The sequence below is a fragment of the Pseudomonas sp. TH10 genome (assembly GCF_016651255.1).
Lineage (GTDB): Bacteria > Pseudomonadota > Gammaproteobacteria > Pseudomonadales > Pseudomonadaceae > Aquipseudomonas.
This window is the reverse complement of sequence record NZ_JAEKEG010000090.1, coordinates 1-56,045: the sequence shown is the minus strand read 5'-3', so window position 1 is coordinate 56,045 and position 56,045 is coordinate 1. Positions and strand designations below refer to the sequence as shown.

General features: G+C 60.2%; 48 protein-coding genes and 9 pseudogenes. 34 read left to right on the top strand and 23 right to left on the bottom strand.

All coding sequences use genetic code 11. From position 1 onward, the window contains the following. Positions 1–363, top strand: a 363-nt coding sequence (locus JFT80_RS14320; RefSeq protein ID WP_122838548.1) for a response regulator, incomplete at its 5' end; no start/stop codon positions are given. A gap of 49 nt (positions 364–412) precedes the next feature. On the opposite strand, the gene JFT80_RS14315 is transcribed toward JFT80_RS14320, so the two are convergent. The 12 genes and pseudogenes from JFT80_RS14315 to JFT80_RS14260 form a co-directional block, all read right to left on the bottom strand. Further along, entirely contained in the window at positions 413–712 is a 300-nt protein-coding gene (locus tag JFT80_RS14315) for a DUF4189 domain-containing protein (RefSeq protein ID WP_122838549.1), read from the bottom strand. Positions 713–916: 204 nt separating this feature from the next. Continuing rightward, entirely contained in the window at positions 917–1,306 is a 390-nt protein-coding gene (locus tag JFT80_RS14310) for a YkvA family protein (protein WP_201148288.1), read from the bottom strand. A gap of 10 nt (positions 1,307–1,316) precedes the next feature. Beyond that, positions 1,317–2,144: an ABC transporter substrate-binding protein gene (locus JFT80_RS14305; RefSeq protein WP_201148287.1), complete on the bottom strand. Its 828-nt coding sequence runs from the start codon at positions 2,142–2,144 to the stop codon at positions 1,317–1,319. Beyond that, entirely contained in the window at positions 2,105–2,455 is a 351-nt protein-coding gene (locus tag JFT80_RS14300) for a hypothetical protein (RefSeq protein WP_201148286.1), read from the bottom strand. The genes JFT80_RS14305 and JFT80_RS14300 overlap by 40 nt, the downstream gene beginning before the upstream one ends. Positions 2,456–2,543: 88 nt before the next feature. After that, positions 2,544–3,227 carry an ABC transporter ATP-binding protein gene (locus tag JFT80_RS14295; protein WP_307833096.1) on the bottom strand — a complete coding sequence of 228 codons (684 nt, stop codon included), beginning with the start codon at positions 3,225–3,227 and terminating at the stop codon, positions 2,544–2,546. Then, a pseudogene (locus JFT80_RS14290) lies at positions 3,224–4,260 on the bottom strand (FecCD family ABC transporter permease). Before JFT80_RS14290 ends, JFT80_RS14295 begins: the two are co-directional and overlap by 4 nt. 17 nt (positions 4,261–4,277) lie before the next feature. Further along, positions 4,278–5,807 carry a TonB-dependent siderophore receptor gene (locus tag JFT80_RS14285; RefSeq protein ID WP_242482943.1) on the bottom strand — a complete coding sequence of 510 codons (1,530 nt, stop codon included), beginning with the start codon at positions 5,805–5,807 and terminating at the stop codon, positions 4,278–4,280. Continuing rightward, positions 5,750–6,637: an STN domain-containing protein gene (locus JFT80_RS14280; RefSeq protein WP_201148285.1), complete on the bottom strand. Its 888-nt coding sequence runs from the start codon at positions 6,635–6,637 to the stop codon at positions 5,750–5,752. The genes JFT80_RS14285 and JFT80_RS14280 overlap by 58 nt, the downstream gene beginning before the upstream one ends. A gap of 103 nt (positions 6,638–6,740) precedes the next feature. Next, positions 6,741–7,700 carry a FecR family protein gene (locus tag JFT80_RS14275; RefSeq protein WP_201148284.1) on the bottom strand — a complete coding sequence of 320 codons (960 nt, stop codon included), beginning with the start codon at positions 7,698–7,700 and terminating at the stop codon, positions 6,741–6,743. After that, on the bottom strand, positions 7,693–8,226 hold the full coding sequence (locus JFT80_RS14270; protein ID WP_122838556.1) for an RNA polymerase sigma factor: 534 nt from the start codon (positions 8,224–8,226) through the stop codon (positions 7,693–7,695). Before JFT80_RS14270 ends, JFT80_RS14275 begins: the two co-directional genes overlap by 8 nt. Positions 8,227–8,406: 180 nt before the next feature. Beyond that, positions 8,407–9,348 (bottom strand): DMT family transporter, encoded by a 942-nt coding sequence (locus tag JFT80_RS14265; protein ID WP_201148283.1) that lies wholly within the window; start codon positions 9,346–9,348, stop codon positions 8,407–8,409. 199 nt (positions 9,349–9,547) lie between these two features. Then, positions 9,548–10,441, bottom strand: a pseudogene (locus tag JFT80_RS14260) (LysR family transcriptional regulator). Between the two features lie 333 nt (positions 10,442–10,774). Here JFT80_RS14260 and JFT80_RS14255 point away from each other — a divergent pair. Together JFT80_RS14255 and JFT80_RS14250 are read left to right on the top strand one after the other, a co-directional pair. Continuing rightward, a pseudogene (locus JFT80_RS14255) lies at positions 10,775–11,892 on the top strand (MFS transporter). A 105-nt stretch (positions 11,893–11,997) separates the two neighbouring features. Beyond that, positions 11,998–13,855, top strand: a pseudogene (locus JFT80_RS14250) (ABC transporter ATP-binding protein). Between the two features lie 20 nt (positions 13,856–13,875). On the opposite strand, the gene JFT80_RS14245 reads toward JFT80_RS14250, so the two are convergent. Then, complete coding sequence (locus JFT80_RS14245; RefSeq protein ID WP_201148282.1) at positions 13,876–14,709, bottom strand: helix-turn-helix domain-containing protein; 834 nt, start codon at positions 14,707–14,709, stop codon at positions 13,876–13,878. Between the two features lie 109 nt (positions 14,710–14,818). Here JFT80_RS14245 and JFT80_RS14240 point away from each other — a divergent pair, with 109 nt between their 5' ends. The 3 genes from JFT80_RS14240 to JFT80_RS14230 all read left to right on the top strand — a co-directional run bounded on the left by JFT80_RS14240 (position 14,819) and on the right by JFT80_RS14230 (position 16,109). Beyond that, complete coding sequence (locus JFT80_RS14240) at positions 14,819–15,172, top strand: DUF2834 domain-containing protein (protein WP_201148281.1); 354 nt, start codon at positions 14,819–14,821, stop codon at positions 15,170–15,172. A 99-nt stretch (positions 15,173–15,271) separates the two neighbouring features. Continuing rightward, positions 15,272–15,583 carry a cupin gene (locus tag JFT80_RS14235; protein WP_201148280.1) on the top strand — a complete coding sequence of 104 codons (312 nt, stop codon included), beginning with the start codon at positions 15,272–15,274 and terminating at the stop codon, positions 15,581–15,583. 163 nt (positions 15,584–15,746) lie between these two features. Next, the gene (locus JFT80_RS14230) at positions 15,747–16,109 is read left to right on the top strand and encodes a DUF2790 domain-containing protein (protein WP_374091356.1); all 363 of its coding nucleotides are present in this window, start codon (positions 15,747–15,749) and stop codon (positions 16,107–16,109) included. Here JFT80_RS14230 and JFT80_RS14225 read toward each other — a convergent pair. The 5 genes and pseudogenes from JFT80_RS14225 to JFT80_RS14205 form a co-directional block, all read right to left on the bottom strand. Continuing rightward, positions 16,079–17,085 (bottom strand): annotated as a pseudogene (locus tag JFT80_RS14225) (LysR family transcriptional regulator). The gene JFT80_RS14230 and the pseudogene JFT80_RS14225 sit on opposite strands and share 31 nt — an antisense overlap. Positions 17,086–17,158: 73 nt before the next feature. Continuing rightward, positions 17,159–18,109 carry an aldo/keto reductase gene (locus JFT80_RS14220; RefSeq protein WP_201148279.1) on the bottom strand — a complete coding sequence of 317 codons (951 nt, stop codon included), beginning with the start codon at positions 18,107–18,109 and terminating at the stop codon, positions 17,159–17,161. A gap of 15 nt (positions 18,110–18,124) precedes the next feature. After that, positions 18,125–19,612: an efflux transporter outer membrane subunit gene (locus JFT80_RS14215; RefSeq protein WP_201148278.1), complete on the bottom strand. Its 1,488-nt coding sequence runs from the start codon at positions 19,610–19,612 to the stop codon at positions 18,125–18,127. A 19-nt stretch (positions 19,613–19,631) separates the two neighbouring features. Then, complete coding sequence (locus JFT80_RS14210; protein ID WP_201148277.1) at positions 19,632–21,107, bottom strand: DHA2 family efflux MFS transporter permease subunit; 1,476 nt, start codon at positions 21,105–21,107, stop codon at positions 19,632–19,634. Then, on the bottom strand, positions 21,107–22,243 hold the full coding sequence (locus JFT80_RS14205; RefSeq protein ID WP_201148276.1) for an HlyD family secretion protein: 1,137 nt from the start codon (positions 22,241–22,243) through the stop codon (positions 21,107–21,109). The genes JFT80_RS14210 and JFT80_RS14205 overlap by 1 nt, the downstream gene beginning before the upstream one ends. A 258-nt stretch (positions 22,244–22,501) precedes the next feature. Between JFT80_RS14205 and JFT80_RS14200 the strand changes: the two genes are divergently transcribed. The 8 genes and pseudogenes from JFT80_RS14200 to JFT80_RS24325 all read left to right on the top strand — a co-directional run bounded on the left by JFT80_RS14200 (position 22,502) and on the right by JFT80_RS24325 (position 29,218). Continuing rightward, positions 22,502–23,125: a TetR/AcrR family transcriptional regulator gene (locus JFT80_RS14200; protein WP_201148275.1), complete on the top strand. Its 624-nt coding sequence runs from the start codon at positions 22,502–22,504 to the stop codon at positions 23,123–23,125. Positions 23,126–23,135: 10 nt separating this feature from the next. Beyond that, positions 23,136–23,644, top strand: a pseudogene (gene mug, locus JFT80_RS14195) (G/U mismatch-specific DNA glycosylase). A 120-nt stretch (positions 23,645–23,764) separates the two neighbouring features. Then, positions 23,765–25,045 (top strand): serine hydrolase, encoded by a 1,281-nt coding sequence (locus JFT80_RS14190; protein WP_242482937.1) that lies wholly within the window; start codon positions 23,765–23,767, stop codon positions 25,043–25,045. Between the two features lie 273 nt (positions 25,046–25,318). Continuing rightward, positions 25,319–25,786 (top strand): annotated as a pseudogene (locus JFT80_RS24345) (aspartate/glutamate racemase family protein); the annotation flags it as partial. A gap of 83 nt (positions 25,787–25,869) precedes the next feature. Beyond that, positions 25,870–26,094: a hypothetical protein gene (locus JFT80_RS24340; RefSeq protein ID WP_242482944.1), complete on the top strand. Its 225-nt coding sequence runs from the start codon at positions 25,870–25,872 to the stop codon at positions 26,092–26,094. After that, on the top strand, positions 26,091–26,603 hold the full coding sequence (locus JFT80_RS24335) for an FAD-dependent oxidoreductase (RefSeq protein WP_242482936.1): 513 nt from the start codon (positions 26,091–26,093) through the stop codon (positions 26,601–26,603). The genes JFT80_RS24340 and JFT80_RS24335 overlap by 4 nt, the downstream gene beginning before the upstream one ends. Then, positions 26,548–27,561, top strand: coding sequence for an FAD-binding protein (locus JFT80_RS24330; protein ID WP_307833095.1), 1,014 nt, complete (start codon positions 26,548–26,550; stop codon positions 27,559–27,561). The genes JFT80_RS24335 and JFT80_RS24330 overlap by 56 nt, the downstream gene beginning before the upstream one ends. Next, positions 27,473–29,218: an FAD-binding protein gene (locus tag JFT80_RS24325; protein WP_242482935.1), complete on the top strand. Its 1,746-nt coding sequence runs from the start codon at positions 27,473–27,475 to the stop codon at positions 29,216–29,218. Before JFT80_RS24330 ends, JFT80_RS24325 begins: the two co-directional genes overlap by 89 nt. A 71-nt stretch (positions 29,219–29,289) precedes the next feature. On the opposite strand, the gene JFT80_RS14165 is transcribed toward JFT80_RS24325, so the two are convergent. Next, positions 29,290–30,240, bottom strand: coding sequence for a LysR family transcriptional regulator (locus tag JFT80_RS14165; protein ID WP_201148273.1), 951 nt, complete (start codon positions 30,238–30,240; stop codon positions 29,290–29,292). 97 nt (positions 30,241–30,337) lie between these two features. On the opposite strand from JFT80_RS14165, the gene JFT80_RS14160 reads away from it, so the two are divergent. Genes JFT80_RS14160 through JFT80_RS14150 form a run of 3 tightly spaced genes read left to right on the top strand, consistent with a single transcriptional unit; the run spans position 30,338 to position 33,118 of the window. After that, positions 30,338–31,792, top strand: coding sequence for an FAD-dependent oxidoreductase (locus JFT80_RS14160; protein WP_201148272.1), 1,455 nt, complete (start codon positions 30,338–30,340; stop codon positions 31,790–31,792). After that, positions 31,789–32,520: an SDR family NAD(P)-dependent oxidoreductase gene (locus JFT80_RS14155; RefSeq protein ID WP_201148271.1), complete on the top strand. Its 732-nt coding sequence runs from the start codon at positions 31,789–31,791 to the stop codon at positions 32,518–32,520. Before JFT80_RS14160 ends, JFT80_RS14155 begins: the two co-directional genes overlap by 4 nt. A 22-nt stretch (positions 32,521–32,542) precedes the next feature. After that, positions 32,543–33,118 (top strand): cysteine hydrolase family protein, encoded by a 576-nt coding sequence (locus JFT80_RS14150; RefSeq protein WP_201148270.1) that lies wholly within the window; start codon positions 32,543–32,545, stop codon positions 33,116–33,118. A gap of 86 nt (positions 33,119–33,204) precedes the next feature. Here JFT80_RS14150 and JFT80_RS24320 read toward each other — a convergent pair whose 3' ends face one another. Then, the gene (locus JFT80_RS24320; protein ID WP_242482934.1) at positions 33,205–33,714 is read right to left on the bottom strand and encodes a helix-turn-helix domain-containing protein; all 510 of its coding nucleotides are present in this window, start codon (positions 33,712–33,714) and stop codon (positions 33,205–33,207) included. Then, positions 33,714–35,060: a sigma-54-dependent Fis family transcriptional regulator gene (locus JFT80_RS14145; protein ID WP_242482933.1), complete on the bottom strand. Its 1,347-nt coding sequence runs from the start codon at positions 35,058–35,060 to the stop codon at positions 33,714–33,716. The genes JFT80_RS24320 and JFT80_RS14145 overlap by 1 nt, the downstream gene beginning before the upstream one ends. 420 nt (positions 35,061–35,480) lie before the next feature. Here JFT80_RS14145 and JFT80_RS14140 point away from each other — a divergent pair, with 420 nt between their 5' ends. From JFT80_RS14140 to JFT80_RS14065, 16 genes and pseudogenes are all read left to right on the top strand, one after another. Further along, positions 35,481–36,371 (top strand): VOC family protein, encoded by an 891-nt coding sequence (locus JFT80_RS14140; RefSeq protein ID WP_201148269.1) that lies wholly within the window; start codon positions 35,481–35,483, stop codon positions 36,369–36,371. Positions 36,372–36,452: 81 nt separating this feature from the next. Then, positions 36,453–36,989: a flavin reductase family protein gene (locus JFT80_RS14135; protein ID WP_201148268.1), complete on the top strand. Its 537-nt coding sequence runs from the start codon at positions 36,453–36,455 to the stop codon at positions 36,987–36,989. A gap of 55 nt (positions 36,990–37,044) precedes the next feature. Continuing rightward, positions 37,045–38,265, top strand: a complete 1,221-nt coding sequence (locus JFT80_RS14130; protein WP_201148267.1) for an acyl-CoA dehydrogenase family protein — start codon at positions 37,045–37,047, stop codon at positions 38,263–38,265. Between the two features lie 104 nt (positions 38,266–38,369). Beyond that, positions 38,370–40,046 (top strand): DUF1302 domain-containing protein, encoded by a 1,677-nt coding sequence (locus JFT80_RS14125; RefSeq protein WP_201148266.1) that lies wholly within the window; start codon positions 38,370–38,372, stop codon positions 40,044–40,046. Between the two features lie 173 nt (positions 40,047–40,219). Next, the gene (locus JFT80_RS14120) at positions 40,220–41,422 is read left to right on the top strand and encodes a DUF1329 domain-containing protein (protein WP_307833094.1); all 1,203 of its coding nucleotides are present in this window, start codon (positions 40,220–40,222) and stop codon (positions 41,420–41,422) included. Between the two features lie 58 nt (positions 41,423–41,480). Next, a complete protein-coding gene (locus JFT80_RS14115; RefSeq protein WP_201148265.1) occupies positions 41,481–42,542 on the top strand; it encodes a YCF48-related protein in 1,062 nt (353 codons plus the stop codon). 30 nt (positions 42,543–42,572) lie between these two features. Then, complete coding sequence (locus JFT80_RS14110; RefSeq protein WP_201148264.1) at positions 42,573–44,993, top strand: RND family transporter; 2,421 nt, start codon at positions 42,573–42,575, stop codon at positions 44,991–44,993. Further along, complete coding sequence (locus tag JFT80_RS14105; RefSeq protein ID WP_201148263.1) at positions 44,990–45,445, top strand: heme-binding protein; 456 nt, start codon at positions 44,990–44,992, stop codon at positions 45,443–45,445. Before JFT80_RS14110 ends, JFT80_RS14105 begins: the two co-directional genes overlap by 4 nt. Before the next feature lie 26 nt (positions 45,446–45,471). Beyond that, positions 45,472–46,259, top strand: a pseudogene (gene dmpE / locus JFT80_RS14100) (2-oxopent-4-enoate hydratase). A gap of 14 nt (positions 46,260–46,273) precedes the next feature. After that, positions 46,274–47,212, top strand: a complete 939-nt coding sequence (locus JFT80_RS14095) for an acetaldehyde dehydrogenase (acetylating) (protein WP_201148262.1) — start codon at positions 46,274–46,276, stop codon at positions 47,210–47,212. 10 nt (positions 47,213–47,222) lie between these two features. Continuing rightward, the gene (dmpG, locus tag JFT80_RS14090; RefSeq protein WP_201148261.1) at positions 47,223–48,245 is read left to right on the top strand and encodes a 4-hydroxy-2-oxovalerate aldolase; all 1,023 of its coding nucleotides are present in this window, start codon (positions 47,223–47,225) and stop codon (positions 48,243–48,245) included. Positions 48,246–48,744: 499 nt separating this feature from the next. Next, positions 48,745–49,590, top strand: a complete 846-nt coding sequence (locus tag JFT80_RS14085) for an alpha/beta fold hydrolase (RefSeq protein ID WP_201148260.1) — start codon at positions 48,745–48,747, stop codon at positions 49,588–49,590. A gap of 100 nt (positions 49,591–49,690) precedes the next feature. Further along, entirely contained in the window at positions 49,691–50,764 is a 1,074-nt protein-coding gene (locus JFT80_RS14080; protein WP_201148259.1) for an SMP-30/gluconolactonase/LRE family protein, read from the top strand. A gap of 141 nt (positions 50,765–50,905) precedes the next feature. Continuing rightward, the gene (gene tcuA / locus JFT80_RS14075; RefSeq protein ID WP_201148258.1) at positions 50,906–52,375 is read left to right on the top strand and encodes an FAD-dependent tricarballylate dehydrogenase TcuA; all 1,470 of its coding nucleotides are present in this window, start codon (positions 50,906–50,908) and stop codon (positions 52,373–52,375) included. A gap of 96 nt (positions 52,376–52,471) precedes the next feature. Next, a complete protein-coding gene (locus JFT80_RS14070; protein ID WP_201148257.1) occupies positions 52,472–52,663 on the top strand; it encodes a hypothetical protein in 192 nt (63 codons plus the stop codon). A 269-nt stretch (positions 52,664–52,932) separates the two neighbouring features. After that, positions 52,933–54,018: an NAD(P)/FAD-dependent oxidoreductase gene (locus JFT80_RS14065; protein WP_374091357.1), complete on the top strand. Its 1,086-nt coding sequence runs from the start codon at positions 52,933–52,935 to the stop codon at positions 54,016–54,018. 200 nt (positions 54,019–54,218) lie between these two features. Here the strand turns inward: JFT80_RS14065 and JFT80_RS14060 are convergent, their stop codons facing one another. Both JFT80_RS14060 and JFT80_RS14055 read right to left on the bottom strand, forming a co-directional pair. Next, positions 54,219–54,545, bottom strand: a complete 327-nt coding sequence (locus JFT80_RS14060; RefSeq protein WP_201148256.1) for a hypothetical protein — start codon at positions 54,543–54,545, stop codon at positions 54,219–54,221. A gap of 110 nt (positions 54,546–54,655) precedes the next feature. Beyond that, positions 54,656–55,073 (bottom strand): annotated as a pseudogene (locus tag JFT80_RS14055) (VOC family protein). 234 nt (positions 55,074–55,307) lie between these two features. Here JFT80_RS14055 and JFT80_RS14050 point away from each other — a divergent pair. Next, positions 55,308–56,045 (top strand): alkene reductase (locus tag JFT80_RS14050; protein WP_201148255.1); only part of this gene is annotated, 738 nt, incomplete at its 3' end.

Sequence of the window (56,045 nt, the reverse complement as noted above, 5' to 3'; positions counted from 1 at the left end):
ATGACCACCATCCTGGTCGTCGACGACGAGTACTTGATCGCTGATATCCTCGGCTACGCGCTGGAGGATGAGGGGTTCATGGTGGTAAAGGCCAGCAATGGCCAAAAAGGACTTGAGGTGCTGGAGCGCGAGCGTCCTTCGCTGGTCATCACCGACTTCATGATGCCGGTGATGGACGGTCTCGAATTCGCCAAGGCGATTCGGGCACTGCCGGTGGCCAGTCAATTGCCGATCATCCTGATCAGCGGTGCCCAGGCCCACATCGGCATGCAGCGCTCGGACCTGTTCGATGCGGTGCTGGAAAAGCCGTTCAACATTGACCTGGTGATCGCCAAGGCGCGGGAGCTGCTGGCGTTGAGCTGACCGGCCTGGCAAACCTGCCATCACCGCCAGTCTGTTTGCCCCTTCTGGATCAATTGCGGCACTCCGACAACACCACCTTGCAGGTCCTGGGCGTGCCGCCTGATCGTCCGGCATAACGAATGCAGTTGTTCAGCGACTTCTGCCGGGCGATGCTCAGGGTAGCCCCCCACGCCAGGCCGCCTTCGCCGGCGGTGGGCAAGGCTTTGGCATAGCAACTGGAACCGACGTTCGAAGCCGTGTAGCGAGCTGTTGTGGTTCTGCCGGAACAACCAGCAGTCAGCGCCAGGTTAATGGCGAGCAGGGAGGGTATGACCCAGGTTGAGCAGGGATGCGCTGTTTTGGCGGTCATTCCCGTGTCCCCTGTAGCGACGTGATGGTGACCTGTTTAGCGTAGTCGGTTTATCAGGCTGTTCGCCGGGTTCCTGCCTCGGGTAGCTGACGAAGTCCGATTGCGCAGCAGTAGTCATGTCCGCCTGCGTTGAATGCCTTTAAATGCCTGGCAGCTAAAGTGAAAGGTTGATGAAGAATATTCATCAATGAGGTCAGGGTGAAACTACTCGATGAGTGACCAGGCGTATGCGGCCAATAACAGCCAGACCATCGCGATGGCCCCGGTCATAGCCCAGCGGCCTTTTAAGTCGATACGCTGCCCCGCCATGGCCTGCGCCTGGGGGCGACAGCGTTGCAGAACATCTGCGGGAATCATCCGCAACGCCAGGGCAATGCCCAAGGGCAGCAGAATCACATCATCCAGAAATCCCAATACCGGAATGAAGTCCGGTATCAGGTCGATGGGGCTCAGGGCGTAAGCCACGGTCATCAGCGCAACGGTCGTGGCACCCCAGGGCGTGTCAGGCTGACGGCAACATAGCCAGAGCAGGATCAGTTGCGTCTTGAGCATCCTGGCCCAGGATCTCAGGCGTTTCACGGTGTTGGCGATCATTGGATTTTTGTCATCCGGCTTTGCTGGGCAGGTTTTTGAAACAGACTTGTTGATGGAAGATGAAAGGCAGGTCGGGCAGCGTGGTGAAGTTGTGGATCAGGCGGCGGTATTCAGCGTCCGGGTCCAGATCGGCAAAGGCTGCCGGCCAGAACATTTTCGCCAGCCACTGCGCCCCGACGATGTTGAACACGCTGTTGTAGAACTGGTGACTGAGCCCCTGCACGCACTGATCCGGGGACTGCACGATGGCGCTGAACCCCGGGCGCGCCATCAGCTGCTGCATCTGGCGGTTGATCTGCGCGGAATCCGCCCCGTAGCCGAATGGTATTGCGCCGATGCCGTTGCGCGTGCGCTGGGTACCGGTCATCAGGTACACATCGGGTTTGCTCAAAATCAAGGTTTCAAGCGCGACGTCCCCCGATTCGCTGTGCATATAGTGCGAGCCCAGATTGAGTGCGCCGAGACGCTCGCTCAACAGGCCCCAGCCACTTTGTCCCTGGGTATGGCAACAACCGCCTCCACCTGCTTGCCCGGCCCGCGCCTCGACGAACACCCTGAGAGCGGACAGCCCTTGAGTTCGCTGTTGCAGGCGGGAAAGCTGAAGCCGGTAGTGATCGAGATAGGCCTGTGCACGCTCTTCTCGCCCCAGCACCTGGCCCAGAAGTTCGATACTGCGCGGGACATTCGTCAAGGGATCAAGCTCGCTGTCGACGTAGATCAGCGCGATGCCCAGGCGTTGCAGCACGCTCTCCAGCACGGTGTTTTCTATGGTGGCCCGGGCCCCCAGGCGGGCGATGATCAAGTCCGGGTGCGTGCGCAGCAGTGTTTCGATGTCCAACTGCCCGCTTTGCGGAAGTCCAGCGCCTGCACGTTACGCGCCTCGGGCCAGCGTTGCCTGATCACGTTCCACAGGCCGGGGTCGGAGCTGGCCAGGTTATTGTCCCATGCGACCAGACGCTTGAGCGGGTGTTCGCGTTCCAGCAGGGCCAGGGCGAGCAGGTCGTTGCTGTCTTGCAGCACTATGCGTTGCGGCGCATGGGGCAGGGTGACGCTGCGCCCGGCCAGGTCAGTGACCACCCGCGGATAGTCAGCCGCCTGAGCCCAGGCGCCCAGCAGCAACAGCAACCAGAGCACATGGCGCATCAGCATGACCCGTCCACATGAATCTGAACCCGGCCATGGCTGCAGTGCTCGACGCGTGCCTGCACCCGGTAGACCTGCTCCAGCATTGTCGGGGTCAGCGTCTGCGCGGGGTGCCCGCCGAGTGCAGCCGACCCTGTTGCAAGACCATGATGCGATCGGCCCAGCGCGCGGCCAGACCGAGGTCATGCAGCACCACCACGACGATTCGCCCCTGATCGGCCAACTGGCGAACGGTGCCCATGACATCGTTCTGATAACGCAGGTCCAGTGCACTGGTCGGCTCGTCCAATAGCAACAGACTCGGCTCGCGGATCACCGCTTGGGCGAGGCTGACCATCTGTTTTTGCCCGCCGGAAAGGCTGTCCAGCGGCTGGAGTGCCAGTGGCAGGATGCCCAGTTGCTCAAGCACCGCAAACGCCTTCGCTTGCAGGGCTTGGGCATTGCCGCGCAAGCCCAGGGCATCGGCACCTCGAAGTGCACCCAGCAGGGTTTCCAGCACGCTCAACTCGATACCGGCAGGCAGCGTCTGGGGCATGAAACCCAGCACGGCAGCGCGCTCGCGTCGATGACAATTGAGCAGGTCGAGAGTCCCCAGGCGTACCTCGCCGCTGGCCTTCAACAACCCCGCGAGACTGCGCAGCAGCGTCGACTTGCCGGCGCCATTGGGTCCCACGAGCGCGACGATCTGCCCGGGCTCGATGTCCGGCAGGTCGATTGCGTGCAATACCGCTCGTCCTTTGTAGCCTACGTTCAACCGGCTGACTTGCAAGGCACTCATGAGCGACCTCGTTTGAGTATCAGGCTCATGAACAGCGGCACGCCGACGATGGCGGTAACAATGCCGATGGGCAACACCACGCCCGGTATAAGCTGTTTGCTGACAATGGCTGACAGCGACATGATCAGTGCACCGGTCAGGGCACTGGCGGGCAGGAAAAGCGGTGGTCTTCACCGATCAGCAGGCGCGCAATGTGCGGGCCGACCAGGCCGATGAAGCCGATGGTACCGACGAATGCCACTGCGGTGGCCGCCAGCAGGCTGATTCGCAGCAGTGCGCCCAGGCGCAGACGCGGGACGTTGATGCCCAGGGTTTCGGCGCGCTCATCTCCCAGGCGCAGGGTGGTCATCTGCCATGCCGCGCGCAGGCTGAACGGGATGACCAGCAGTACCACCAGGCCGAGGGTTTGCACCGCTGGCCAGCTGGCACGGCTCAGGCTGCCCATGCTCCAGAACACCAGTTGCTGGAGCGCATCGGCGGAGGCCAGGTACTGCAGCAGTGCAACCATCGCGTTGAAGCTGAACACCAGGGCGATTCCGAACAGTACCAGTGACTGCACGCCCCCGGTCATGCTGGCCACCGCCTGCAACAGCAGCACAGAAGCGAACGCGAAGACGAAAGCATTGGCGGTGATTAACCAGCTCGGCGGCACGCCGGGAACACCAAGATCCAGCACAATGGCCAGCGCTGCCCCGAGTGAGGCCGCCGACGACACGCCCAAGGTAAAAGGGCTGGCCAACGGGTTATTGAGGATGGTCTGCATTTCCGCCCCGGCCAGTGACAACGCCACGCCCACCAACACCGCCATCAAGGCAAACGGCAGGCGCAGTTCGCGGACGATCACCTGGGTGTCGGCGCTGACCTGCACCGGGTCGAAAATCGCCAACAACACATCCGCCGCGGCGAATCGCGTACTGCCCAGGGTGATGTCGGTTAGCAAGCTGGCCAGCAGGGCCAGCGCCAGCGCGGCGCAGATCCACAGGCGTTTGCGCAGGGTCTTGCGGTAAGCCATGGCCAGGGAATGCGCGGTCATCGTGGCCCCTGAATGGCTCAAAATTTTACGCTCACAGCCGCGATGGCCGACGCGGGCGCACCGGCGTAGTTACCGTCGGTGCCCGCCACGACTTCAATGTATTTGCGGTCGGTGAGGTTGCGCCCGTTAAGCGAGATGCGCACGTTTTCGTTGATGTCGTAGAACACGGTGGCGTCGATCCGCGCATAGCCGCTCACGTCGTAACTGTTATCGATGTCGCCCTGACGCTCGCCGACCGCGATCACCCCGGCACCGAAGCCCAGGCCTCGCATTGGGCCTTCCTGCAACTGATAACTGGACCAGATCGAACCGCTCATGATCGGTACGCCATCGAGCCGATTGCCGACATCGATGGCAGTGTCCTTGGTCACCTTGGCGTCGAGTGCGCTGATGTTGCCGATGATTTCCCAGCCTTCCAGTGGCGTGCCGGTGACGTCCAGTTCGATGCCGCGGACCTTCTGCTCACCCGTCTGTAACGAGTAGTTGTCGTCGGACGGGTCGGGAGCAGCAACGTTCTCACGGGTGATTTCGAATACCGAGAGGGTGGCGCTGAGGCGATCCGGGATCACATCGACTTTGGCACCTACCTCGTATTGTGTGCCTTCTTCCGGGTCCAGCACGCTGCCATTGCGCTGGATATTGCTCTGGGGCGTGAACGAGGTGCTGTAGCTGGCGTACAGCGCCAGCCAGTCCGTGGGCTGATAGACCAGGCCCAGGCGCGGCGAAACCTTGGACGGGTCGATATTGGTCCGGGTGACCTCGTAGGACGCGTCGGTGGCGCTGTTACGCTGACGAGTGTCGTCGTAACGGGCGCCGACGATCAGCTTCCACTGTTCGCTCAGGTCGATCTGGTCTTGCAGGTACAAGCTGTACGACTCGACCTTGTAGTCAGTCTCTTCGTTGAAGGCGAAGGCGCCCGGCAGCGCACCATAGACCGGATTGAAAATATCGATGGAGGCCAGCGATGCACGATCGCTGGCAACGTTACGCTTGCCGTCGATGTATTCGAAACCGGCCAGTACGGTGTGCTTAAGGCCCCCGGTGGCGAATCGCGCGATGGCTTCAAATTGCATGTCCAGGGTCTTGATTCGCTCATCACCGTCGGTGGCGCGGCGCGACAACGTTCTGCCGTCGGCGCCAAGGGTGCGCAGGTCGACCACGTATCGATCCTTGTGCGACTGGTCCCAGCGGGTCATCTGGCGCAGGGTCAGCCAATCGTTGACGTCGTGCTCGGCGCGGAACCACACCGACGCCTTTTGGGCCTTGTCCCGCGACCAGGGCTCGTGCAGGTAACGGTCGGCATTCATGCTGATCTTGCCGTTTTGCGGAATCAGCCCACGGTCGAAGGGGCTGGTCTGGTCGATGTACTCGGCACCGGCGTCGACCCGTGTCGAGTCGGTGGGTTCCCAGCGCAACGTGGGCGCGACATAGGTGCGTTTGCTGTCGCGGAACGTATCGCGAAAGCCACGGTCGGTCTGGGTCGCCACGGTCATGCGGCCCGCGAGGGTCCCGGCTTCATCCAGCGGGCCGCTGGCGTTGGCCTCCAGACGGTAGAAATCATAGGTGCCGGCCTGCGCCTTGACCTCGGCCTCGGGGTAAAGCTGGGCTGGCGCGTCACCAGATTGATCAGGCCGCCAGGGTTGCCACGGCCGTACAGCACCGACGCAGGACCTTTGAGCACTTCGATGCGCTCGACGTTGGCCAGGTCTCGCAGCGCTTCGGGGCGCGAGACCAGCGGGTTGATCAACATGCCATCGACGGCATAGGTGGTGGCCTTGAAACCACGGATCACGAAGCTTTCAGAGGAGCCGCCGTGGGTGTTACCGCGTTGCACGCTACTGACGTTGGTCAGGGCATCACCCAGGTTGTTGATCTGCTGATCGTCAAGCACCTGGCGCGACACCACCTGAATCGACTGGGGGATGTCACGCAGTGCCGTGTCGGTCTTGGTGCCGGTGGCGCTGCGGGTGGCGCGATAGCCGTCTACCGGTCCGTCCGCGCGCTCGACAAAGGCGTTGGCGGTGATGGTCGAGGGCGCAAGATTCAGGGCGCCGCTGTCCGGTTGCGGGAACAGCAACAAGGTGCGGTCGTCGGTCACCGTCCAGCCCACCCCTGACTGGCTCAACAACTGCGCCAGGGCCTGGCGCTCATTCAGCTCGCCGTTCACCGCCGGCGCCATCTTGCCCTGGGCAAGCGCGGCGTCGAAGCTCAGCTGCAGATGATTCTGCCGGGCGAACTGCGCCAGCGCCGAGGCCAGCGGTTGCGCGACGATGGCGTAGTGGGCGATGCGCTCATTTTGCGCAGGATCGGACGCCCAGCAGCTCATCGCAAGCATGCTCAGCAGGGCCAGGGGCGGGAGAGCAGGGAGACGCGACATCGATACGATCCTTCATACGTCTGATTTACATTTGAGAAAAATTCTCAAACTGACCATGAAAGACGTGGTGCTTGCGGATTTTTTCCACGGTTGGTGAAAAAAGTTAAAAATTTCCGAGCGTGTGCACCCAAGGGGTCATTTGCCGGCTGTCCACGCCCAGAGATTGCGCCAGGGCTTTCAAGGCGCGGGGCGGATCGTTCAGGTCGTAGACGCCGGTGATGCGGCGAGCCTTGAGGGTTGGGTCGGTAATGACAATCCACCCCGAGGTATAGCGCTGAAGGTGATCGACGATGTCCGCCACGCGCTGGTTCTCGATGAACAGCGAGCCGCCGCGCCATGCTGCCACTTGTGTCGGCGCCAGGCTGGAGCGTTCCACCTTGCCTGACGGCCAGCTGAACTTCAGGCGTTGGCCCGGCAGCAGGCGTTCGCTGAGGGCGGCCTGGATATTTTCGGCCTGGACCTGCCCGTGCTCCAGCGCTACCTCGGCAGTGTCCTGACGCAGGTCCAGATCGAACGCGGTGCCCAGCACCCGTACCGACAGTTGTCCAGCGCGGGCGATGAAGGGGTGCTGCGGGTCGGGCGCCACCTGAAAGTACGCCTGACCCTTGAGCAACTCCACCTGGCGCCCATCGTCATCGAGCACCTTCAACGCACTTTGTGGGCTGAGCACGACCGTTGAGCCGTCGGCCAGCTGTACGGTGCGAACTTGCGCGACTCCCGTCTGGTAGTCGGCGCGCAGGGCCAGCGTTGCCTCAGGGGCCATCATGACGGCGATCGTCGCCACGCACGCAGCGGCTGTCAGCCGTGGCCAGAGACGACGTGAGCGACGGGAGGGTTGCGGCACAGACTGCGGCTTGTGTACTGACCGCCGCGAGTCCTGGGCCGAAGGTACGGCCGGCAACTCGCCGAGTGCGCCCCAGAGTTTTTCCATCGTTTGCCAGGCCGCGCGATGCGCAGCGCTTTCCGCCAGCCATTGTTCGAAGGCCGCGCGCGACTGCGGCTCTTCCTGGAGGCGAATCTGCCAGTCGGCAGCCTGCTCCAATACGTCTTGATCCTTACTCAAGGTTCGCACCATTGCCGTCGTCCTGATGGTCCATCACCCGAGCCAGGGCCAGCAGGGCTTCGCGCAGCAGTCGGTGGGCAGTGGTCAGGGAAACCCCCAGCTGGCCGGCAATCTCGGCGAGGGTAAAACCGCCGAAGCGATGCAGTTCCAGTGCCTTTCGGCTATTGTCGGGCAGCGCTTGCAAGGCGTCCGACAAACGCTCCAGTGTCATGCTGTGCTGGCAGATTTCGGCGGGGTCGTTGGCCGTGGTAGGCAACAGCCAGAGCGGTGGCGACGCCGCGTGATCGTGCTCGCGACTGCGCGAGCGTTTGAGGTCCAGGGCCAGGTTGCGCACGATTCGGTAGAGGTAGGCCACGGGTTGTTCGACGGCCGGACGCGTCTGGGCTTTTGCCGGACTGAAACGAATCCAGGCTTCCTGGACAATGTCCTCGGCCTGAATCCGATCGCCAGTGATCTTTGCCGCATAACCGACCAGCTCCCGGCGAATGGACAGGAACATGTGCAGGTGCGCGGATGAATCGGACATGGTGGGTGGCTCGAATTGGGTGAAGCATTCCTGGCAGGACGCGCAGTTTAGAGCTGAGTGATAAGGATTATCAATACGATATGTTGATTCGCTCGCACAACCCTCGAAAATGTATCTCGCCTGTCTTCATATTGGCCAGAATTGGGTTTTACGGGATAGAAGCGCTACCGGCATTTGATGTTATCTCTGAGAGGCTGATTGTCGATAAGTCAGCAAAACGATGCCGGTGACCACAATCACCCCTCCCAGCACCTGCCCCGCGCTGAGCATTTGATCCAGCACAATCCAGCCCATCAGCAGCGTCGCCAACGGTTCGATGTTCATGACCGGCGCATTGCGTGGCATGTTCAGTCGCGGCACTGAAATGAACAGCACGATAAAGCCGGTGCCATACAGCACCACCAGGGTGGCGAGGGCCAGCCATCCGGTCGAGGTGGCGGGCAGGTTCAGTCCGCCTGGCAGGGCGCCAGTCAGGCCCGCCAGATTGACGCTGCTGAAGACGATAAAAATGGTCAACAGGCTGCGCACCGAACCACGTACCTGCGCCAATTTGTGGTCGGTGATCCACAGCGCGCAGGCGAATACGCTGGCGGCGCAGAACGCGAGTGCGACGCCCAGGAGCCATTCCGGGCTGACGTCAGTGGTAGTCGAAAGGCGCCCGGGGACGTCGAGCACAAACACCAGCCCCACCAGAATCAAACCCATCAACATAGCGGTGCGCGCGGTCGGTCTCGGGCCGCCCATTGCCCAGGTAAGCAACGCCAGCAAGATGGGGAACACGTTGGCCACCAGCAGTGCCAGCGCCACCGGCACCCGCGCGACAGCCGAGTACAGACACAGGCTCTGCGCGGTAATCAGGAGGCCCAACAACAATTGCCAGCGCCAGGCACCTGCCGGCAGACGCAGACTCTGTTTTTGCCACAGCACCAGGATGGCGAGTACCAGCAAGGTCCCGCCAGAACGCAGCAAAATCGCCAGCAATACACCCGCGCCGTCATCGAAAGCGACCCGTGCCGCCACATGGTTGCCGGCGAACGCACAGCCCATGCACAACAGAATGATCACGGCGAGGTGGCGGGGGAAAGGCGCCGGTAGGGTTTGGGCAAGGGCAGGGCGGGGCATGGCAAATCTCGAAGGGTGACAGGCCAACTCGGGATGGCTCGTGGGTTTTTATTATGTTGTCGTACAACCTCTTCGATTTGTACCGTATTCAGCCAGGCCGGGCAAGAGGGTTTTTGAGCGATGAAGGCTTTGGGATTGGGCTTGGTGGCATTCTTCTAGTGCTTCGACAAAGCTGTAGAGGTCGTATGACTTCGTCAAGTCAGCTTCTGTACCTCAGCGCCTCCACCAATGCAGAAAACGCCGCAGACGTCTGGCGTCTGTTGGGATAGTACAAATGGTAGCCCTGGAACTCAGGGCACCAGTTGGCCAGGACTTCCTGGAGTCGGCCGTCGGCCAGGTACGGTGCAACCAGTTCTTCGGGTACGTAGGCCAAGCCTATGCCATCGGCGGCGGCATTGAGTACGTGCATGATGCTGTTGAACACCAGTTGGCCGTCGACTTTGACCGTAAAAGCCTTGCCATCGTTTTCGAATTCCCAGGCGTAGATCGCCCCGGATGGTCGGTGGCGGATGTTCACGCATTCATGCCCGGTCAACTCATGGGGGTTGTGGGAGCCGGGTTGCGGGCGAAGTATTCTGGAGAACCCACCACGGCCAACCGCCAATCCGGGCCTATGCGAACGGCGATCATGTCTTTGCTGATCGATTCGCCCATGCGGATGCCGGCATCAAATCGCTCCTCGACGACGTTGGTGAAGCCATAGTCGACGTAGAACTCCAGCGTGATATCCGGGTAGCTGGCCAGGAATTCTGCAAGCATCGGCCGCACGCACAATTCAATCTGATCGTCAGTACAGGAAATACGAATCGTGCCACTGGGCTTGTCCCGAAGCTCGCCCAGCGCTTCAACCTCCGCAGTGATCTGGTCAAAGAGCGGGGCAATCGAGCGCATCAACCGTTCTCCCGCTCTCCGTGGGCGACACATTGCGTGTCGTGCGGGCCAGCAGTCGGATCCCCAGTCTTTGTTCGAGTGCGCGGATCGTATGGCTTAGCGCAGAAGGCGTGACGCCCAGTTTGGCGGCGGCTTTGGTAAAACTCTGATCTCGCGCTACCGCCAGGAAAGCCTGCAGATCGTTGACTTTGGTATTGGCCATTACTGAGTTTTTCTCAAAACCGCATAATGATTATGCCTACTAATCAAGATATCCCCTATCAGTCAAGCTATGTCACCTACGGGCGCTGGCTTGGGTTGCCGGTGCGGGTCAGGTGCATCGGTATGACCGCGTGGACTTGATTCCCTGGACCCGGCTCAACGCCTTTTTTACCCGGCGGCTGACAGTGGTTGGCTAACCGGGCAGGGCTGCCCCCACAAACTTTGGATAAGAGGTTTTTGCATGAGGGCTCAAGTATTCGACACCCCGGCAGTTGATGTTTCAGGCCGGCCTGGGACTGGCGAACAGCCGGCCTGCTGGAGTGGCATTTTCGCGATGACACTGTGCGTATTCGCGCTGATTGCCTCTGAATTCATGCCTGTCAGCTTGCTGACGCCGATTGCATCAGACCTGCAAATCAGTGAAGGGCTGGCCGGTTACGGGATCGCCATATCCGGCGCTTTCGCGGTGCTGACCAGCCTTTCGATTTCCAGGCTGGCAGGCTCGCTGGACCGCAAGACGCTATTGCTGCTACTGACCGGGATGATGTGTGTGTCGGGGCTGGTGGTAGGCCTGGCGCCGAACTATACGGTGTACATGATGGGGCGTGCGCTGATCGGCGTGGTGATCGGCGGGTTCTGGTCGATGTCGGCGGCAATGGCCATGCGCCTGGTACCTTCCCATAGCGTGCCCAAGGCGCTGGCGATCTTCAACGGTGGCAATGCGTTGGCAACCGTAGTGGCCGCACCGCTGGGAAGCTATCTGGGCAGTGTCATCGGTTGGCGGGGCGCTTTTTGTGCCTGATTCCGGTCGCGATCATCGCGTTGATCTGGCAATGGATCAGCCTGCCAGCCATGCCGGCGGCGCCGCGCAAAGCGGGTGCTGGCAATGTCTTTCGATTGTTCAAAAGGCCATTGGTCAGTTTCGGCATGTTGAGTATGGGCCTGTTCTTCATGGGGCAATTTGTGTTGTTCACCTATCTGCGCCCGTTCCTGGAAACTGTCACGGGTGTAGATGTCTCCCTGTTGTCGATGATCCTGCTGGTCATCGGAGTGGCGGGTTTTGTCGGGACCCTTGTGATCGGCACATTCCTGAAAGCCGGAATGTATCGCGTACTGGTCTGCATTCCACTGTTGATGGCCGCCATTGCACTGTCCTTGATTGTCCTCGGCGACGGAGTCGTGGCAGCGTTTGTATTGCTGGGTCTGTGGGGCCTGATCGCAACGGCTGCACCGGTGGGGTGGTGGTCATGGCTGGCGAAGGCGTTGCCCAGGGACGCGGAAGCCGGTGGCGGCCTGATGGTGGCCGTCATTCAGCTATCCATCGCGCTGGGCTCCACCCTCGGCGGACTGCTGTTCGACGCAAGCGGCTATCGCCTGACATTTCTCGCCAGCGCCATCTTGCTGGTGCTGGCGGCAGTGGCGGCCTTTTTCACGTCGCGAAATCAGCTTTGATGGGACGCGGATTTGATCACGGCAGGCTAATGTCCGCCGCTTGAAACCCTCAAGGCAACCGTTCAATGGCAGAATCTCCCGAACCTGATCTTTTTGGAGACCACCATGCTTCGTGCATTTGAACGAAGGCTTGACCCTTTTCCTCCCGACGAGGTACCCCCGCCACCCGATGGCCTGGCGCGGTTCCTGTGGGCCTGCACACGGGGCGCGCGCGGTTATATTCTTGCGTTTGTGCTGCTGAGTGCCGGCGTGTCGATCTACGAAGCCTGGCTATTTTCTTTTCTGGGTCAGGTCGTGGACCTGCTCTCGACCTGGAAAGCCGGCGGTGATGCCGCAGCCCAGGAAAGTCGCGTGCTGTGGGGCATGGGCATCGTAATGGTGACCAGTGTCGGGCTGGTGGCACTGCGCACCATGGTGCAGCACCAGATATTGGCGATTAACCTGCCGCTGCGGCTGCGCTGGGACTTCCACCGGCTGATGTTGCGGCAAAGCCTTTCGTTTTTTTCCGATGAGTTTTCCGGCCGCGTCACGACCAAAGTGATGCAGACGGCGCTCGCGGTGCGCGACGTGCTCTTCACCCTTATCGAGATCCTCCCCGGGATTGGCGTGTATTTCATCGCGATCATCGCGCTGGCTGGCGGCTTCGCTTTGAAACTGATGCTGCCGTTCATTGGCTGGGCGGTGTTGTTCGCGCTGGCCATGTGGTACTTCGTGCCGCGTTTGGGCAAAGTCGGGCAGGAGCAGGCGAATGCGCGGTCGATGATGACCGGGCGTATCTCCGACGCTTACACCAACATTACGACGGTGAAGCTGTTCTCCCATTCCAACCGTGAGGCGCACTTCGCGCGTGCGGCGATGGAAGATTTCAAGCTCACCGGTTTTCGCCAGATGCGTCTGGTCAGCCTGTTCGAAATCGTCAATCAGGCATTGGTGGTGGGCTTGATCATGTCGGCGGGTGGTTATGCCCTGTGGCTGTGGCATCAGGGCGACGTTGGCGCTGGTGCCGTGGCGGCGATCACCGCCATGGCGTTGCGCATCAATGGCATGTCGAACTGGATCATGTGGCAGATGACTTCGCTGTTCGAAAGCATCGGCACGGTGCAGGACGGCATGGCGACCCTGACCCAGGGCGCCAAGGTGCAAGACGCACCGGATGCCGGCGTGCTGGTGACTTCCGGCGGCGCGGTGACCTTCGACAAGGTGCGTTTCAATTACAACGGCGAACGCCAGGTGCTCGATGGCCTGAGCCTGAGCATTCGCCCGGGCGAAAAAATCGGTCTGGTCGGCCGCTCTGGCGCCGGCAAATCTACGCTGATCAACTTGCTGCTGCGCTTCTATGACATCGACAGCGGGGAGATTCGCATTGACGGCCAGAATATCGCGCACGTGACGCAAGACAGTCTGCGCAGTGCTATCGGCATGGTCACGCAGGACACTTCTCTGTTGCACCGTTCCATTCGCGACAACATTGCCTATGGCCGTCCCGACGCGACCGATGCACAGATCCGCAGCGCGGCGGCCAGTGCCCAGGCCGATGAGTTCATCAGCCAGCTCAGCGACCGCCAAGGCCATAGCGGCTATGACACGCTAGTGGGCGAGCGCGGCATCAAACTGTCGGGCGGCCAGCGTCAACGCGTCGCGATCGCCCGGGTCATGCTGAAGAACGCGCCGATCCTGCTGCTGGACGAGGCCACCAGTGCACTCGACTCGGAAGTCGAAGTGGCGATTCAGGAAAGCCTCGACGAAATGATGCAGGGCAAGACCGTGATCGCGATCGCCCATCGGCTGTCCACGATCGCGGCCATGGATCGACTTATTGTCATGGATGACGGCCGTATCATCGAGCAGGGCACTCACAGCGAACTGCTCGCGAAGAACGGCATCTATGCGCGGTTGTGGCATCACCAGAGCGGCGGTTTTCTGGGGAGGATCGGGGGTGGCCGAGTTTATGGAGCAGGAGTGAGCGTGAAGCGTCCGGCGCGTCTATGCATGCGCCGGCTCCACATTGGCCGCTGACCACAGTTCGTAAGCGTCTTTCATCCTCTGCCAGGTATCAGCGTCGGCGGGGATGAGGTGCTCGATGCGCAATGACGCCACGGTGATATCGAGCGGCATGCCGAACGTTGTAAAGGTGGATAAGAACCGCAGCTCCCCGTTGTTGGTGCGCACTCGGGTCAGTATCAAGGGTGACGATGGTGCATCCAGCGGGATGTCTGTAGGCCCTGCCAGGTTTTCGATAAGGCGCGCCAGGTCGGGATTGCTGATGGCTTCCCTGGTGGCGCGTTGCCACGCAATTGCCCGGATTTCCTGTGCGTTCACCAGACAGTCTCCCAAGCCACCGGGACGCAACAGGGTGTCGAGCAGGTTGAGACGCGACTCGCCATCGGCGCATACACCGGCCATCTCGAACAGCAACCCCGCGCTGGCATTGGCTGCGGTAATGTCCCAGTTACTGCTGATGACAATGGCGGGCGCAGGGTTATTGGCTTGCAGGATGTGATCGATAGCAGCATGCACCGCTTCCAGCGCCGGAGCGTCGAGCGCAGAAGCCGCGTAGCGGGGCGCATAGCCAGCCTTAATGAAGACCGCGTTGCAGTGCTCAAGGGGCACGTCCAGGGCAGTTAATAGAGCGTGCAATGTGGCGGGGCTAGCCTTGGCGCGACCTGTCTCGACGCAGCTCAGGTGACGCTGGGATACACCGACCAGAAGGGAAAGGTCCAGCTGGCTGAGCCCTGCTTGCTGACGAAATCGTCGCAGATGCTCGCCAGCGGTGGTGCGGGGTGCGGAGTGCGCGGGATGGAAGTTGTGGTGGCCCATGAGTTCAACTCTGACTGTCCATGTGAAGAGTGTCCATGACCTGTCAGGTCATTGTGAGACGCGCAACATTATCACTACTGTGTCGACGCCACCTACCAGGGAGAAGGACATGAGAGCCGACTACATCGCACTGCCTGTCTTGTTGATTTTTTCGTGTTATACCGGCTGGACGCTACTCACGGCCGAGCAGTCGCTTTTCGCCTTTGGTATCGAGTTGATGTCCCGGCCTGACACCGCGCAAGTGGTCATCGATCTCTACCTGATGGCGGCGCTCGCTTGCGTGTGGATGGTGAACGACGCCAGGTCCAGAGGCGATTCATTGCCACGTGTACTGCCGTACCTTTTGCTCACGCTCGTATTCGCCTCCATAGGGCCACTCCTTTACATCGCGGTCAAAGGGGTGAGGGGCAGGGCAGGGATGAAGTTTCCCGATAGCTATCCCGATAGGTGCAACAACGCATGAATCACATCCACAGCCATCTGTTCAGCGCTGCCCGTCCCGCCGAGTCAAAGGTTCTGCTAGATGGGTACAAATTTGCTATCTGTTCGAGAAACACAATCCATGAGAGTTATCCGTAGCAAGGACTTCACCGCGACTCGCGCCTGGGGCGCTGACGACATCGCTAATATGGGTGGAACCACCGTTCGCCTGCACTGGACCGACCAGCCGTACATATGGCATGTGAATGATGGCGAGGAGGTATTCGCCGTCCTCGACGGCACGGTCGATATGCATTATCGCGAAGCAGGCATCGAGCGCGTCTTGACATTGGTGGTGGGCGACGTGTTCTTCGCAGGGGTTGGATGCGAGCACGTTGCGCATCCTCGTGGAGAAGCGCGGATTCTGGTGATCGAACGTGAGGGCAGCGTTTGAGCGGCCTACGCTTGCGGTCATCAGAAGCTATTCTCAGCTTTTTACTACCTTCATGAATACTCTCACGTAAGCCTCATGAAGGGATTCGTAAACGGAACGTAAGAAATACGTAACCGCCTCTGGCCATGCAATCCTCGATTCATACAAGATCCGGCAATACTCTTTGTCCAACCCCCAGTTTTTCCCCCACCCCACGCCATCTACCATCGCCCCCAAGCCGCCAGCAATTGCGCTCCGCGGCTTCCTCAACGAGGCGGTGAACATCATGACCTTCAAGAAAACAGCCCTGCTCGTACTTTTCGTCACCTTCGGTGCACACGCCCATGCGGCGGACAATACCGAGTCCAAAACCATTCCATTCGAGATCTACAACTACGCAACCAAACTGGACATCGAGCACGTCATCTCCATCAGCGAACCAGCCAATGAGTGTGCCCCGGTGCCGGTTCGGATGACTTATGAGGACTCCTACGGCGAGCGCCATGTTTTGCAGTATCAAGTGATGGGGACCGGCTGCTCCAGTTGACTCCGGTGCAGGCGGTGGAGGGTCGACACTCCATGCCGCTGCGCTGAGTTTCCTGGTCCGATGATGTTTTCATCCGACGCCAGTCGCTCTGGTATCGACTGCTTGAGAAATTCCACCCAGGTTTTGATTTTCGCATCGACGAACTTGCGCGACGGGTAGATCGCGAACAGGTTCAACTCTTCCATCCGATATTTCGGCAAGACCCGCACCAGCGTTCCCGCCCTCAAGCCGTCCACGGCCGATGCAATCGGTTGTATGCCAATTCCCATGCCTTTGTTGATCGCGATGGTCATGCCGTCAGCGGTGTTGATGTGCAAGGGCGAGACGGGAATGTTGATGGTTTCCATGCCTTCGGGCCCTTCGAATGTCCAGTTTTCCTCAGGCATCACTGTGTTGACGATGCGCAGGCAATCGTGTTCGCCGAGTGTGGCGGGGAGTCGGGGGTTCCGTGTTTTTCCAGGTAGGCCGGCGAGGCGCACAGCACGCTGTAGGTGGTACCCAGCCGTTGTGCAACGAAGCCGCAATCGGGCAGGTCGCGGGCCAGGACGATGGACATGTCGTAGCCTTCCTCGAGCAGGTCGGGGATGCGATTTGTCAGGGTCAGGTCGAACATCACGGTGGGGTGGATCTCGCGGTATCTGGCGATGGCGTCGATCAAGTAATGGTTGCCGATAGCCGACATGGTGTGGATTTTCAGGCGGCCGACGGGCAGGGTTTGCGCGGTGCCAGCTTCCTCGTCGGCGTCGCGCACGTCGTCAATGATCTTTTCGCAACGCTTCAGGTAGCGCATGCCGGCCTCCGTGAGGGCCAGACGTCGAGTGGTTCTGTTGATCAGGCGCGTGTGCAGTCGGGTTTCGAGGGCGGTGATGGTTTTCGAGACGTTGGTCGTGGTGGTGTCCAGCAATTGCGCAGCGGCGGTGAAGCTGCCGCTTTGGGCGACGCAGACGAAGAAGCGCATGCTCTGGAAGACGTCCATCGGGGTGCTCCCGGAAATTCACTGGAAAAAATAGATAGACGGCCTCGGTCGGAGGCCGTCTATCTATCGTGTGTCAATTTTTGCGTGGAATAAACCCCGGCACCCCTGTCTCCACCACGGAGTTGAAACGAATCCGCGTGGTGATCTCGTCCTTGATCTCCCGCATGGCGCGCTGCGGCAGGGTGCTGATGTCGAAGTTCTCCTGAATGTGCCCTGGCGTCGCCGAAGTGGTGAGAAACGCGGTACCGCGCTGCACGGCCCAGGCAAGCAGCACCTGAGCCGGGGTCTTCTGCACGCGCTTGGCGATGCCGGTGATCACCGGGTCTTCCAGCACATTCGGCTGCATGCCATGGCCCAACGGGGCGAAGGCGAGGACGAGTATGCCGTGCTGTTTGCAGAACTCCAGCAGCTCCCATTCAGGCAAGTACGGGTGCGATTCGATCTGCACCACGGCCGGCTTGATCCGTGCGGCGGCGACGATTTCCTTGAGAGCGTCGAGGGTGATGTCCGAGAGGCCGATGGATTTGCAGCGACCCTCATCCACCAGGTTCTCCAGAGCGCGCCAAGTATCGATCAACTTGACCTCGCCGTCGTAAATTACATGCCCGTACACGTCGCGAGGGTCCTGGTCATCACCCGCCTGGAAAGCGAACGGCGTGTGAATCAGGTAGCAATCGATGTAGTCGACTTGCAAGCGCCGGCAGCTCGCTTCGAGTGCTGCTTTGACTCGCTCCGGACGGTGGTTGGTGTTCCACAGTTTAGTGGTGACGAACACGTCTTCGCGTCGGATCAGACCGGCGGCGAACACCTGCTGAAAGGCCACGCCGACCTGTTCTTCATTGCGATAGCGCTCGGCGCAGTCGAAGTGGCGAAAGCCCGCTTCCAGGGCGCATTTGACCGCTTCGGTGGTGGTGCTCAGGTCGCGGAACAGCGTGCCGAATCCCACCGCCGGCATCGCGCCAGCGCCATTGTTCAGCGGTAAACGGGTGTCGCGTAGTGCATCGTGAAAGGCTTCGTAGGTCATGACGTTTCTCCGTCGTTACAGCGCTTGTTGAGCGAGGGATTTCGCAGCGGCGTGGGCGGCGACTTGTTGCTTGAACACGCCAACCGAGTTGCCGCCGAGCGCGACGAACAGGTGCACGCTGTCGAGGTAGCGCGCGGTTCGGGCCTGGATCTGGCCGAGCAGCGCCTGCTGGTAGGCGCGCTCGGCTTCGAGCACCTGCAGCACGCTGTTTTCGCCCTGCACGTAAGCTTGTTGGTTGAGCCGCAGACTGCTATCGGCGGCGCGCAAGGCGTCGTCCTGGACCTGGCTCCGCTCCGCGCCGTGGTTGATCGCCTGCAAGGTGTCTGCGACCTGACCGAACGACTGAATCAGCGTCTGTTGATAGCGGGCGAGTGCCGCGTTGTAGCCTTCGACGGCCGCCTGACGTTCAGCTTTGAGCGTGCCACCATTGAAGATCGGCGCGGTCAGCCCCGCGGCGAATCCCCACAACGCGGCGCCGCCGTTGCCGGATGCCGCTTGCGCCAGCGAGGCGGACAGCTCGACATGCGGGTACAGGTTGGCGGTGGCGACACCCACGGCGGCGCTGGCGATGTGCAGTTCCGACTCGGCTTGCAGCACATCCGGCCGGCTGTGGGCCATCTCCGAAGGCAGACTGACAGGGATGCTCTGCGGCAAGTTGAAGTCATCGAGGCTGAAGTCGGGGGCAACCCAGTCCGCCGGACCTGCGCCGGCCAGAATCGACAATGCATGGCGTGCGGCATCGCGCTGCTGGGCGAGGGGCGGCAGCAGGGTGCGATCCTGGGCGAGGCGGGTTTCGGCCAGCGATACGTCGATCAGGTTGGTGCTGCCGCTCTGATGGGCGCGGCGGATCAGGTCGAGATTCTTCGTGTCGTTGGCCAGCAGGGTTTCCACGGCCTGGATCTGCGCGTTGGCCGAGGCGAGCAGCAATGCCTGACTGGCGACGTCTCCGGTCAGCGTCAGGTACGCGGCTTCGTAGCGATGGGTTTGCAGAGTGGTCAGTGCTTGCTGCTGCTCGACTAGCCGTTTGTTGCCACCAAACGCATCCAGATCAAACGCGACTAGTGGGCCGATAGCATAGAAATTTTCCACCACGGGTTCCGGCCCGTTGTGCGTGCGCTGGCGTCCGGCCTGGCCGGCGAAATCCACTTGCGGATACAGCGCGCCTTCAGCGGCTGCCACCGAGGACGCGGCTTGGCGAATGGTGGCGTCGGCAGCAACCAGTTCGAGGTTGCCAGCGATGGCGCGACGCACCACTTGATCGAGCTTCGGCGAGTGAAACGCCGACCACCAGTCACCCTTGAGGCGTTGGCCCATATCGAAGTGCTGAGCCCCCGGCGCGCCCGGTGTCTGCTCGGCCTGCTGGTCGTAGTGTTGCGATTGACTGGCATCGGGTCGTTGAAAATCCGGCCCGACAGTACAGGCCGACAACATGACCAGCGCCGCCAACAGGGTGATTTTCGTCGGCAACAATTGCCACGAGATGAAGCGCGTAGAAGATTTCATGTTCCAGACTCCACGAGCATTAATTGGCCGCAACGGGCTTGCGCAGGAACAGCACCAGTGGACTGACCACCAGCATCGCCACTAGCAGAATCTTGAATTGGCCCATGACCGCGATGAACGCCGCTTGATGGGTGATCAGATGGTTCAAGCCCTCGAGCGCTGGCGGGGACATCGTCAGCGAATGGCGATAGGGCGTCAGTTGGCTGGCCAGCGCCGAGTGCATGGCCTGGGTGTTGTTGAAGAAGTAGATCTGTACCACCGCCACGCCAAGCGTGCTGCCGTAGACGCGCATCAGGTTGAAGAAACCGGTGGCTTCCGGGCGCAGCTGCGGATCAAGGGTGCTGAAGGCGACTTTGCTCAACGCCGGCATCAACATGCCGAGTCCGGCGCCCTGGACGAATCCGCTGACGGCCACGGGCGTCCAGTCCATCAGTGGCGAGTAGCCGAGCATCAGCCAGTTGGCGTACACCACGAGCGCGATGCCGAGGATAACAAACAACCGAGGATCGATCCGCGTCGGCGCCCGTCCCATCAGCAGGAAAGCGCCGACCAGTCCAATGCCGCGCGGTATGGTCAGGAACCCTGTGGTGTCTGGCGGGTAACCGAGGATTTCATCGAGCATCGGTGAGGTCAGCGCCATGGTCGAAAGCAACACGAAACCGAGGGCGAAGAAGATTGCGGTCGAGCACAGGAAGTTGGGATCGGCGAACAAACCCTTTCTGAGGAAATGCACCTGGCGCGTCAGCACATGCACCACGAACAGGTACAGCCCGAGCGCGCTGGCCAGCGCTTCGATCCAGATCTCCGGCGAGTCGAACCAATCCAGCCGTTCGCCACGGTCGAGGAGCATTTGCAGGCCGATCATGCCGAGGGTGAAGCTGGCAAAGCCGAAGAAATCGAATGCAGGGCGCTGGGCGGCTTTCTTCTCGGCGAGCAACAACGTTACGACCATGAAGATGTAAGCGGTCAGGGGCAGGCTGAGGTAAAACATCGGCCGCCAGTCGAAGTGCTCGCAGATCACACCGCCGATGCTCGGACCGCTGACGATCCCGAACAATACCAGCGCCGTCCATTTCGGGCCGAAGCCCGGGCGGCGTGCGGCGGGCAACGTCTCCATGGCAATAGCCATCGACAACGGCGCCAGCACGCCGGCGGCGAGGCCTTGCAGGATGCGCGCGGCGATGAACGCCAGCGGCGTGTCAGCCAGGGTACCGAGCCACAGGCCCATGGCGAACGTGGCGAGCGCAGTCTGATAGACAAGCTTCAAACCAAAGCGTCCGGCCAGCCATTGTGCGACCGGCGTGGTGATGGCGCTGGCGGCAAGGTACGCGGTGAAGATCCACCCGGCCTGGTCGTCGGTCATCGACAGGCTGCCCTGAATCAGGCGCAGTGCCGCGTTGGGCAGCGGCAGGTTGGCCGACTGGAGGTAGGTGGCAAGCAGGGCGACGAAGCGCAGGGCGCGGGCGTCGGCTGCCGCCGAAGTGGTGGTATTCATCAGGAGTCACCTGCGCTCAGCAACGACTTGAGGGGATGCCACCATGGCGTGCGGTGCCCGGTGTCGACCCGGACCGTGGCGCTGGTACCGGAAAACAGCGGCAGGCTCGGATCGAGCTCATCCAACTCCAACCGTACCGGCACCCGTTGCACGACTTTCACCCAGTTACCAGTAGCATTCTCCGGTGGCAGCAGAGCAAAGTCGGAACCTGCGCCCGGGCTCATACTGATGACGTGGGCCTTGAACTGACGATCCGGATAGGTATCGATCGAAATGGTCGCGGCCTGCCCGGGACGCATGTGCGTGACTTGCGTCTCGCGGAAGTTGGCTTCGACCCAGATCTCACGGTCGGAAATCAATGCGAACGCCGGCGCGCCGCTGTTGAGGTAGTTGCCGACTTGTAGATCGTCGACCTTGGCAACGATTCCGTCGTCCGGCGCGGTCACGGTGGCGTAGGACAGGTACAGTCGCGCTTCATCGAGCTGCGCCTTGGCCTCGCGCACGGTCGGGTGGCTGTCGACAGCGATGTTCGCGTTGCCGTTCAGCGCAACCACGGTGCTGGCGATTTGTTGTTCAATCGATGCGATGCGTTGGCGCGTGACTTTAAGGTCGGTTTCTGCCCGTTCGTATACCGCTCGTGAGACGAAGTCGGCGGCTACCAGGGCTTTCTTGCGGACGAACTCTTTCTGGTCGTAATCCTCCGACGCCCTGGCCGATTGAAGTTCGGCCTGTTGCTGGCGATAGCTGGCCTTGAGGCTGTCGATGCGCAGCCGGGCGTTGCCCAGTTGGGCTTCGGCGCGGTCGACGGCGATCTGTAACGGCGCCGGATCGATGAGAAACAGCACCTGGCCCTTATGCACCGATTGGTTATCTTCCACCGCGATCTCGACCACTTGCCCGGAAATCCGCGCATTGATCGAGGCTTTTGCGACCCGGGCGTAGGCGTTATCAGTGGAAACGAAGGGCTCGTTGGCCAGGTAATAGTTGCAGCCCAGCGCTGCAAACAGCGCCGGGACGCCGGCCATGAGCAGCGGTCGAAGTCTCTGCTTGAACGGCTTTTTGGGTGAGGTGTCAGCCAGGTCAAGGCCTGGATGTTGTTGGGCGTTTGTTGCCGAGAGATCGAATTGCGTAGTCATAATCGAATCCACCTGTAACCGGGAAATCGGGCCGACCTGTGCGCAATCGCCAGCGGCCCGACGTCATCATTGCCGTGAGTAATCAAGCCCCTGCGCGGCGGGGGAGGGTGGCTCCATTGCCGCTGTTTTCGTCGTCGCCAGACCCGGTTCGAGCTCCGCTACAACAAACTGCGAATCAAGGAATTTGTGATTCCTTAATTTTGTGCGATGGTGTAAGAATATGGGTGACCGATTCTTCCTGCAAGGAATTTGTACGACATGGCACAAAATAAACCGACGGAAGGAAAAGGCCGCGGCCGTCCCCGCGCCTACGATCCGCAGACCGCGCTGAACCAGGCGCTGGGTGTGTTCTGGAATACCGGCTATTCGGCGGCTTCGCTGGACAGCATCGCCAGCGCCGCCGGAATGAACCGGCCGAGCCTCTATGCCGCGTTCGGCGATAAACACGCGCTGTATATAAAGGCGCTCGACCAGTATTGGGAAACTGCCCATGCCACAATGCAGGCCGCGCTGAACAACAGCGACCTGACGCTGGAGCAAGCGCTGATAGCTTTCTATGAGGGGCAACTGGCGATTTACTTCTCGGGTGACGGCCAGCCTCGTGGCTGTTTTGCGATTGGCACGGCGACCACTGAAGCGGTCGAGGACCTGCAGATCCGCGAAGTGCTGTCACTGCGACTCAGTCAACTGGATGCTGATCTGGAAGCGCGGTTGCGCAAGGCCGTCGCCACCGGCGAATTGCCAGGCGATGTCGACGCCGAATCCTTGGCGGTACTGGCGTCATCGTTGCTGCACAGCATTTCGATCCGCGCCCGCGCCGGCAAATCCCGCGAGGAACTGAGCGCGCAGGCTCGTAATGCCGTTCGCGTTATCTGCGGCTGAGAGGTGTCAGGTGGGAGAGGGGCTTGAGGACATTCTGGCCGAAGGACTGTCAGTGATTTTTGCGGGATCAATCCCGGACTGTTGGCCGCCGCCCAGGGGCATCACTTCGCAGGGCGGGGCAATCGCTTTTGGCGCACATTGCATCTGGCCGGGTTCACCCCGCATGTAGTGTGCGCGGTAGACGACCACTCGCTTCTGCAATACGGCTGCGGATTGACCGCCGTCGTCGAACGGCCGACGGCGCGGGCGGATCAGTTGTCGGCTGATGAATTCAGCGGTGTAGCTGTCGGGTTCAAGCAGAAGATCGCCCGCTGCGCGCCTCGCTACGTGGCGTTTCTTGGTAAAGCTGCATACGCCGGATTGTCCGGGCGAAAACAGCTGCAATGGGGGCTTCAGGCAGAGACGTTTGCTGGCGCGGCCGTGTGGATTCTGCCGAACCCCAGTGGACGTAATCTGGCTTTCAATCTGGAGCAACTGGCGGCGGCGTATCGAGCGCTATACCAGGCATCTGTGGTTTAAGCGCGGGTGGCCGATTGAGCGCAAAGAAATAAACGTGAAACATATCCGCCATTCCATCAGCGCTGCCCATGCGGCGCAATCCCAACGAGTAGGCTATGGTTCAAGCGCGCACGTGTCCCAATGTTCGTGAACGGCAAAAACAAAAAAGGAGAGGTTATGCACTCATCCGTTATTTTTCGTCCGGCTGCGCCTGGTCGGTCGCTCCTTCTCTCGCTGGGTCTGCTCGCTGCGGGTATCACCTCGGGCGCATGGGCTGACGACTATCCCCACTCCCAGGAGCCGATTGGCACCGTCGAGCAGATCTATGACGGCGCCATGCTCCCCGATCTTGCGGTCAGTACCTACCGCAACATCGACCGGCTGTTCCCGACCCACATGATCAAGGCCGGCGATCACCCGTATGCGCTGGTGAAATCGGACAAACAGTTGCCCAACGTTCGCTTCACGGTAGGGGACAAAAAGTACGACCTGTATGACTTCGTCGCACTGGACAGCATTACGGCGATGCTGGTGCTCAAGGACGGCAAGGTCGTGTTCGAGACCTATCAGCGTGGCAACACCGAGAAAACCCGCTGGATGTCGATGTCGATGGCTAAATCCATTACCTCCACGCTGGCGGCTGCAGCGATCAAAGACGGCCTTATCAAGGACCTCGATGCGCAGGTGGTGGATTACGTTCCAGAACTAAAGGGCAGCGCCTACGAAGGCGTGACCGTGCGCAACGTGCTGATGATGTCGTCGGGAGTGAAGTGGAACGAGACCTACACCGATCCAACGTCTGACCGTCGCGCGCTACTCAAAGCGCAAATATCGCAAAAACCGGGTTCGGCCATGGCGTTGATGGCAAGTTTGCCGCGAGCCGCTGAGCCCGGCACGACCAACAATTACAGCACTGGCGAAACGCAGGTACTCGGAGAAATCGTTCGTGGCGCTGTGAAGATGCCGCTGGCCGATTATCTGTCGAAGAAGATCTGGCAGCCGTTCGGTATGGAGAGTGATGCCAGGTGGTGGCTCGATTCACCTGACGGCGTGGAAATCGGTGGCAGCGGTATCAGCGCCACGCTGCGCGATTATGGACGCTTCGGGCTGTTTTTCATGAACGGCGGCAAGATCGATGGAGCGTCGATTTTACCCGAGGGTTGGGTCAAGGAGGCGACGCTGCCGACCACCCTCAAAGGCGGCAAATCCCTGGACTACGGCTACATGTGGTGGACGGCATGGACCGAGCCGTCGGTGAAAGACGGCGCCTATTCCGCGGTCGGTATCCAAGGCCAGAACATCTACATCAACCCCGCCAATAACGTGGTAATTGTCACCTTCGGTGCCCAGCCCAAGCCGGTTGATAAAGAGCCGATCGACCCGATGGTATTCTTCGATGCCGTGGTAGCCGCGTTAAAGTAAATTGCGCGTGTCCAGGTATTCGATGAGCATCCTGACGATGGGTGTGTTCGTAGACGGGCCTTTTTCGATCTTGCAGTTTTTTTGAAAGGCCCGTTCAACCTCAGCGCCTACTCAGTCTTGTGGCGGTCCGCTAATAATTCCTCATCAACTATTCGCCAGGGTGTTTCAGTGAGTTGGCCGCAAGGTTGGCACACCCAGGACCTGGCTCTTGAATGAGGACACCTATGAGCATCCGTATCTGGCATCAAAGTTTCACTGTTCTAAGCGACCTCGGTGCTTACGACGAAGCGTTGCGCGCACATTTTTCGCAAGGTTGCCCGCCCAGGCACGCAAATCCATATGCACGGGATGCTCCCAGGCACGTACCGCAACAACTATCCCGGCGATGACATCAAGTATTCAGCATTGCAGTACTTGCATGGCCTGCAGTTCATGGCGGCGGGCATCAACGCCCAGGATCAGGGGTTCGATGCCTACGCCATCAGTACGCTGCCGGAACCGGCGCTCAAGGAAACGCGCAGCCTGCTGGACATCCCAGTGGTGGGCTATGGCGAGTCCGCGATGCTGACCGCGTGCATGCTTGGTCGCACCTTCGGAGTGCTGGTGTTCATCAACGAATTGGTGGAACAGATTACTGAAAATGCCGCGCACCATGGTCTTGCCGGGCGGTTGACCGGGGTGCGGCATGTGGGCTTTCACTTTGCCGATGTGCTGGCGGCCTTTAGCGACCCCAGTGATCTGATCGAGCGCTTTCGGAGCGCCGCTCGTGGCCTGATCGCCCAGGGTGCCGAGGTGATCATTCCCGGGGAGGCACCCTCAATGTATTGCTGGCCACCCATGGCATCAACGCTGTCGATGGGGTGCCGGTACTCGATTCGCTCGGCGCCTGGGTCAAGCAGGCGGAAGCCATGGTCGACTTGCGTCGCGCCAATGGTACGAGCACCTGCAATCGTGGCTATTTCTCGGCTCAACCGGCGCCTGATCGTGTTCGGGAAGTCTTCGGGTTCTATGGCTTGTCCACACTTTTGCACGCTGGAGGCCCGGTATGAATCATTACGAATGCGACCTGCTGGTAATAGGGGGCGGGCTGGCGGGTTTTTGCGCAGCGCTGAGTGCGGCCCAGGCGGGGTTGCAGGTCGTAGTGCTGGAAAAGACCGCACAAACCGGCGGTTCGTCGGCCATGAGCGGCGGTTGCCTGGCCTTCGCCGGCACCGATCTGCAGCGCTTCCACGGCATTGAAGACTCCTCGCAACTGCTGTTCGATGACCTGGTGGATGTGGGCAAAGGTGAATGTGACGAGTCCCTGGTCAAGCTCTACACAGACCACCAACTGCAGACTTATCAGTGGCTCAAGGACAACGGGGTGGTGTTCGCCGATGTCATCGAGGCCGCCTCAGGGCAGTCGGTGCCACGGGTCCACAACGTCGATCCCGCCGACATGGTCCGCCAACTACAACTGGCCGCGCTCGCCACGAACAAGGTCGAGGTCTGGCTGCACAGCCGTGCCCGTCGCTCTGCTGCGCAACGAGGGTGGCCGGGTGGTCGGGGCCAGTATTGAGCGTAACGGTGAGCAGCAGCACGTCATGGCCCGCAGCGCTGTGCTGTTGGCCAGTGGTGGTTTTGTGCAGGACCGTGAGTTGATTCACCGTTTTGTCCCCCAGTACGACAATGCGGTATTTATCGGTGGCGAAGGCAATGAAGGCGACGGTCTGCGCATGGCCTGGGCCCTGGGCGCGGACGTGCGCGACCTGCCCTACATCAAGGGTACGTTCGGCAAACACCCGATGGACGAGCACAACCACCACGCCTGCCTGGCCGTTTACAAAGGCGCGATCGCGGTTAACCAGGACGGTCGGCGTTTTGTCGACGAGTCGCAGTCCTACAAGTTGCTCGGCGATGCGGTCATGCAGCAGACATTCGGCGTGGGTTACCAGATCCTCGACCAGGACGTCATGGACAGTGGTGACAACCAGGTCCGCATCCTCGATTTCACCAGGCGCCTGGAGGAGGGACTGTTCGTCGAGGCACAGACCCTTGAACAGCTGGCGCGCCTGATCGAAGTACCTGAAGACGTATTGCTGGCTGAAGTTGCCGCTTACAACGATGCCGTGCGCCAGGGGCTGCCACCGGCCTTCGGCCGTCAGCATCTGGTGCACCATCACGGCCAGTTGCGCACCCTCGAGCGTCCTCCTTTTTATGCCTACCCATCGACGGCTGCGGTGTTCGGCACCTATTGCGGGGTAATCGTGGACACGCAGTTGCGTGTGCTTGATGTGTTCGCCGAGCCCATCGAGGGCTTGCTGGCGGCGGGCGAGATGATCGGTGGCTTTCATGGTGCCGCTTACATGACCGGTTCGGCGTTGGGCAAGGCCGCCGTGTTCGACGCCTGGCCGGCGCCCGGGCACGCACTGCGAGCGAGGGCCGACCATGAAGATTCTTGTGCTGCTGGCGGGCGTAACGGATATCCGCTTCCCGCTGCACCCCATCAGTTTGAACAGCCAGGCGACGATCGATGAGCAAGGATCGCCCCGGCGCGTGCTCAGCCCGTTCGACGAGGCCGCGCTGGAAGTCGCGCTGAAATTGCGTGACGCCAGCGCCACGACACAGATCGATGTGTTGCTGTTGGAGGGCGCCAACACTGAAAACCTGATGCGCAGTGTCGCGGCGTTTCGTCCCGACTCATTGCACTGCCTGGAACTCAAACCCCTGCAACTGTGGGATGCCCGTCAGACGGCCGCGCAGATCGCCGGGCTGATCAAGCGTGATTACGGCGGGCACGAACTGGTGCTGGTGGGGCGTGAGCTTGGCGATCTGGATGAAGGCAGCATTGCGGTATTGCTGGCGCGCAAGCTCGGCAGATCACAGTTTTCAATGGCCCAGTCGGGCCAGTGGCAAGGTGAGCAACTGTGGCTGATGCGCGAGCGCGGCACCTGTGAAGAGTGGCTTGAGGTCGATCAGCCCTTGTTGGCGAGCGTGACCAATGATCGGCGCAACAAGCTGCGATACCCGCTCATGAAAAACGTCATGCAAGCCAAGCGCATGACCTTTCCCCCATGTCGCGGCGTCGGCCTCGGTGCGTGCCGGGTTGACCTTGTCACAGCTGCAAGCCGCGCCAGTCATCCCTCGTCTCGGTCAGTGTCGGCTATTGAGTGGGGACGTCGGACAGCAGGCCAAAGCGTTGGCTTGCTGGTTGAAAGAGCAAGGGGTCAATCCATGAGCAGAATCCTGGCAGTAATCCCCCAGGCCTGGGGCGCTCAGGCGCTGGAAGCCGCCCTGGGTGCAGCGCAACAGGTCAGTGCCGGGCAGGACTTCGCGGCGGTGCTGATCAGCAGCCAGCCCAGTGCGCAAGACGCCGAATTGGCGATGCGCGCCGGAGCCCGACAGGTGTACCAGTCTGTGCATGGGGCTTTAGGCGAATGTGACGAGCCGCAGGTGCTGGTCGCGGCGATTGGCGAAGCGCTACGGGCGATTCCCCGGCTCGGTGGTGAGGTGCCCTTGGTGTTACTGCCACCGGGGCCTCCTGGCGAAGAGCTTGCGGCATTGCTGGCCGACGCGCTCGATGGGCAGGCGTTGGGGCGTTGTGTCGCACTGCGATTCGAGAGCGAGCGACTTGTGGCTGAACGAGCGGCCTGGGGCGGGCGCATGCGTCTGTGCCTGCACGTCGACAGCGGTCCGGCGTTCGCCTGTCTACGGGCAGCCCGGCCACTGTTCAATGCGCAAGCCGAGGCCGATATTTTCACCATCGAATTACACGGCCAGCTGCCCAGGGCGCTGACCCTGGACCAGCGCCAAAGCGGTCAACAACTGCCGCCTCTGGAGGGCGCCAGACTGGTGGTGTCCGGTGGACGAGGGGTCAATGAACAGGGCTTTGTGTTGCTCGAGGAACTGGCGGTGAACCTAGGGGGGACACTGGGCGGCAGTTTGCCCGCGGTGGATGCGGGCATGGTCCCGGTGCTGCGCCAGGTGGGTGTCTCCGGCAAGTTCGTCAGCCCGCAGATCTACCTGGCGGTGGGGATATCTGGCACCCTGCAGCATCTGGCCGGGGTCAGCCTTGACAGCTGCATCGTGGCCATCAACCAGGACCCCGAGGCGGACATTTTCAAGGTCGCAAGCCTGGGCATCGTCGCCCCTTGGGAAACCATGCTGCCGGCTTTATTGGATGAGTTGCGCTAGGTTCCTGGGTACCGAAGAATCCATGCCAGTCCACGCCTGTGACTGGCATTGTTCATTGGGCAGCGCGGGGGCTAGACGAGCCCGCGTCGTCCCTGCTTTATCGAGATGCTTGCGCCCGACGCCGGGCGCCGTTGGGCATCCAGTGTGGCCAGGATGAAATCGATGAACGCGCGGGTGCGCGGTGCGATAAAACGCGCCTTGGGCGTCACCGTATAAAAGCTTCGGCTGCCGGTACTCCAGTCGGGGAATAGCTCCACCAGTTCGCCGCTTCGGATCAGCCCGTTGACGAACACGTCCAGCACGTAGATGACGCCTTGCTCGGCCAGGGCGGCCTGGATCAGCGCGTCGGTGCTGTTGAAGTGCAGGTCGCCACGGGGCGTCAGTTGGTGTTGCTCGCCGTCGCAGGTAAAGGTCCAGTCTGAGACGGTGTAGCGACCGGCGCCGAAAATACCCAGGCAGTGTTCAGGCTGCAGATCGTGCGGCTGTTCGGGCGTGCCGATCCGTTTGAGCAGTTCGGGCGCTGCGCAGGCTACGTAGTGCGCATGATAGAGCGGTCGGGCGACCAGGTCGGCATCGTTGACCGAGTCTATGCGAATCGCCACATCGGTGCCGGTGGCGATCAGGTCTTCAGCATGGTCGGTCTGGCGCAACGCCACGGACAAGCCGGGGTGTTGCGCGGTGAAGGCGGGCAATGCCGGACACAGCAAGGCACGGGCGAACGCCGCTGGCGACTCGATGCATAACTGTCCGCTGATCTCGCCCTTCTTCTGACGAACCTGAGCTTCCATATCGGCGACCAACTGCAGCACCTGGTTGCACTGCTCGAAATAACCTTCGCCATCGTCGGTCAAGCGCAACGAGCGGGTGTTACGCGATAACAAGGACACCCCCAGGTAATCCTCCAGCTTGCGCACGCTTGCGGTCACGGTGGCATTGGCGATATCCAGCGACTCGGCGGCGCGGCTGAAACTGCCGCATTCCACCACGCGCACGAAGACTTGCATTGCCCAGAGTCTGTCCATCGGTTTTCACCTTTTTCTAATAGCCCATTAGCCGCGTCAGGCTCGAACCCAGGGGCAGCGATTTCTATAGTACCAGCCACCAAGAGAGGAACTACCCATGGCTGAATTAAACTTCGATCTGATTGTGGTGGGCTGCGGTGTTGCCGGCTTATCGGCAGCGGTGGCGGGCGCCGAACGGGGCCTGCGCGTGGCCGTCCTGGAACGGGCAAGTCGTGAAGAGCGGGGCGGGCAAAGCCGTTTCACTGAGGCTTATCTGCGAATGAAGAGCCATACCGAGGTGACCGACGATTTCGACGTATTCCTGGCCGAGCATTCCGGGTATTACCAGGACCCGGATTTTGTCGCCGAAACCCTCGCCGACCGCGCTGACTGGTCGGCACAAACCCGCGCACTGGGTTCCGTTGATGCCAGTGTGATCGGCACTTTTGCCGAACAGGTGCCAGGCACCATTGAATGGCTCAAGAGCCACGGCGTAAAGTTTGATTTCCTGCCAACCCAATTCTTGACCAGCACCCAGCCACGGCTGTTACCGGTCGGCGGCGGCGAGGCGATCGTCGAAGCCCTGGCGGCAAAAGCCGAGGCCCTGGGCGCGGAGTTTTTCTATGAAACCTCCGGGCGTGAACTATTGACCGAAGGTTATGCCAGGGTCCTGGGCATTCGCGCCCTTTCTCGCCAGCAGGGCGATCTGGTTTTTCGTGGTGCGGTGGTACTGGCCAGCGGTGGCTTTGAAGGCAATACCGAAATGCTCAGCCGCTACCTTGGGCCGCGTTCGGTGTATCTGCGCCCGGTGTGCAAGGGTGCCTATTACAACCGCGGTGAAGGTATCCAGATGGCGCTGGACGTCGGCGCTGCGGCCAGTGGCGATTACGGCAGTTATCACGCCGAACCCGTGGACCCGCGTTCGGGCATTTCCGAGCCGTCGATTTTCGTTTTCCCCTACGGCATCCTGATCAACAAACAGGGGTTGCGCTTCACCGACGAAGCACCGGGTACCGTGGATGCCTGGTACGAACGGGTCACGCGCCAGATCTATCAACAGGATGAAGGCATTGCCTGGGTCATTCTCGATCAGAAGGTCAAGGACGTCCCTAACTACCGCCTGGCGATCCGCACCGATCAGGCCGCGATCGAAGGGGCTACCCTGGCCGAACTGGGCGCCAGACTGGGTGTTTGCCCAAGCACATTGCAAGACACCGTGAGCCGCTTCAACGCCGCCTGCGTGCCCGGGGACTACAAACCCCTGCAGCTCGATGGCGTGGCCACCGCTGGCCTGGTGCCGCCGAAAAGCAACTGGGCACTGCCGTTGGATGCCGGCCCGTTCTTCGCCTACCCGATTATTTCCGCCAACGTGTTCACCTTTGGTGGTCTCAAAGTGGATGAGCGCGCCCAGGTGATCAACGCCGACGGCCAGCCGATCGGCAACCTCTACGCTGCCGGCGAAACCGTGGGCTTGTATTTTGGCAACTACGCAGGCGGCACTTCAGTCCTCAAAGGCTTGGTGTTCGGCCGCTTGGCGGGCCAGGCCGCGATGCAGCAGCGGGGTGCTCAATGAAAATTGCCGTGGTGACCGGTGCCGGCGGGGCCATTGGCAGTGCCGTATGCAAGCTGCTGAGCAGTGAAGGTTATCAGGTCGCAGCACTGGACTTGGCCGAGCCTCGGGTGCTGGGCCCGAACATGCGTTTCTATTCGTGCGACGTGGCTTCGCGCATCGCCGTGCGCGATGTGGTCGAGCAGATCGAAGATGACCTTGGGCCTATCACCGCGTTGGTCAATGTCGCGGGGGTCCTGTCCACGGGTAGCGCGCTGGAGCTCAAGGTCTCCGAGTTCGAGCGGGTAATGCGGGTCAATGTACAGGGCACGCTCATTCCTTGTCAGCTGATCGGCCAACTGATGGCCGAGCGCAAGCAGGGCAGCATCGTCAATATCGGTTCGGTGGTCGGCAAGAACGGTGGCAATGCGCGACCGTGGCTGGATGCAAATGAACAGGCGCGGGCCGGTGGCGTCGCTTATGGCATGTCCAAATCGGCGGTGCACACCATGACCCTGTTCCTGGCCAAGGAACTGGCGAGTGCCGGGGTTCGGGTCAACGCGGTGGCCCCAGGCCCGATCGCCACTGAAATGACCACATCCTTTCCAGACAATCTGCGCGCACTGATCCCGTTGGGGCGTATGGGCCGCGCCGAAGAAGTGGCGTTCGCCGTCAGCTTCATGCTGTCGGACAAAGCAGGATTTATCAGCGGGAAAATCCTCGATATCAACGGTGCACTGTGGTGCGACTGATTAAAACCAAGGGAAAAGCACGATGAAAAGTATTTATCTGGTTCTGGACATGCAAAACGATCTGGTTCACCCCGACGGCGCCAGTGGTAAAGGCCCGCTGGGCGAGCAGGTGCGCAGCCGCGAAGTGATCGCCCGCACCGCAGCGGCCATTGCCAAGGCACGCAGCGAAGGCATTGCGGTAGCGTATATACGGGTAGCGTTTTCCGATGACCATCGCGAAGCCAATCCCGCGTCCCAGGTGTTCGGCGCCATCGCAAAGAATGGCATTTTGAAAAAGGACGCCTGGGGCGGCGCGGTCCATGACGAGCTGGCACCCTCGGCTGACGAGTGGAACATCGTCAAGCACCGGGTTTCACCCTTCTATGGCACTTCCCTTGAAGTGCTGTTGCGCCGTGAAGGTATCGAGCGCATCTACTGCAGCGGGGTCAGTACGCAAGCGGTGGTCCAGGCCACGGTACGCGACGCCCATGACCGTGATTTTGATGTGGTGGTGTTGGAGGACTGTTGCGCATCGCCGTCGGCGCAGGAGCATGAGAACTCCATGGCCAGCATCGCGCGCTTTTGCACCAGCATTAACTCGGCCGTCGCTTTCGACTGATTGCCAGATTCCACCGGGACTCGCCGCTGAGGCGATCCCGGCCTCTCTTGAAACCCGCCATTTGCCGGGTCCAGTCATTGCGTCTTTTACTGGGCGCCGGACTCGTCCACCGACATTTTTTTCAGTCGATAATCCAGTTGTGCACGACTCAGTCCTAACAGCGTGGCCGCGCGCGAGATGTTGTTTTCGCTCAGCTGCATTGCCACTTCGATATACACCTCCTCGATCTGACTCAGGCGTACCGGCCCACGCTGCAGCGTGCGTTGTGCGACCGCGAGCAGCTGGTCATGGCTTGCATGGTCCTGTTGCGCCAACCCCACGCTGGGTGCGTCGACGTCGGGCATGCGAATGCCGATGGCCGGGCCGCTGTCCCAGCTAACGGTACCGATACGTTCGAGCTGCCCGCCCAGGGCATCGAGTCCCGAGAGATGCCGAAGATCAAGCATGTCACCGTCGTCGGAGAGGATGATGGCCCGCTCGATGACATTCTCGAACTCGCGAATATTACCGGGCCAGTGGTAATCCAGAATGACTTGCAAGGCTCTGGGCGCCACACCGGTCAAGTGACGACCGTGCAAGGCACACAATTTGCGCATTACCGTGTCGAGCAATAAGGGCAAGTCGTCCTTGCGTTCGCGCAGGGGGCGATGGTGATCGGAAACACGTTGAGCCGATAGAACAAGTCACTGCGAAAACGCCCGGCCTTGACCGCCTTGGCGAGGTCTTCGTTGGTCGCGGCGATGACCCGCACGTCGACCTTGATGGTTTTATTGCTGCCCAGTCGTTCCAGGTCACCGCTTTGCAGCACGCGCAGCAGTTTGCCTTGGGCGGTCATGCTCAGGGTGGCCACCTCGTCGAGGAAGATCGTTCCGCCATGGGCAATTTCAAAACGCCCCGGACGCGGGTCAGTTGCACCGGAATAGGCACCGCGCTGCACGCCGAACAGTTCTGACTCGATCAGTTGCTCGGGGATGGCCGCACAGTTGATTTCAATAAACGGCGTGTTTGCCCGCAGGCTGTTGGAGTGCAACTCGTGGGCGAACATTGTTTTACCGACTCCGCTCTCACCCAGCAGCAGCACAGTGGCATTGGTGCCTGCTACGCGCAGGACTTTATGCATGGCAATGTGGTAGGCGGCGGAACTGCCCACCGGGCGCCCGAGCTCGGTCACCGAGGGTTGGCTCTCCTCCAGCCCGAAAGGCGAGGAGGCCGCCTTGACGGCGGGGTTGTTAACCGGCTTGGCCGGTTGTGTCCGACGATGGTCGGTTACCCGTGGCTGGAAGTATTTGAGGTCGTCTTCGGTGTTGTCCCAGTCCTCGACCGGCTTGACGATCACCCGGCACAGATCATGTCCGCAGCCCTGGCACTGGGTCTCCCTGGCCAGCAGGCGACGACCCATCAGGCGGCTCATGAACCCCGAACTGTAGCCCACCTCCATCCAGCAAATAGGGTCTGTGCTGACCCCGTTGGCGGCGATATGCACGTCACTTTCGACCGAGCGTTTCCAGGTGAACTCGCCGTATTTGAAGCCCTTGGCGTGATCGAACTCAATGCACACCGGTGCGACTTCGACGATGCCGGACAAGGCGTGCAACTGGCCCCCAGCCGCCGCGATGTCCAATTCATTACCCGTGCCGCGGGCCTGGATGGCCAGGTCGGCATCGCGCTGGCCCGTCAGGTAGCCGACCCGTGTCAACAGGCCGCGGGTGAACTCCACGCCGTTGCTTTCCAGCAGCTCCTGACGCAAGGCCCCGAACGCCTCGACATGCATCAGCATCATGCGTTTATCGCCCAGCCAGATCAGTCCCTCCTTGGGATTGAAGTACAGCCGGTCGACCAGGTCCTGCATGTCCGGGAAGCGCAGGTCGGTAATGATGTTGATGCCATTGCGATTACGCGACTGCCGCGAACGCGCTTCGCTATCGATTGGAGGAGTAGTCATCAAATGAGCCTGTGTTTTTGTTATAGAAGGCAAGTAGCGATATCCGATGCCAGACGCGTGCCAGAAATGTCATGAGCGCACTCACTGGCTGAGCGCACTGAAACACAAGCTGCCTTGGGTGCGCTATCCATTCACTGCACTGCAGTCGATTTAATTTCCTCTGCCCGGGATTGACGAAAATCCTTGAATGAAATTCGGAATTTTCGAATTTTCATAAATCCACCTGCTTTGGTGAAAACACTGATTGCGCACGGACAGTCATCACTGGTCGGCTGTATATCGTTGATTAATAAAGAATAAATATTTACTTTTTCTGATATTCAATGCTGGCACAGCGCTTGCTCTTGTCCCTTCAACAGCTGTTCTTCAAAGCGTCACCAGAAAGAACAGAACAACAAAAACAAGATGAGGTGCAGGCAAGTGGCAGAAATTCACTCGTTGGCCTACGCAGGATTTGGTGTAAGCGACCTGGATAAGTGGCAGTGGCTGGCTACTGACATTATCGGCATGCAGGTGGCCAAACGCGACGAGCAGGGCCTGACATTGCGCATGGATGAATACGCCCAGCGATTCTTCCTGGAGAGCAATCCGGTCGACGACATCCTGGTGGCAGGCTGGCAATTTCGCAGCGAGCAGGAGCTTGAGAGTTATGTCGGCGAACTGCGTGAAAAAGATATTCCGGTCGAAGTGCTGTCCAGGGAGATGTTGCAGCGGCGCATGGTCGAGAAGGCATACAGCATCCAGGACCCGAACGGTTTTACTCACGAATTTTTCTTTGGCCACAGCGAAGCAGGCCTGAACGACGCGTTTCGTTCCAAAGTGCTCAAAGGCGGTTTCGTCACCGGCGACCTGGGCATCGGCCACCTCCTGCCGTTTGCCAAGAACGGGCCGCAAACCGTGAACTTCTACAAGGATGTCTTGAAGCTGCGAGTCAGTGATTACATCCGCGAGGAAGTGCAACCGGGCATCGTGGTGGACGCTACGTTCTTCCACACCGCCACGGGCCGCCACCATTCCATCGCCACCGCCCAGGCGCCCAGCCCCAAGGTGCTCAACCACTTCATGGTCCAGGTGCAGAACATGGACGACGTCGGCCTGGCCTACGACCGCTGCATCAAGGCGGGCATCCCGATCATTCTCGAACTCGGTCATCACCCGAACGACAAAACCTTTTCTTTCTATGCCCAGACCCCTTCGGGTTTCAACTTTGAAATGGGTTGGGGTGGCGTCGTCATTGACGATCAACATTGGGAAGTGAAGGCGTTCAACAAAATGAGCGACTGGGGTCACAAACGCAACTTCGTTCTCTGATCCGCGGCGGGCTGCCGGCCTGGTCACGCAGCAATCACGTCTGTGGGCCACCCATGCCTGCGACACAGTGAGGTTTTCCAGATGTTAAACGCCATTCAATCAAGTAGTACGCCAGCAGTGATTGCGCCGACGGTAGCCACCGCTGATTTCTGTAAGGGCATGCGCCATCTGGCCGGTGCCTGTGTGGTGATCGCCAGCGGCAGTGACAACGAGAGAGCCGGGCTGACGGCGACGGCGGTGTGTTCGATCACCGCCGACCCGCCGCGGTTGCTGATCTGCGTGAACCGCAATGTTCGGGCCCATGAAGTGATTCAGCGCGCCGGCGCTTTCAGCATCAACGTGCTGGCCCATGACCAGGAGTTCATTGCCAAGCGCTTTGCCGGAATGGTCGAAGGGGTCAGCGGCGAGGAGCGCTTTGCTCAGGGTTGCTGGGAGTCGGGGGTCACCGGAGTGCCGTTGCTCGAAGACGCCTTGGTGAGTTTCGAGTGCCGCCTGGAGCAAGTGATTCCGGCCAGCACCCACGACATGTTTATCGGCGAGGTGGTCGGCGTCCGGGGCTTGCAAGAGCAGGACGGCCCCCTGGTGTACTTCAACAGCAGGTTCGCTGCGCTCAAGTGAAGCCCTGACGGCTTGCGACATGCAGACAAAACAATAAACAAGAGATCACAGACCTATGAACAACTTCGTCAAGCCAACCGAGACCGTGGATATCCAGGCGACCCCAAGCGAAGCGCAATTGCTGGAGCGCGCGCGGGGATTGATTCCGATGCTGATGGAAAAAGCCGAGTCAGTGGAAAAGAACCGGATGGTGTCCAGTCAGACCATCGAGGCGTTTGTCGACGCCGGTTTCTTCAAGATCCTGCAGCCAAAGCAATATGGCGGCTGGGAGATGGCGCCCGCGGTGTTCTACAAGGTCCTGATGGAATTGGGTCGCGGCTGCTGCAGCAGCGCCTGGAACATGATGATCCTGGGTATCCACCAGTGGGAATACGGTTCGTTGCCAGAGCAGGCTTGCATGGATGTCTGGGGTGACGACAACGCGGTCATCACTGCCTCGTCCTACCCGCCATTCGGCAAGGTAGAAGAGGTCGAGGGTGGCTACAACATCAGCGGCACGTGGAAAACCTCCAGCGGTTGCGATCACGGCAAATGGGCGTTTCTCGGTGGCCTGCGGCGTGATGCCGGCGGTCAGGTGATCGATCGCCTGTCGATGCTGGTGCCGAGCTCGGCGTGGGTCATTGAAGACGATTGGCATACCTTCGGCCTGGCCGGTACCGGTAGCAAGAGCCTGGTGATCAAGCATGCCTTCGTGCCGTATCACCGCGCACACAGCCTGATCCAGTACACCTATAGCGAGCGTCCGGCGAACTACCTGTACCCCTTCAACCAGATCTTCTTCGGCGCCGTTTCGGCCCTGCTCGTGGGCATGGCCCAGGGCGGGATCGATGAGTACATCCGGCAGATGAGTGTGCGCACCAACACCACCGACGGCGCAGGGGCGGCATTGAGCCCGTACGTCAAGGATCGGCTGGGCAATGCGGTGGTCCGGGTGCGCTCGGCCCGTGCGCGGCTCTTGCAAATGCTGGCCGAGAGCAGCGAATACGTCGAGCGCCGTGAACTGGTGCCGGCCTTCGACCGAGTGCACTACATGCTCGACATCGCCCGGGTCGGTCGCGACTGCGAAGAGGCTGTGATGCTGCTGTTCAAGGCCACCTCGGCCCGCGGTATTTACCTGAACAACCCACTGCAGCGAATCCTGCGCGACGTGATCGCCGCGTCTAACCACATTACCCAGAATGCCGATGACACGGCGGGCATGCTCGGCGCCTATCTGTTGGGGCAGCAACTGCCACCGATGATATTCGGCCTGGACCCTGTGTCGCTCACCGACTGAATCGCTGGATCGGGAGGAAGGCATTCCTCCCGACGAGACCCGCTACCGCTCCCTCGGCGGTCACTCATAAAACAAAATCGGCTTAATGTCGCAGAGGTCTTTTAATGTCCATACATCAGAACCGAGCATCCGGTTGTGTCCGTTCGGCTGCCCAGCGTCCACGGTTGACCCGCCTGGCTGCGGCTTTAATCGGCTGTTCAGTATTGTCCAGCGCGCAGGCGATGGAGTTCGATACCGGAACTTCCGACCTGAAGGTGCGCTTCGATACCAACGTCAAATACTCCAACGCCTGGCGCGTCAAGGACCAGCACGACAAACTGGTCGCGGACTCGAACCTGGACGATGGCGACCGCAATTTCGACAAGGGCATGATTTCCAACCGCCTGGACCTGTTCTCGGAATTTGACCTCTCCTACCAGAAGATCGGCGCGCGCGTCAGCGGCGCGGCCTGGTACGACGATGTGTACAACAAGGGCAACGACAACGACTCGCCGGGTACTGCCAACGCCTACAGCGTACGGTATGACCGGTTCACGAAAGATACTCGCGACTTGCACGGGCGGGACGCGGAGTTCCGCGATGCGTTTGTCTACGCGAACTACGATCTGGGCGAGGAAATGTGGGGCGTGTCGCGGTTGGGCCAACACTCGTTGCTCTACGGTGAAAGCCTGTTCTACGGCGGCAACGGTATCGCCGCAGGCCAGCAACCGATCGATGCGGTACGCGCGCTGACCGTCCCCAACTCACAATTCAAGGAGCTTGGCCTCCCGGTCAAGCAGTTCTCCACGCAACTGCAGATCACACCGACCGTCTCCGTCGGTGGCTACTACCAGTTCGAGTGGGAACGTACACGAATTCCAGGGGCGGGCAGCTATTTCAGCCCGGCGGACCTGCTTGACGAAGGCGGTGAAAGGATCGTTGTGGGGCGCTTGTCGAATGGCGCACCTGCGGCCTCGTTCTATCGCGGCGATGACATCGAAGCCCGCGACAGCGGACAGTGGGGCGTGCAACTGCGTTACCGCTCCGAGGCCCTGGATACCGACTTCGGCCTGTACGCCATCAACTACCACGACAAGAACTTCCAGACGCAGCTGCGTCCCGGGGTGGGGGCGGGCAGTCGTGCGGACCAGATCGGCGAATACATGCTGGTGTTCCCCGAGGACATTCGTGCCTATGGCTTCAGTGCCAATCGTGGGTTTGGCGACATCAACGTCGGTTTCGAAGCCTCTGTCCGCGATAACGCACCGTTGGTCAGCCTGACCATGACTGACCTGGCGGGCAACGGCGACAACGACGGCAATCCGCTGTACGCGGTTGGCCGTACCGCTCATGCCCAGGTCAACATGATCTACATCATGCCGACCGGGACGTTCTGGGACACCGCCAGCCTGCTGGGTGAGCTGGCCTGGAACCGCAGGCTGAGCGTCGACAAGAACCAGGACAATCTCGACCCCAACGGCACCCGTGATGCCACGGCGATTCGGCTTGCGTTTTCGCCGACTTACTTCCAGGTCTTCGATGGTGTCGACCTGACGGTACCGATGGGTTTGAGCTACGGCATCGACGGCCGCTCCTCGGCGGTGGGCGGGTTCAGCCAGAGCAAGGGCGGAGACTACAACGTCGGCCTGACGGCGGATTACCTGAAGTCGGTCACCTTCACCCTGGCCTACACCGGCTACTACGGTCCCTCGGCGCCGATCAATATCGGCGGGATCAAAACCTTCAAACAGACCAATGCTGACCGGGATTTCCTGTCCTTCAGCGTGTCCCATACATTCTGAGTAACGGCCATGACCAACAACAAGATCGCTCAGCTGTTGACCTGTTTCACCTTGTCCATGTCCGTGGCGTGCGCCTACGGGGCGGTCAGCGCGGCAGACGCTCAGGCATTGAATTCCACCCTGACTCCCCTCGGGGCCATACGTGCCGGCAACGCCGACGGCAGTATCCCGGCGTGGACCGGGGGTACTCCACGGTGCCGGCGGGTTATCAGCAGGGGCACCGGGCCTACGACCCATTCGCTCAGGACAAGCCGCTGTACACCATCACTGCCGCCAACCTGGCCAAGTACCAGGACAAACTCGGCGCCGGTGTGATTCAACTGTTCAAGGACAATCCGCAAACCTTCCGCATCGACGTATACCCCACACGCCGCACGGCATCGGCGCCGCAGTGGGTGTATGACAACACCCTGAAAAATGCCACGCACGCCTCGCTCGAAGGTGACGGCCTGATCGTCAAGGGTGCCTACGGAGGGGTGCCGTTCCCGCTGCCCAAATCCGGCATCGAAGTGCAGTGGAACCACCAGCTGCTATGGCGCGGTGACGCCACCAAAGGCAAGTACAAGGTCTGGACGACGACCGCCGATGGTCAGCGCGTGTTGGCCACCGCCGCAGAGGACAATGCGCAGTATCCGTACTACTACAAGGACGGTTCGGTGGAGACCGCCGGGCCGAACTTCATGATGGCTATTCAACTGACGTATGCACCGGCCTTCCGGGCGGGTGAAGCGTTGATGGTGCACAACGTGACGGATTACGTGCAGGGCCGCACCCTGTGGCAATACCTGTCGGGTCAGCGCCGGGTGCGTCGTGCGCCGAGCATCAATTTCGATACGCCCAACTCGGTGGCGTCGGGCGTCAATTTCGTCGATGAAAACTACGGTGGCACCGGATCGCCTGAGCGCTTCGACTGGAAGCTGATCGGCAAGAAAGAAATGATCATTCCGTACAACAACAACCAATTGCTGGCCAACGCCGATGAAAAAGTCATGGGCCAGCGTCACGTCAATCCGGACTACATGCGCTGGGAGCTGCATCGGGTCTGGGAAGTCGAGGCCACCCTCAAGGCCGGCAAGCGTCATGCCGTGCCCAAGCGCAAGTATTACTACGACGAAGACAACTGGGGTAACGCGATGATCGATGGCTGGGATGCCGAAGGCACCCTGTGGCGCACGTCGCTGTCGACGCCCTTCGTAGCGCCGGATATCCCGGCCACGGTGAACTACTGCACCGGCTTCTTCCATGACCACCGGACCAAGGCCTGGATGTACAACTGTGCAATGGGCGACGCGGGCAATGAGCAATACGCAATCACCGAGCGTCGACGTGAAAGCTTCTTCTCGCCGGAGTCGCTGACCAAGATGAGCGCACGCTGATGTTTGTGGCGGGTTCTTCCTTCCCGGAGGGGCTCGCCTGTCTTACCGGAGGTATGCAGTGAATAAAAATAAATGTGCATTGGCGAGCCTGCTCTGCGTCAGCTTGATCGCCGGACTGGTGTTGACCGCCAGCGCCGGCTCAAGAAACGTCGCCGATACGCTGGAGCAAACCGCCACGGTTTCGGCATTGGCCAACCGTTTTGCGTTCAACGCCGCTGCGATGGCGGGTGAGCGTCTGGTGGTGGCCGGCATGCGCGGCACCATCCTCTACTCCGACGACCAGGGCCAGCAATGGCGGCAAGCCAGCGTTCCGGTCTCGGTCAGCCTGACCGGTATCTGCTTTGCCGATGCCGCCAATGGTTGGGCAGTCGGCCATCGCGGGGTGATTCTCGCCACCCGCGATGGCGGCGCGCACTGGACCCGGCAACTGGATGGCGTGCAAGTCGCGCAGTCGATTTTGCACGTGCGCCAGGATCCTGAGCGGATCGACGAGGCGCGCCGCCTGGTGGCCGAAGGCGCTGACAAACCTTTTCTGACCGTACAGTGCATGGGCGATGGTCGGGTGTTGGCTCTGGGCGCTTACGGCTTGGCATTCAGCACGAAAAACGCCGGACAGAGCTGGCAGCCGGCGCTGGCATTGCTCGATGGCAGCGATTCACTGCACCTCAACGCGGTGCAGGTCCTCGGTGGGCGGGTGTATGTGGCCGGGGAGCAGGGCGCGTTGCTGCGAGTGAACAATGACTTGCAGGGATTCACCCGTTTTGCCAGCCCTTATGAGGGCAGCTTCTTTGGCCTCTTGGCCACGCGCAACAACAGTCTGCTGGCCGTGGGTTTGCGCGGGCATGTGTTGCGCTCCGTCGATCAGGGCAGTAGTTGGCAGCCTGTAAACCTGGCGTCGACCAAGAGCCTGACGGCGGCCACCGAATTGCGCGACGGCTCGCTGCTGTTGGCGGATGAGTCGGGGCAGGGCTGGCTCAGCCGTGATGACGGTCGCAGCTTCCGTGCGGTATTGCCCGAAGAACGCTTCCCGTTGATCGCACTGCTGGCGCTGTCCGATGGCGGCAGCCTGGCCGTGGGCACCCATGGCATCACTCGTTTCCTGCCGAGCGCTCTGCGCTGAGTCGGCCGGTATTGAAGAAGGTTACTTACGATGGCTATCAGCAATTCCGATGGCTTCACCGCTATCGCTTCCCTGGCGGATTTCGATAAACATTCCGGTAATCGCCTGGAGCGGGTGTTGTTCAACCACCGTTTCCTGGTCGTCGGCTTCTGCCTGCTTGTCACGGTGCTACTCGCGATAGCGGCCAGCCAGGTACGGCTCAATGCCAGCTACCTGAAAACCATTCCCGCCCATCATCCCTTCACTCTCAACTACCTGGAGCATGCCCGCGACCTCAAGGGCGCCGGCAACGCGATAAGGGTGGCGGTGGCGATGCGGGACGAGGGCGATATTTTCAACGCCCACTACATGGAAACACTGCGCCAACTCAACGATGAGTTGTATCTGGTCAACGGTGTCGACCGCGCCTTCATGCGCTCACTCTGGACCCCGGCGACCCGCTGGCAGGGCGTGACTGAAGAAGGTTTCGATGGTGGACCGGTAGTCCCGGATGGCTTTGATGGTGGCGCACAAAGCCTGGAAAGCCTGCGGGACAACGTCGAGCGTTCGGGAGAAACGGGCCAACTCGTGGCGGGTGACCTGCGCTCGAGCATCATCTATTTGCCCCTGTTGGAAATCGACCCCAAGACTGGTCAGTCCCTGGACTACAAACAACTGTCGGACAGCCTGGAAACTCTACGCAGTACGTACTCACAGCGCGGTGTCGACATCCACATCATCGGTTTCGCCAAAGTGATGGGCGACCTGATCGATGGCCTGTACGCGGTGCTGGGGTTTTTTGCGGTGGCGGTGTTGATCACCAGTGCGATCCTCTACCAATTCACCCGTTGCGTGCGCAGTACGCTGGTGGTGCAAGGCTGCACGTTGATTGGCGTGATCTGGCTGCTAGGTCTGTTGCCGCTGCTGGACTATGAGCTCAACCCCTATTCGATCCTGGTACCGTTCCTGGTCTATGCCATTGGCGTGAGCCACGGCGCGCAAAAAATGAATGGCATCATGCAGGATGTCGGGCGCGGCACTCACAAGTTGATCGCCGCCCGCTACACCTTTCGCCGCTTGTTCGCCGCGGGCATCACCGCATTGCTGGCGGACGTCGTGGGCTTCGCGGTGCTGACCATTGTCGATGTGCCGGTCATCCAGGAACTGGCGCTGATCGCCAGTTTGGGCGTGGGCATCCTGGTGTTCACCAACCTGGCCTTGCTGCCGATCATGCTCTCGTTTACCGGTGTTTCACCGGCTGCGGCGGCCCGTAGCCTCAAACATGAAACCCTGGCTGAAGGGCAATCTGCATCATCGCTGGTGCGGCTGTTCGAGCGCTTCACCGGTCGAGGTGCGGCGCGACTGGCGATTGGCGTGGCGGTCGCTGTCGCGCTGGGCGCGTTGTGGATGGGCAAGGACTTGAAGGTCGGTGACCTCGACCCCGGGGCGCCGGAATTGCGCGCCGATTCGCGCTACAACCTGGATAACCGTTTCATCATCGAGCATTACCAGGCCAGCAGTGACGTGTTCGTGATCATGGTCGAAACCCCGGCCGGAAAGTGCGTCGATTACTCGATCCTGCGTAAGGTCGAAGAACTGGAATGGCGCCTGCGCGAATTGCCTGGCGTTGAAACCACCAAGTCCATCGCCGGGCTGTCACGCAAGATTAACGTCGGGATGAACGAGGGCAACTTCAAATGGGACGAGTTGCCACCCAACCAGTCGATGATCAACGCGGCGGCCATGCGCTCACCGCGCGAGCTGTTCAACGGCACTTGCAGCCTGCTGTCGATCTACGCCTACCTCAAGGATCACAAGGCCGACACGCTTGAGTCGGTGGTCCAGGCGACGGCCGCCTTTGCGGAAAAATACAACGACGAGCAAGCCACGTTCCTGATGGCTGCTGGCAATGCCGGGATCGAAAGTGCGACCAACATCGTGGTCAAAAGCGCCAACACGCGGATGTTGCTGGGGGTGTACCTGGTGGTGTCGCTGCTGTGCTTCATTGCCTTTCGTTCCTGGCGTGCGGTGCTGTGCGCCGTGTTGCCATTGATCCTCACGTCCTTGGTGGCCGAGGCCTTGATGGTGCAATTGAACATGGGACTGAAAGTGGCGACCTTGCCGGTAGTGGCGCTGGGCGTAGGCATCGGCGTCGACTACGCGCTGTACATCCTCAGTGTCACGCTGTTCTGGCTGCGCCGTGGCGAAAGCCTGGCAATGGCCTATCGGCAGGCATTGATGTTCACCGGTCGGGTGGTGGTCTTCACCGGGCTGACGCTGTCCCTGGGCGTCGTCACCTGGGTGTTCTCGCCGATCAAGTTCCAGGCCGACATGGGCGTGCTGCTCACCTTCATGTTCCTGTGCAACATGCTGGTTGCGCTCATCCTGGTGCCCGCATTGGCCTGCTATCTGCTCCAGCCGATCAAACCCGTGGCGCAGCCGGCCACCTCTCTCAAGGAAATCTCTGTATGAACTCGGGCATTCCATTGGCCGACACCCGGTTGAGCGATCCGCTGAGCATGGCGACAGCCCGCCTGGCGCTGGACACGGCGTTGCAACACGCCTGCAACCACGGTTGGCGGGTCAGCGTCGCGGTGCTGGACGGGGGCGGGCATCTGCTGGCCTTCGGTCGAAGCGCCGGGGCGCCCCTGCACACCATCGACCTGGCCCAGGACAAGGCACTGACCGCCGTGTCCTTCGCCTTGCCCACCGCCGATGTCGGCAAGCGCTTGCGGGATGCCCCCGACCATGTCCGCCAGTGTTTGATTCTGCGGCCACGACTGGTGCCCATGGGCGGGGCATTGCCCCTGCACCTGGGCGATCGCCTGGTCGGTGCCATCGGCGTTTCCGGCGCCAGTGAGGAGCAGGATTGCGACTGTGCAAAGGCGGGCTACGACGCCATCACCGACCCCCGGCAGCGCTGATTTTTATCAAAGGACAGGAGTTTTACGTGAACCATTCAAGCGTCGACACGCAACAACTGGGCGACAAACTATTCAATGCGCTGATCGAAGCGCAGGCCATCGCGCCGCTGACCGAAAGCCATCCGGACTTGACCCTGGAGCAGGCCTACCAGATCCAGCAACACCTGATCGCCCGCCGCCTTGCCGGCGGTGAGCGGATCATCGGCAAGAAAATCGGGGTCACCAGTCAGGCGGTGATGGACATGCTCGGCGTGCGGCAGCCGGATTTCGGTCAGTTGACCGATGCCATGGTCGTCGACCAGGGCGCCAGCGTGGCCATGGCCGGGCTGATCCAGCCCAAGGCCGAGGGCGAAATTGCCTTCGTCCTCAAGCACGATCTGTCAGGTCCCGGCATCACCGTCGCCGATGTATTACGGGCTACAGAAGGGGTGATGGCGTGTTTCGAGATCGTTGATTCGCGTATCCGTGACTGGAAAATCAAGATCCAGGACACGGTGGCGGATAACGCTTCGTGCGGCGTTTTTGTGCTCAGTGATCGCCTGGTCAGCCCGCGTGAGTTGGACCTGTACACAACCGGCATGGTGCTGGAGAAAACGGCCGGATCGTCGGTACCGGCGCCGGGGCCGCGACCATGGGCTCACCCGCCATTGCCGTGGCGTGGCTGGCCAATACCTTGGGCCGGCTGGGGATGAGCCTCAAGGCTGGTGAAGTGATTCTGTCCGGTGCGCTGTCGGCGATGGTGCCCGTGGTGGCCGGGGATAATTTGCGAGTGAGCATTGCTGGTATTGGCAGTTGCTCAGTGCGTTTCGACTGAGGTTGCACAACATCATGAACAACAAATTGAAAGTCGCCATCATCGGTTCCGGCAACATCGGCACCGACCTGATGATCAAGATCCTGCGTAACGCCAAGCATCTGGAAATGGCGGTGATGGTTGGCATCGACCCGGCCTCGGACGGCTTGGCCCGCGCCTCGCGCCTGGGCGTGGCGGTGACCCATGAAGGCGTTGAAGGCCTGACCCGCATGGACATCTTCAAGGACATCGACTTCGTCTTCGATGCAACCTCGGCCGGTGCCCACGTCAAGAATGACGCATTCCTGCGCTCGAGCAAACCTGGTATCCGCCTGATCGACCTGACCCCGGCAGCCATCGGCCCGTACTGCGTACCGGTAGTGAATCTGGAGCAGAATCTGGATCAGCTCAACGTCAACATGGTCACCTGCGGTGGCCAGGCGACGATCCCGATGGTCGCGGCCGTATCGCGCGTGGCCAAGGTGCATTACGCCGAAATCGTCGCCTCGATCGCCAGCAAGTCCGCCGGCCCCGGCACCCGCGCCAACATCGACGAGTTCACCGAGACCACGTCTAAAGCCATCGAAGTGATCGGCGGCGCCGCCAAGGGCAAGGCGATCATCGTGATGAACCCGGCCGAGCCGCCGCTGATGATGCGCGACACGGTGTTTGTGCTGTCCGAAGCGGCGGATCAGGCGCTGGTCGAGGCGTCGATCGTAGAGATGGCGGCGGCGGTGCAGGCCTATGTGCCGGGCTATCGTCTCAAGCAGAAAGTGCAGTTCGACATCATCCCCGAAGACGCGCCGCTGAACATTCCCGGCCTGGGCAGATTCTCCGGACTCAAGACCTCGGTGTTCCTCGAAGTGGAAGGCGCAGCCCATTACCTGCCGGCTTACGCCGGTAATCTCGACATCATGACCTCCGCTGCCTTGGCTACCGCCGAGCGCATGGCGCAGTCGATGCTCAACGCCTGAGGAGACCGACATGACCTTCAATCCCGGCAAAAAAATCTACATCTCCGACGTGACCCTGCGCGATGGCAGCCACGCGGTTCGCCATCAGTACTCGCTGCAGAACGTGCAGGACATCGCCCGCGCTCTAGACAAGGCCAAGGTCGATTCGATCGAAGTTGCCCACGGTGATGGCCTGCAAGGTTCCAGCTTCAACTACGGCTTTGCGGCGCACACTGATCTGGAATGGATCGAAGCCGCCGCCGACGTGATCAGCCACGCCAAAATCACCACCTTGCTGCTGCCCGGCATCGGTACGGTTCATGACCTGAAAGCCGCATACAACGCCGGTGCCCGGGTGGTACGCATCGCCACCCATTGCACCGAAGCGGATGTCTCGAAACAACACATCGAGTACGCCCGCGAGCTGGGCATGGACACCGTCGGCTTCCTGATGATGAGTCACATGATCCCGGCCGAGCAGTTAGCCGCGCAGGCCAAGCTGATGGAGAGCTACGGCGCGACCTGCGTGTACATGGCCGACTCGGGCGGCGCGATGAACATGCAGGACATCCGCGACCGCTTCCGTGCCTTCAAGGCTGTGCTCAAACCGGAAACCGAAACCGGCATGCACGCTCACCACAACTTGAGCCTGGGTGTGGCCAACTCCATTACCGCGGTCGAGGAAGGTTGCGACCGCATCGACGCCAGCCTCGCGGGCATGGGCGCCGGGGCCGGTAACGCGCCGCTTGAAGTTTTCATTGCCGCCGCCGAACGCCTGGGCTGGAACCACGGCACCGACCTGTACACGCTGATGGACGCCGCTGACGACATCGTGCGCCCGCTGCAGGATCGGCCAGTGCGGGTCGATCGCGAGACCCTGGCCCTCGGTTACGCCGGGGTCTATTCGAGTTTCCTTCGCCACGCCGAAATCGCCGCTACCAAGTACGGCCTCAAGACCCTGGACATCCTCGTCGAACTGGGCAAACGGCGAATGGTCGGCGGTCAGGAAGACATGATCGTCGACGTCGCGCTGGACCTGCTCAAAAAACGTTAACGCCGCACAACCTATGGGAGCTGGTCTGCCTGCGATAGCGCTTGAGCATTCACCATTGCGGTTGGCTGAACCACCATCACCGCGCGCAGGCTCGCTCTCCTGGGGTTCTCGCCTGCCTGACATAACAACAGTAAAGCGGGTATTGCCATTACAGCGATAAAGGCGCTTTCAACGCCTTCATATTTTTCATCTCGATTTTTATGAATCTTTGAAAACTTCTGAATAAGAGATATCGATCAGCGCCCAGGCGAGCTTCACTTATCTTGCAAGTCAAACTTACAAGTTGTTGTTTTATAAGTACTTAATTCGAATGCGCGGTCTTTTTATATGACTGGCACAGTCGTTGCTCTCCTCAATGCAGAAGGCGTCACCGCGGTCTCGTGGCGTTCAGCGATTTACTGAAGTGGTGCGCATCACCCGGACGCTTTCTTTTCCTCACACCCGAGTTTTCAACGCGGTGTTTGCTCCTGCCTCACAGCCATAATAAGGACTAATTCACATGAGTCGATTCACCCAAGAAAACACCAGTAAATTCGTGCAGACCCCTGAGTGGAAAATGCATTACAACGAGGCCGGAGAAGGTCCCGTCGTGATCATGGTCCACGGCTCAGGTGCCGGTGCCACGGGTTGGGCCAATTTTCACCGCAACGTCGATGCGTTCGTAGACGCCGGCTATCGGGTGATCCTCATGGACTGCCCAGGCTTCGGCAAGTCGGACCCTCTGGTCACCGCCGAGCCACGCTTCGTGATTAACGCGCGGGCGATCAAGGCGTTGATGGATGGGCTGGACATCGACAAGGCCCACCTGGTTGGTAACTCGATGGGCGGTGGTAGCGCGTTGGGGTTTGCCGTGGACTATCCAGAGCGCCTGGACAAAATGATCCTGATGGGCTCGGGTGGAGTAGGGCGCACCAGCCTGTTCACACCGTTACCGATGGAAGGCATCAAGTTGCTCTTTGGCGTGTACCGTGACCCAAGCCTGGAAAACCTGAAGAAGATGCTGGACGTGTTTGTCTACGACTCCAGCGCACTGACCGAAGAACTCATCAGCCTGCGTCACAAGAGCATCCTGGCAAACCCTCAGCACCTGGACAACTTCATCAAGAGTGTTGATCTGAGCAAATTCCAGATGGGCGATTTTTCTGCCAACCTCCCGGACATTAAGCATCCGACTCTGATCACCTGGGGCCGCGACGACCGTTTCGTGCCTATTGACTGGAGCCTGAAGCTGCTCAATGGCCTACCGGACGCGCGCCTGCATGTGTTCAGCAAATGTGGCCACTGGGCTCAGTGGGAGCACGCGGACGCGTTCAACCGCCTGGTGATCGACTTCCTCGACAACTAAGCCCCGGCGCATCCCTCTCGTTGCCATGGCGCGAGGGGCTTGCGGCTGGCTTGGGCCCCTGCACATGGACGCATAACTACAATAAAACCGGGGTTGGATCATGAATAATTTACGTTTGGCCAGTGCTGCCTTGGCGCTGGCTATCAGCACCGCTGTCGCCGCTCAACCACAGGTGCCCGCGTGCGTGGCGCAAAGCGGTTACACGCCGATTTGCGGCATGGCGCCGCCCGAGGATCTGGAGCTTTCGCCGGATGCCGGATTCCTGTTCCTGAGCACCACTCCGGGACTGGCCGCCAGCCATCAAAGTCGCTTGCGAGTCATGGAACTGGCCTCCCGGGCAGTCAGCGATATGGTCATCGAGCGGCAGGCAACACCGGGTTGGGGAGAACCTTCGTGCGAGGCGCCGCAAGGTGCTGTAGGTGCCCACGGCATCCACTTGTCCAGACGTGCCGATGGTCGATCGCAATTGTTGGTGGTCAATCACAACGGTCGAGAAGCTGTGGAATTTTTCGAGCCAATAAACGATGGCAAAAGCTGGAAGGCCGTCTGGCGTGGCTGCGTGGAAAGCCAGGACGGCACGATGCTCAATGATGTTGCCGCTACACCCGACGGCGGCTTCGTGGTCACGGCCATGTTCAGCTTCAGTGCAATGAAGGACGATCCGCGCCTGGAAAAACTGCTCGATGGCCGGGCCACGGGACATTTGCTTGCCTGGCACGCCAGCGAGGGACTGCGCCGTCTGCCCGACAGCGAGGCCCCCGCGCCGAATGGCATTCAGGTCAGCCAGGACGGTCAGTCAGTATGGTTTGCCGCGTGGCCGGGCAGCGGAATCTGGCACTACGATTTGCAGCAGCAAAAAGTCATGAGCAAGATCGTCCTTGGCTTCATGCCGGACAATCTGACTTGGACAACGGATGGACAATTACTCACAGCGGGCGTGCCGGATGCACAGACCTTTCGCCGGTGTTTCCTCAGCCACAACGAGTTCTGCCCCAGCGCGACGGTGGTCGCCTTGATCGATCCGCGCAACGGCACCAGTCGTGAACTGTTGCGCGCCCAAGAAGGGGCGTTGTATGGCGCATCGACTGCATTGCAGGTCGGTCGCGATGTGTTCGTTGGGGCGTTCGCCGGGGATCGCATGTTGCTGTTGCCCGACGCGATCCCCTCTTTGTAATCCCGACCAAGTTCTCCCGCGTACTCGATGCAGCGCATCACCTTGCGCATTTGTTGAAAAGCCTATTTCGCCGCGCAGGCTAAGTCCGCTGCGCGGCTCTATTGATAATGGGATGGTCAAGTCCACAGACCAGGAGCGGATATGCAATCTTACGACGTCATCGTGCTGGGCAGCGGGAATGCCGGGCTTTGCGCAGCCCTTTCCGCCCGCGAACAAGGGGCGCGCGTGGCCTTGCTTGAACGCGCGCCGCAAGAGCAGCGGGGCGGTAACTCGGCGCACACCGGTGGCGCGTTTCGCGTGGCTTACCGGGGTGTCGAAGACTTGCGCAGCCTGATGCCGGACCTGCTGGAGAGTGAAATTCAGAGCAGCGATTTCGGCGCCTATACCCAGGACGATTTTTTCGGTGAGTTGGCCGCCATGAGCCAGTACCGCACCGACCCGCAAGTGTTGGACACGGTAGTGTCGCAGAGTCTGGATACTTTGCAGTGGATGACCGGCAAGGGCGTGCGCTTCATGCCTATCTATGGTCGTCAGGCCTTCAAGGTGGATGGCAAATTCCGCTTTTGGGGCGGCCTGACCATCGAGGTTTCTGGTGGCGGCCTGGGGTTGGTCGATGCCTTGTTTCGCCGAGTGGAAAAAGATGCCGTGGAGGTTTTCTACGGCTGTCGGACCCAACGCATCAGCCGCGATTCTTCCGGCTTGTGGCAACTGTGTTGTGCGGACGGTCGGCAGTTTCGTGCTCGGGCCTTGGTCCTCGCAACGGGTGGCTTCCATGCCAATCTGGAATGGCGCACCAAGTACCTGGGGCCGGGATGGGACTTGGCCAAGGTCCGAGGGTCACGCTACAACACTGGCGACGGTATCCGCATGGCCCTGGACGTGGGCGCCGTGGCACACGGCAACTGGTCCGGTTGCCATGCGGTGTTTTATGACGTCAATGCCCCGCAGATGGGTGACCTGAACCATCTGAACCAGCAAAAGAACTACTTCCATCTCGGCGTGGTGGTCAATTCCGATGGCCAGCGTTTTATCGATGAAGGTCAGGATTTTCGCAACTACACCTACTCCAGCATGGGGGCCAAAGTCATGGCACAACCGGAGGGTGTTGCCTGGCAGATCTTCGACCAGCACAGCCACGAATTGCTCCCCGATGAGTATCGCGGACGCCAGGTGACGCGGATCCAGGCCGACACCCTGCAAGGGTTGATCAAGCAGATGGAGGGGGTCAACGGCCCCGCTCTTCTGCACACCCTCGAGACTTACAACCGCTCGGTGCAACTCAATGTGCCATTCAACCCCGCTGTCCGCGACGGACGCTCAACCCAGGGCCTGCCATTGCCCAAGTCAAACTGGGCCAACCCGCTGGATCGTCCGCCGTTCGTGGCTTACGCGGTGACGTGCGGCATCACCTTCACCTTCGGTGGTTTGAAGGTCAACAGCCAGGCCCAGGTGCTGGACGAAGAGGATCAACCGATTGACGGCCTGTACGCCGCGGGTGAATTGGTGGGTAACCTCTACTACGTCAAGTACGCCGGTGGGGCGGGGCTGACATCAGGTTCGGTACTTGGGCGCATCGCCGGGGCAGAAGCCTCAACGCAAAAGGCGCGCTGAACAATGCGTCGTTCCCGGCGGCAGAGGATAACGCGCCTGACGGTGGCTCTAAGGCTGTCAGGCGGATTTGCGCTGGTTTGGCTGTTGGTGGTGTCCATGGATCTTTTATTTGAGGCTGGTGATAGACGGGTGTCTCAGTGGATAGCTGATATCAGCATGTTCTTGCTTGAAGAAAACAGAGCGGCATCTGCACCATTGGAAGGTTCGCGTGAAACGGATAGCACTAATGCCTATCTTCAACAGTTTGAACACCCGGCAGGGACGCAATGGCTACCGCATAGTTATTGACCATTAGCAGACATGCGCTCGGTTATCGTGGACTGGTTTGAAGTTTCGGAGTTTATCTCAGCTTCCCGACCGTTTTCCAAACACCTCAAAAGCTGTTTATGCGAGACCCATAGGGCGAGATGTTGCGGACTGGTTCAATCCACAGCCGTTTTCTGCCCGTCGCGACGGGCTGCAGCTGGCCAGGTGCAGACACTGAAACCGGGTTCTGAACGATCAGGTTTTCAGGTGGTGAAATGCTCCAGCCGTCGTACCATGGGCAGGTCGACAGAATGGAGGTTGATATGGGAAATGCTCAGGACAAACGAGTCGTTGTCATTGGTGCAGGCATCGTGGGTGCTTCGCTGGCGTATCATTTGGCTGATAAAGGCGCAAATATCACCGTGGTTGAGGCTGAAGATATCGCGTCGGGAGTGACTGGAACTTCATTCGCATGGATCAACACCCAGCACGGAAAACCCGACCCCATTGCAAAACTGCGCGCAGCTGCAATCGAGGCCTATCGTCGACTCGAATCCCGGTTACCTGACCTGAACATACGATGGACAGGTGCTTTGTCTTTCAACGCGACGGCGAGTGAAGCGCTGCCAGATTCAGGTCATCAGGTTTCGGCAAATCTGGTAGATCGATCGCAGATTCTCGGCCTTGAACCAAATCTCAGGAATCCTCCTCAATCTGCTGTGTATGCGGCTGATGAAGGGGCGCTGGACGCAGTGGCAGCGACCCATGCGTTGATCGCAGGTGCCCAGGCAAATGGGGCGAAGATTCTCACTCAGACGCGTGTTCTGGGCTTTGTAACCCGGGGCGCCACGGTGACGGGCGTTGAAACGACAATGGGTATCATCGATGCTGATGTGGTCGTACTTGCGGCCGGAACAGGCATCACGACCTTGACAGATAGGCTTGAGGTGTCTCTTCCAATAGAGGCCTCGCCTGCCATTTTCATCCGTTACAAGTCTCAACCCGGACTCGTGCACACCCTCATATCCAGCGCTGAGATGGAAGTGCGACAAAGTGCGGAGGGGGCGTTGCTGGCAGCAGAAGATTATCTGGATGACGCCATCGAGAATCAGCCCGCAGCGATCGCGCTTCGAACTGTCAAGACAATCCGGAACCAACTCCATGGGACGGGTTCCATCGATGTGCAATTGGCTTGTGTCGGGCTTAGACCCATGCCTGCGGATGGCCTACCCATCATCGGTTATCTACCCAAAGTGGGCGGCGTCTATGTGTGTGTCATGCATCCTGGAGTCACTTTGGCGGCGATAGTGGGACGTCTTGCCAGCGAGGAAATCATCGACGACAAGGTATCCAGCGCGCTTAGCCCATGCCGGCCCGATCGATTCCTTCAAGTGTAGTGAGGCCGCTTGCAAGGCCGCTATGGGCCGATTCCAATCTGCTGCAGAGGGATACTAGCGTCCGTTCGTGGATGGCGGTTATTGGCTGCATCGGCCATTGTCCGCCGAGATTCAGGCATCGGATGATCCGTGCAACCCTACTGCAAATGCCTCAGAAACAATCACAAAACAGGACTTTGGCCTGAACGTGTGGATCGATTTCATAAAAAACCGAACGGTGCCAAAGACTCAAGCAAGCGCAACAGTGCTGGTTTTTCGGCGGGTTGTTCTCCGATGCAACACACATGCGGGTCGCTGAGAGAGCACCAGACCGAAACCGGGTCGCCGACCTTCAACCCGTACGAGGCTTTTTTGAGGGTTTCGGTTGACCACGCGTCAATGGTTTCGTTGAGAGACCTGTGATACCGCTTGCCATTGACGCTATAGCTGAAGCTCATGAACCTTGCTCCGATCCACGGTCCCTCACTCCCCAGAAAGGTTACGTAGCCTCGTATCACTTGCCCAACGGGCACGTCATCAGCGCTCATCAATCATCTCCTGAGAATGTGCCCGATATGCAGGGGCGACGCGGTCACCGATGTTCTTCCTGTTTCGATGAGGCGCGCCGTTCACACGTTCATCGGCCTGGCGAATGTCATCAAGATTGCACAGCCGGGCCTTTCAACTCGATTTGATTTTCATCAGGGTCATTGAGGTAAATGGACAACCCTGTTCCCTCTGCGCCATAGCGCATCTGCGCCTTCTCCGCGGATACACCGCGCTCAGCCAAGTGGCGGAGAATGGCCTGTTCATCAAACGGCTTAACCCGAAGGCAGACGTGATCGACGTTGTGTCCTTGCTTGCCCGCCGGCTGACCACCCTGACGACCAATCAGCCCGTTCACATCAACCAGGTCAATCATGGATGCGCCTGCACTCAGATGAATCATGCCAAAGGTCGTCACGGCGCTTGTTGACCTCACATCCCAGGACTGATGTGTAAAACGCGAGGCTGCGCTCAATATCCTGCACCCTAAGTACAACATGGTCTATACGTTGAATTGAAAAACTGCGCATGACGATCACTCCTGTCGAATCCCCGATTTTAGTCCATCCCGACAGGGCGTGATCATTCCTCCGTGCGTTGCTGAAAAAGCAAAAGTCATTTGCGATTTGACCGGATTGTTGCGCCAACAGTCCGACGTTAGGATCAATCCATCGCTGCAACTCATAAGACCTTTGGCGTGAGCTTAGACAGTCATCTGTCGCTCAGCTGATTGTCCTTTCACTCGATCAACTCTGGAAACTCCAATGTCGACACTCTTCGAAGAATTCCGCATGGGCGATACCACGCTCAACAATCGTATTGTCATGGCGCCGTTGACCCGCTCTCGCGCACCCCATGATGCCGCCGATGAGCGGGTGGCGTTGTATTACACGCAGCGCGCCACCGCAGGCTTGATCGTCAGCGAGGGCACGCCGATATCCCGTGAAGGCCAAGGCTACCTCTTCAATCCCGGCATCTTCACCCCCGAACAAATCGCTGGATGGCGCCTCACCACCGATTCGGTTCATGCGGTGGGCGGCAAGATGTTTGCGCAACTCTGGCACGTGGGTCGTGTGTCCCATCCGTCGATCCAGGAAGGCGGGAAACTGCCGGTGAGCGCCACGTCGAAGCAAGCGGTGGGTGCGACAGCGTTCGGTTACGACGCTGACGGCAAGCCGGCGTTGGTAGCTCCACCTGCGCCGCGCCAACTGACAACGGCCGAAGTTTCGCGGATCGTCGGTGAGTTCGCCCAAGCGGCGGAAAATGCGATCGAGGCAGGTTTTGATGGCGTGGAAATCCATGGCGCTAATGGCTATCTGTTCGAGCAGTTCATGAATCCGCTGGTCAATGATCGAACCGATCAGTACGCCGCGGATCAGCTGGAAAATCGTCTGCGCTTCACCCTGGAAGTCATCGACGCGGTGGTTGAGCGAATTGGCGCGGGCCGTGTTGGCATTCGTATTTCGCCCTATGGGCAACTGTTCGATATGCCGCTGTATGAG

Coding starts and splice junctions, on each gene's coding strand:
- JFT80_RS14240 (WP_201148281.1), top strand. CDS start 14,819: ATGAGAGCCGACTACATCGCACTGCCTGTCTTGTTGATTTTTTCGTGT.
- JFT80_RS14150 (WP_201148270.1), top strand. CDS start 32,543: ATGAAAAGTATTTATCTGGTTCTGGACATGCAAAACGATCTGGTTCAC.
- JFT80_RS14280 (WP_201148285.1), bottom strand. CDS start 6,637: ATGTCGCGTCTCCCTGCTCTCCCGCCCCTGGCCCTGCTGAGCATGCTT.
- JFT80_RS14270 (WP_122838556.1), bottom strand. CDS start 8,226: ATGTCCGATTCATCCGCGCACCTGCACATGTTCCTGTCCATTCGCCGG.
- JFT80_RS14300 (WP_201148286.1), bottom strand. CDS start 2,455: ATGCTGATGCGCCATGTGCTCTGGTTGCTGTTGCTGCTGGGCGCCTGG.
- JFT80_RS14130 (WP_201148267.1), top strand. CDS start 37,045: ATGAACAACTTCGTCAAGCCAACCGAGACCGTGGATATCCAGGCGACC.
- JFT80_RS14060 (WP_201148256.1), bottom strand. CDS start 54,545: ATGAGCGCTGATGACGTGCCCGTTGGGCAAGTGATACGAGGCTACGTA.
- JFT80_RS14105 (WP_201148263.1), top strand. CDS start 44,990: ATGAACTCGGGCATTCCATTGGCCGACACCCGGTTGAGCGATCCGCTG.
- JFT80_RS14165 (WP_201148273.1), bottom strand. CDS start 30,240: ATGGACAGACTCTGGGCAATGCAAGTCTTCGTGCGCGTGGTGGAATGC.
- JFT80_RS14125 (WP_201148266.1), top strand. CDS start 38,370: ATGTCCATACATCAGAACCGAGCATCCGGTTGTGTCCGTTCGGCTGCC.
- JFT80_RS14160 (WP_201148272.1), top strand. CDS start 30,338: ATGGCTGAATTAAACTTCGATCTGATTGTGGTGGGCTGCGGTGTTGCC.
- JFT80_RS14315 (WP_122838549.1), bottom strand. CDS start 712: ATGACCGCCAAAACAGCGCATCCCTGCTCAACCTGGGTCATACCCTCC.
- tcuA (WP_201148258.1), top strand. CDS start 50,906: ATGCAATCTTACGACGTCATCGTGCTGGGCAGCGGGAATGCCGGGCTT.
- JFT80_RS14200 (WP_201148275.1), top strand. CDS start 22,502: ATGGCACAAAATAAACCGACGGAAGGAAAAGGCCGCGGCCGTCCCCGC.
- JFT80_RS14135 (WP_201148268.1), top strand. CDS start 36,453: ATGTTAAACGCCATTCAATCAAGTAGTACGCCAGCAGTGATTGCGCCG.
- JFT80_RS14145 (WP_242482933.1), bottom strand. CDS start 35,060: ATGACTACTCCTCCAATCGATAGCGAAGCGCGTTCGCGGCAGTCGCGT.
- JFT80_RS14110 (WP_201148264.1), top strand. CDS start 42,573: ATGGCTATCAGCAATTCCGATGGCTTCACCGCTATCGCTTCCCTGGCG.
- JFT80_RS14205 (WP_201148276.1), bottom strand. CDS start 22,243: ATGACTACGCAATTCGATCTCTCGGCAACAAACGCCCAACAACATCCA.
- JFT80_RS14085 (WP_201148260.1), top strand. CDS start 48,745: ATGAGTCGATTCACCCAAGAAAACACCAGTAAATTCGTGCAGACCCCT.
- JFT80_RS14220 (WP_201148279.1), bottom strand. CDS start 18,109: ATGACCTACGAAGCCTTTCACGATGCACTACGCGACACCCGTTTACCG.
- JFT80_RS24320 (WP_242482934.1), bottom strand. CDS start 33,714: ATGCGCAAATTGTGTGCCTTGCACGGTCGTCACTTGACCGGTGTGGCG.
- JFT80_RS14065 (WP_374091357.1), top strand. CDS start 52,933: ATGGAGGTTGATATGGGAAATGCTCAGGACAAACGAGTCGTTGTCATT.
- JFT80_RS14095 (WP_201148262.1), top strand. CDS start 46,274: ATGAACAACAAATTGAAAGTCGCCATCATCGGTTCCGGCAACATCGGC.
- JFT80_RS14155 (WP_201148271.1), top strand. CDS start 31,789: ATGAAAATTGCCGTGGTGACCGGTGCCGGCGGGGCCATTGGCAGTGCC.
- JFT80_RS14190 (WP_242482937.1), top strand. CDS start 23,765: ATGTTCGTGAACGGCAAAAACAAAAAAGGAGAGGTTATGCACTCATCC.
- dmpG (WP_201148261.1), top strand. CDS start 47,223: ATGACCTTCAATCCCGGCAAAAAAATCTACATCTCCGACGTGACCCTG.
- JFT80_RS14295 (WP_307833096.1), bottom strand. CDS start 3,227: ATGAGTGCCTTGCAAGTCAGCCGGTTGAACGTAGGCTACAAAGGACGA.
- JFT80_RS14080 (WP_201148259.1), top strand. CDS start 49,691: ATGAATAATTTACGTTTGGCCAGTGCTGCCTTGGCGCTGGCTATCAGC.
- JFT80_RS14245 (WP_201148282.1), bottom strand. CDS start 14,709: ATGGGCCACCACAACTTCCATCCCGCGCACTCCGCACCCCGCACCACC.
- JFT80_RS14265 (WP_201148283.1), bottom strand. CDS start 9,348: ATGCCCCGCCCTGCCCTTGCCCAAACCCTACCGGCGCCTTTCCCCCGC.
- JFT80_RS24325 (WP_242482935.1), top strand. CDS start 27,473: ATGAAGATTCTTGTGCTGCTGGCGGGCGTAACGGATATCCGCTTCCCG.
- JFT80_RS14215 (WP_201148278.1), bottom strand. CDS start 19,612: ATGAAATCTTCTACGCGCTTCATCTCGTGGCAATTGTTGCCGACGAAA.
- JFT80_RS14070 (WP_201148257.1), top strand. CDS start 52,472: ATGGATCTTTTATTTGAGGCTGGTGATAGACGGGTGTCTCAGTGGATA.
- JFT80_RS14235 (WP_201148280.1), top strand. CDS start 15,272: ATGAGAGTTATCCGTAGCAAGGACTTCACCGCGACTCGCGCCTGGGGC.
- JFT80_RS24335 (WP_242482936.1), top strand. CDS start 26,091: ATGAATCATTACGAATGCGACCTGCTGGTAATAGGGGGCGGGCTGGCG.
- JFT80_RS14210 (WP_201148277.1), bottom strand. CDS start 21,107: ATGAATACCACCACTTCGGCGGCAGCCGACGCCCGCGCCCTGCGCTTC.
- JFT80_RS14310 (WP_201148288.1), bottom strand. CDS start 1,306: ATGATCGCCAACACCGTGAAACGCCTGAGATCCTGGGCCAGGATGCTC.